Genomic DNA, 56,296 nt, shown 5'->3' with positions numbered 1-56,296 from the left:
CGCCGTTCTCCACCGCGACGATGGAATTGGCCACGCCCAGCGACAGGTTGTGGTGGGCGTGGATGCCGATCTGGGTCTCCGGGCGCAGCGCGTCGCGCAGCGCGCGCACGCGGTCGCGCGTGGCGTCCATGGTCAGCGCGCCGCCGGAGTCGGTCACGTACACGCAGTACGCGCCGTAGCTCTCCATCTTCAGCGCCTGCGCGGCCAGCTCGGCCGGCGAGGTCATGTGGCTCATCATCAGGAAACCGGCCACGTCGATCTCCAGCCGGCGCGCTTCCTCGATGTGCTGGCGGGCGACGTCGGCCTCGGTGCAGTGGGTGGCCACGCGCACCGAGCGCACGCCGGCGGCCACCGCCTCGCGCAGGTCGTGCACGGTGCCGATGCCGGGCAGCAGCAGTGTGGTCAGCTTCGCCTGCTGCACGCTCTCGCGCACCGCGGCGATCCACTCCAGGTCCGAATGGCGGCCGAAGCCGTAGTTGAAGCTGGAGCCGGCCAGGCCGTCGCCGTGCGCCACCTCGATGGCGGCCACGCCGGCGCGGTCCAGCGCGGCGGCGATGGCGCGGGTGTGGTCCAGCCCGTACTGGTGGCGGATGGCGTGCATGCCATCGCGCAGGGTCACGTCCTGGATGTAGAGCCGGTTCATCGCGCGCCCTCCTCGGTGGCGGTGTCCAGGGAAACCTCGACCATGCGCTCGGCCGCGGCCAGCGCCGCGGAGGTCATGATGTCCAGGTTGCCGGCGTAGGCCGGCAGGTAATGGCCGGCGCCCTCGACCTCGAGGAACACCGTCACCTTCAGCCCCGGCGCGGCGTCGGCGCGGCCGAGGATGGCCGCGCACGCGGCCGCGTCCAGCGCCTCGAACTGCACCTGCTGCTTGAGCCGGTAGCCGGGCACGTAGCCGGCCACGTCGGCGACCATCGCCTCGATCGAGGCGGCGATGGCGGCCGGGTCGCCGCCTTCGGTCAGGCAGTAGACCGTGTCGCGCATGATCAGCGGCGGCTCGGCCGGGTTGAGCACGATGATCGCCTTGCCGCGCTGCGCGCCGCCGACGGTCTCCAGCGCGCGCGAGGTGGTCTCGGTGAACTCGTCGATGTTGGCGCGGGTGCCGGGGCCGGCGGACTTGCTGGCGATGGAGGCGACGATCTCGGCGTAGCGCACCGGCGCCACGCGCGCGACCGCGGCCACCACCGGGATGGTGGCCTGGCCGCCGCAGGTGACCATGTTGACGTTGCCCGCGGCCAGGTGCTGGTCCAGATTCACCGCCGGCACCACGTAGGGGCCGACCGCGGCCGGGGTCAGGTCGATCACGCGCTTGCCGTCGGCCCGCAGCAGGCGGTCGTGGCCGACGTGGGCGCCGGCCGAGGTGGCGTCGAACACGATGTCGATGCCGGCGTATTCCGGCATCGCGCGCAGGCCTTCGATGCCGTCGTGGGTGGTGGCCACGCCGAGCCGGCGCGCGCGCGCCAGGCCGTCGGACTGCGGGTCCACGCCGACCATCGCCGCCATCTGCAGGTGGCGGCCGTGGCGCAGGATCTTGATCATCAGGTCGGTGCCGATGTTGCCGGAACCGATCACCGCGACAGTGCGCTTGCTCATGGGTTCATTCTCCGCGGAAGGCGGCCGCGACCCGGCCCAGGCCGGAGATGCGGGCTTCGAAGACGTCGCCCGGGCGCGCCACGGCCATCGGCCCCAGCGCTCCGGACAGCACGGTGTCGCCGGCGCGCAGCGGCCGGCCGATGCGCGCGGCGGTGCGCGCCAGCCACACCACCGCGTTGAGCGGGTTGCCCAGGCAGGCCGCGCCGCAGCCCAGCGATACCGGCTCGCCGCGCTGTTCCAGGCTCATGCCGCACAGGCGCAGGTCCAGCGCGTCGATTTTCTTCGGCGCGCCGCCGAGCACGTACACGCCGGAGGAGGCGTTGTCGGCGATGGTGTCCAGGATGCTGATCTTCCAGTCGCGCACGCGGCTGTCGACCACCTCGATGGCCGGCAGCGCGTAGCCGATGGCATTGAGCACGTGCCCCAGCGTCGGCCGTTCGGCGTCCAGGTCGCGCTCGAACACGAAGGCGATCTCGGCCTCGACCTTGGGCTGGATCAGGCGGCCGAGCGGGATCTCCTCGCCGTCGCCATAGGCCATGTCGTCGAACAGCATGCCGTAGTCGGGCTGGTCCACGCCCAGCTGCCGCTGCACCGCCACCGAGGTCAGGCCGATCTTGCGCCCGGACAGGCGCCGGCCGCCGGCCAGCGCCTGCTCGGTGAGCAGGTGCTGGGCCGCGTAGGCGGCGTCGATGCCGCCGGATTGGAGCAGCGGCGCGACCGGGTCGCAGGCCGTTCCACTGCGTGCGGCCTCGCCCAGCAGGCGTGCGGCCTCGCGCACCGGCGCGGTGCCGGCCAGTGCTTCAAAGCTTGATGCAGACATTGCGCAGCTCCGTATAGAACTCCAGCCCGTGGACGCCGCCCTCGCGGCCGATGCCCGACTGCTTGGCGCCGCCGAAGGCGGTGCGCAGGTCGCGCAGGAACCAGCAGTTGACCCAGGCCACGCCGACCTGCACGGCCGCCGCCACGCGATGCGCGCGCGACAGGTCGCCGGTCCAGATCGAGGTGGCCAGCCCGTAGGGGCTGTCGTTGGCCGCCGCCACCGCCTCGTCCTCGCGGTCGAACGGGGTGACGTGGCAGCACGGCCCGAAGATCTCCTCGGTCAGCACCGCCGAGTCGGCCGGCAGGCCGGTCCAGATGGTCGGCTCCACCCACCAGCCGCCGGCCAGCGGCGCCGGCAGCGCCGGCACGCCGCCGCCGGTGACGATGGTGGCGCCCTCGTTGCGCGCGCGGGCGTAGTAGGACAGCACCTTGTCGCGGTGCGCCTTGCTGATCAGCGGCCCGAACGTGGTGTCCCCGGCGTTCGGATCGCCCGGGCGCAGCGCCTCGGCCGCCTGTTTCAGGCGCGCGACGAAGGCCTCGAAGATCGGCCGCTCGACATACAGGCGCTCGGTGCCCAGGCAGACCTGGCCGCTGTTGAGGAAGGCCGAGCGGGTGATGCCGGCCACCGCCGCGTCCAGGTCGCAGTCGGCGAACACCAGCGCCGCGTTCTTGCCGCCCAGCTCGAAGGAGACCGGGCGCACGCCCACCGCGGCGGCCTTCATGATCGCCGTGCCGGTGCGGGTCTCGCCGGTGAAGGTGATGCCGTTCACGTCCGGGTGCTCGGTCAGGTACTGGCCGGCGCTGTCCGGGCCGAAGCCGTGCACCACGTTGAACACGCCCGGCGGCACGCCGGCGTCGTTCATCACCTCGGCCAGCAGGGTGGTGGTGCTCGGGGTTTCCTCCGAGGGCTTGACCACCACGGTGTTGCCGAAGGCCAGCGCCGGGGCCACCTTCCAGGTCATCAGCAGCAGCGGCAGGTTCCACGGGCAGATCACCGCGATCACCCCGCGCGGGGTGCGCAGGCCGTAGTTGAGCGCGGTGCCGCCGTCGGGCGTGGGCGAGCGGAACGCCTCGGTGGCGCCGTGCGCCAGCTGGTCGGCGAACACGTCGAAGTTGGCCGCCCCGCGCGGGATGTCCAGGTGGCTGGCCAGGCTCCAGGGCTTGCCGGTGTCGCGCACCTCGGCGGCGATGAATTCGTCCATGCGCGCACGGATGCCGTCGGCGAGGCGGCGCAGGATGGCCGCGCGCTCGCCGTCGTTCAAGCGACCCCACGGCCCGCGCAACGCCGCGCGCGCCGCCTGCACCGCCTGGTCGACGATGCCGGCATCCGCCTCGTGGACATGCCCCACGACCTGGCCGGTGGCCGGGTCGACGTTGGCGAACGGAGGCCGGCTGGAGGTGACCGGGCGGCCTGCGATGTAGTGCGTGATGACGGTGGAGGCGGGCGCCTGCGCTGCAATGGTATTCATGCGGTTTCCGTGGTCGAATCCATAAATTACGAAATTTATTCCGTTTCCTCGTGGTGCTTCGGGGGCCGGATGTCTCTCGTTTGTCAGCCAAACGCCAATGTTTGTTGGGCTGATGCTCGAGCGGCGATCATGCCAGACAAATTTCGCAATGTCTGCAAAATATCGAAATTAAATTTGACAGGGCGGTGGGACTCTGCTCTGATCGGTCCCACGCCCACGTTCCGGAGATGCACCCTGATGGCCGCCGTTCCCGATTCCGTCCTTGCCCTGGCGCCGCGCATGGCCGACTGGCGCCAGCGCATCCACGCCTGGCCCGAACTGGGCTTCGAGGAGGAGCGGACCTCGGCGCTGGTGGCCGAGGTGCTGCGCGGGCTGGGGCTGAAGGTGCATACCGGCCTGGGCGGCACCGGCGTGGTGGCGGTGATCGATTCCGGCACGCCGGGGATGTCCATCGGCCTGCGCGCGGACATGGACGCGCTGCCGATGGACGAGCACAACGAGCTGCCGTACCGCTCGCAGCGCCCGGGCGTGGCCCATACCTGCGGCCACGACGGCCACACCGCCGCGCTGCTGGGCACCGCCGAGCACCTGGTGAAGAACCCGCCGGCCAGCGGCCGCGTGGTGCTGGTGTTCCAGCCGGCCGAGGAAGGCGGGCGCGGCGCCATCAGGATGATCGAGGACGGCCTGTTCGAGCGCTGGCCGTGCGACGAGGTCTATGCCTTCCACAACATGCCGGCGCTGCCCGGCGGCCAGGCCAGCGTGCGCACCGGCGCCACGCTGCAGTCGCTGGCGGTGTTCGAGATCGCGATCGAGGGCGTTGGCGGCCATGCCGCCGCGCCGCATCGCGCCAACGACCCGCTGCAGGTCGCCGCGCGCCTGGCGGTGGAGATCGGCGCCATCGTCGGCCGCCACATCGACCCGATGGAAGCGGCGCTGATCAACGTCGGCAGCCTGCAGGCCGGCACCACCCACAACATCATCCCGTCCACCGCCTCGCTCAGCGGCACCATCCGCTCGCTGTCGCGCGAGGTGCACGAGGAACTGCTCAAGCGCCTGCGCGCGCTGTGCGAGGGGTACGCGCAGATCTCCGGCTGCAGCATCGACCTGCGCATCCCGCATTCCTGCCCGCCCTGCGTCAACGCGCCGGAACAGGCGGCGCTGGCGGCGCAGGCGCTGGGCGACGTGCTGGGCGCGGACAACGTCAGGACCGACATGCGCGCCTATCCGTTCTCCGACGATTTTTCCTACATGCTGGAGCAGTGGCCCGGCGCCTACCTGTTCCTGGGCATGGACAGCGCCATGTGCCACCACCCGACCTTCCGTTTCGACGACCAGCTGCTGCCGGTGGCGGCGGCGGTGTTCGAGCGGATCGTGCGCCGCCGCCTGGGCTGAGCCCGCGCCGCCGCACGTTCCGTCCCCACGGCCCACCGCGACAACCGAGGTACCGCGTCATGTCCGTCATCGAGCAACTGCGTTATGCCGTCCTTGGAACCCGCGACCTGGAGGCGGCCGCGCATTTCGCCGGCGCCGAACTGGGGCTGCAGGCCCTGCCGCCCGGCAACGGCGAGCAGGCGTTCCGGTCCGACGAGCGCCAGTACAGCCTTGTCTATTCCAGCGCGGCGCCGCGGCGCCACGCAGTGGGCCTGGAACTGCGCGACGAAGCGGCGCTGCAGGCGGCGCTGCAGGCGCTGCAGGCGCGCGGCATCCCGGCGCTGCGCGACGCCGCGCTGGCGGCGCGCCGCAACGTGCGCGCGCTGGTCGCCTTCACCACGCCCGGCGGCCTGTGCCTGGAGCTGGTGGTGCGGCCGCAGAACCAGGGCTGGCGTTTCTTCCCCGCGCGCGACAGCGGCGTGACCGGGCTGGCGGCGCTGGCCCTGCGCAGCACCGACGTGGCCGCCGACGAGGCATTGCTGGTGGACGTGTTCGGCCTGCAGGTGCGCGACTGGATCGGCGATGCGGCCTACCTGGGCATGGACGCTACGCACCACCGGCTGGCGTTGTTCCCGGCCGCGGCCGCCGGCGTGCTGGCGGTGGAGTTCGAGGTGCAGGGGCTGGACCAGGTGATGCAGCAGTACCACCGCCTGCGCGGGCTGCCGCAGGCCGTCGCGCACGGCCCGGGCCGCCGGCCCGTGTCGGGGCAGGCATTCGTGACCTTCGCCGGGCCCGACGCGGTGTACTACAGCTTCGTCGCCGAAGGCGAGCGCATCGGCGCGGGCCCGCCGCGGCGCCCGCGCCAGTTCGCCATGCGCGCCGATTCGCTGTGCGCCTGGGGCAGCGACTGCCATATCGCCGGACTCGCCGCCGATGCGGCGCCGTCGCGGCCGGCGCTGCGTGGAGTGCCCAGCGCATGATCCACCTGCGCGACGTGAGCTACGTGCGGCTCGGGACGCGCGACCTGGAAGGCGCCACGCGCTACGCCACCACCATCCTCGGCCTGGACGTGGCCGAGCGCGGACACGGCGCGGCCTACTTCAAGTCCGACCAGCGCGAGCACACCCTGTGCTACGTCGAGGGCGATCCGGCCGACCAGGTCGTGGCCTTCGAGGTGGACACGCGCGCCGAACTGGACGCGGCCGGCGCCGAACTCGAGCGGCTGGGCCACCCGGTTCACCGCGGCACCGCGGTGGAGGCCGAGCAGCGCAAGGTGCGCGACTTCATCGGCTTCCGCGACCCCACCGGCAACCGCATCGAACTGGTGTGGCGGCCGCAGATGTCCTCGCGCCGCTACCACGGCACGCGCGATGCCGGCATCACCGGCTTCAGCCACGTGGGCCTGTGCACCACCGACGCCGTGCGCGACGAGGCGTTCTGGACCTCGGTGTGCAACGCGAAGGTCAGCGACCGCATCGGCGACGCGCCGCTGCTGCGAATCGACGAGGTCCACCACAAGATCGCGCTGTTTCCCACCACCCGCGCCGGCATCCAGCACATCAACCACCAGGTGGCCAGCGCCGACGACGTGCAGCGTTCGCTGCACCATCTGCGCGGGCATGGTGTCCCGGTGGTGTTCGGGCCCGGCCGCCACCCGACCTCGGGCGCGCGCTTCCTGTATTTCGAAGGGCCCGACGGCATGGTGTACGAATATTCCTCGGGCGTGAGCAGCATCGCCGACGAACTGCTGTACCGCGAACGCCAGTTCGAGTTCGCGCCGCCGGGCTTCTGCATGTGGGGCGCCGAGCCGCAGATCCGCGAGTTCCGCAAGTGAGCGCACAACTGGAAACGCTGGCGCGCACGGTACGCGTGGCGGCGCGCGCGCTGGGCCGCGCCGGGCTGGTGCATGCCTACGGGCACTGCAGCGCGCGCATCGACGCCGCCTCGTTCCTGGTCGCGCCGTCGCGGCCGCTGGGCCTGGTGCGTCCGGGCGAGCGCTGCACCGTGGTGCCGCTGGACGGCGACCTGCCCGAGGGCGTGCTGCCGGAAGTGCGCGTCCACCGCGAGATCTACCGCCGGCGTCCTGATGTCGGCGGCGTAGCGCGGATCCAGCCGCCGAAGCTGATGAGCCTGAGCGTGCTCGGCCGCACGCCGCTGGCCCGGCACGGTTTCGGCGCCTATTTCCATCCGCAGCCGCCGCTGTGGGACGACCCGCTGCTGCTGCGCTCGGACGTGCAGGCGCGGCGCCTGGCCGAGCAGCTCGGCGACGCGCGCGCCATCGTCATGCGCGGCAACGGCGCGGTCACCGCCGGGCAGTCGCTGCAGGCGGCGGTGGTGCTGGCCTGGTACCTGGAAGACGCCGCGCGCGTGGAACTGGACTGCCTGTCCGCCGCTGCGCACACCCTGCCGACCTGCCTGAGCGAGGAGCAGTCCGCGGTCCGCGCGACCTGGGACGGCCGCCTGCTCGAACGCATGTGGGATTACCTCACCGCGGGCGACGCCGAGCTGGACTGAGCGGCCGCCCGCTTCTCCACCACCCGAAGACGGAAGAAAACCCATGAAGACCCTGCTGAACGCGTCGCTGCTGGCGGCGCTCGGCCTGGCCGGCCATGCCGTGGCCGCCGACAACTGCGCCTCGGCCGACGACGCCAAGGTGATCCGCCACTACTACGCGCAGACCCGCCCGGGTGCGCCGCCGCCGGCGGTGGCGCGGCTGTTCCGCATGGACGAGACGCGCGTGGTCAGCGCGCTGGAGCCGGCGCAGGCCTACGGCGTGCGCTCCAACCGCCTGTTGTTCGACGAGGTGTGGAAGTCGGTCGACGCCTGGGGCGCGGACACCCGCATCGGCATCGTGTTCACCTCCGGCGGCATGCACGTGTGGAACTTCCCGAGCAAGGTGCCGCAGACCCAGTCGACCAGCACGCCCATCTGGTACGACATGTACGCCGATGGCGGCGCCGGCGTGCACGGCCACATCACCCCGCAGGAAGTGGACCAGATCTGGGCCCTCCAGCTGCCGACCAAGGAAGCGGACAAATTCACCCGCATCCTCGGCTTCTACGACAAACAGGGCGCGCTGATCGTCGGCCTGTACGTGTCCGAGGGCGTGAAGGATTTTGATCCCAAGGCGGTGGCCGGTTTCGAGCGCACCCGCGAGCTGCTGCGCAGCCAACCGCGGATCTGCGCGGCCGGTTAATCCCCCGGCCTCCGCGCCGCCGGCGGCGCGGAGGCCAGGCGCGGCAGGCGCACCCGCACGTCCAGCCCGGGGCGGTTGTCGCGCAGTTCGATCCGCGCGCCATGGGCGCGCGCCACCGCCTCGACCAGCGACAGGCCCAGGCCGCTGCCGGCCGTGGTGCGGCTGCGCTCCAGCCGGTACAGGCGGCGGAACACGTGCGCATGCTCCTGCGCCGGAATGCCCGGCCCGTCGTCGGCCACGCTTACCACCACCGCATCCGCGTCGGTTCCGGCGCGCAGCGTCACGTGGGCGCCGGCGGGACAGTGCTGGCAGGCGTTCTCCAGCAGGTTGGAGAACAGCTGGCCGAGCAGGTCGCGGTTGCCGGCCGCCCGCAGCTCCGGCGCGATGTCCGCCTGGAAGTGCTGGCCGGCGGCCTCGAACGCGGGCTGGTGCACTTCGGCCAGGGTCTCCAGCAGTTCGGACAGCGCCACCGGCGCCTGCTGCAGCAGGCGCGGGTCGCCGCCGATCTGGGCGATGTGCAGCAGCGAGGCGAAGGTGCGCAGCGCCGTGTCGACCTCGCTGGTGGCGCGTTCGAGCACGCCATGCAGGGCATCGACGTCGCGCAGCCGGCGGCCGCGTTCGAGCTGCTGGCGCAGCCGGCCCAGCGGCGTGCGCAGGTCGTGGGCGATGTCGTTGGAGACCTGCCGCAGCGAATCGGCCTGCGCGTCGATGCGGTCGAGCATGTGGTTGACGCTGGCCGCGAGCCGGTCGAACTCGTCCTCGCCCCCGCCCACCGGCAGCCGCCGCGCCGGCTCGCCGAGCGCGATGGCGCGGGTATCGCGCACGATGCGCTCGACCCTGCGCAGCATCAGGTGGCTCATCAGCGCGCCGCCGGCCAGCGCCAGCGCCAGCACCGCCAGCAGCGCATAGCCGATGTCGCGCAGCAGCGCGCCCTGCAAGTCGGTGAACTCCTCGATCGCCTTGCCGGCCTCGCCCACGGCCAGGTAGCGCCCGTCGCGCAGCGGCAGGCCGTAGGCGCGCACCGTGCGCATCTGCCCGGGCTTGTCGCCCTTTGGCATGTGGAACCAGAACCGGCCTTCGGGGCGCCCGGCCTGCACCGGCGCGTTGCCGGCGATCAGGCGGCCGTCGCGCTCCTGCAGCACGTAGCGCATCGACTTGAGCAGGGGCTGGCGCAGGCGCTGCTCGAGCAGCGCGCGCACCGCCGGCGTGCCGCCGTCCTGTTCGGCGCGGCGCAGGTACTGCACCTCGCGCTTGACGATCTCGTCCTGCAGGTGGGTGGCGTAGCTGCGGATCTCCAGGTAGCCGATGCCCAGCAGGATCGCCACCGAGGCGGTGAACAGCGCCGCGTACAGCAGGGTCAGGCGGAAGCTGCTGGTGCGCAGCAGGCGCGGCAGCGGCATCGGTCTCACTCCGGGTCGGCGCCGGCGTCCAGCCGGTAGCCGGCGCCGCGTACGGTATGGATCAGCGCCTGCCCGTGCGGCCGGTCGATCTTGGCGCGCAGGCGGCTGATGTGGCTGTCCACCACGTTGGTCTGCGGGTCGAAGTGCAGGTCCCAGACGTGTTCGAGCAGCATGGTGCGGGTGACCACCTGGCCGGCGTGGCGGGCCAGGTATTCGAGCAGGCGGAACTCGCGCGGCTGCAGCTCCACCGGCTGGCCGCCGCGGCTGGCGGTGCGCGCCAGCAGGTCGATCTCCAGGTCGTGCACCTGCAGCCGGGTCTGCGCCGACAGCGCGCGCGGCCGCCGCGCCAGCGCTTCGATCCGCGCGGCCAGTTCGGCGAAGGAGAAGGGCTTGACCAGGTAGTCGTCGCCGCCGGCCTTGAGCCCGAGCACGCGGTCGTCCACGCCGCCCAGCGCGGTCAGGAACAGCACCGGCACCTGCGAGCCGGCGCAGCGCAGCGCCTTGACCAGCGACAGCCCGTCCAGCCCCGGCAGCATGCGGTCCACCACCACGACATCCGGCGCCGCCTCGTCCATCGCCAGGTACAGGCCGTCGCGGCCATCGACCGCATGCACCACCTGGTGCCCTTCGGCGCGCAGGCCGTCGCCGATGTACTCGGCCGTCTCCTGGTCGTCTTCCACCAGCAGGATCTGCATCCGCCGCTCCCACGTCATCGCGGCCTGCAGGATAGCCGCGCGCCGGCGCCATCGCAGGTTACCGCTGCGCAATGTTGCGGGCAGGCGCGGGTAATGGCGGCGCGCCGAGCATGGCGTTCCGTTCCGCCGCCGAGATCGACGCCATGCCCGCCCTCCCGCTCCTCCGCCGCGCCGTCGCGCTGTGCCTCCTGTTCGGCGCCAGCGCCGCCGCGCTGGCCGGCCCCTACGAGACCGGCAGCACCAGCACCGCCAAGGGCATCAAGTTCAAGAGCAACGTGCAGCTCAAGCATGGCGCCGACAAGGACACCTGGGTGCTGCCCAAGATCGGCGTCGGCGGGCCGCTGGCCGACAACCTCGAACTGACGATGGGCACCGGCCATGGCCGCATCGAGCGCGCCGACGGCCGCGACAGCCACGGCATGCGCGACCTGTCGGTGGGCATGAAGTGGCGCCTGTTCGACGAGCAGGGCCGGCGCCCGGCGCTGGCCATCGAACCGTCGCTGAGCCTGCCCACCGGGGACCGCGTCAGCGGCATCGGCAAGGGCGCCTACGCGCTGGAACTGCCGGTGCGTGCCAGCCGCCGCTTCGGCGACGTGCGCCTGACCGGCGAAGCCAGCATGCAGCGCACCTTCGGCCGCGACGCCGACAAGCTGGGTGCCGGGCTGCTGCTGGAGTACGTGGCCGCGGCGCGCTGGTCGTGCGGCATCGAACTGGTCGCCGACGCGCCGCGGCAGGATCTGGGCGCGCGCGAGCTGAGCCTGAACATCGGCGCGAAGCGGAGCATCGGCCGCCACCTGCAGTGGCAGGCGCTGGCCGGGCGCAGCGTCGATAACCCGCGCGGCGGCCGCACCAGCACCGTCAAGCTGGCGCTGGAATACCTGCTATGACGCGTCCTTCTGCCCGGCGTCCAGCGCCGCCACGGTCTTGCGCACCTCGTCGTAGGTGCGCATGAGGTGGTCGTGGGTGAGGCGGCAGGCGCGCAGCGCATTGCGCTCCAGCGTCGCCTCGACGATCGCCTGGTGCTCGTCCTGCACGAAGCGCTTGCCGCGCGAGGCGCTCAGCGACACCCGGCGGTAGCGCTCGGCCTGGTGGTAGAGCAGTTCCTGCAGCTTGATCAGCCACGGCGAATCGCAGGCCGACACCAGCGCGTAGTGGAACTGGCGGTTGCGCTCTTCCCAGGCGTCGAGCAGTTCCTGCGGCGCGCCTTCGCCACGCCCCAGCACCTCGCCCTCGACCTCGTTGAGCGCGTCGTAGGTGTCGCGCACGCGCGCCTCCCAGGCCTCGTCGCCGCGCTCGATGGACAGCCGCAGCGCCTCGGTCTCGATCAGGTTGCGCACCCGCGAGATGTCGTCCAGTTCCTCCAGCGACAGCGGCGCCACCCAGAACCCGCGCTGGTCCTCGGTCTTCACCAGCTGGTCGCCGACCAGCCGCGCCAGCGCCTCGCGCAGCGGCGACATGCCGATCTCGTAATGCTGCACCAGCGCCTCGAGCTTGAGCTTGCCGCCGGGCGGCCACTGGCCGTGGACGATGTCGCGGCGCAGGCGCTGGTAGGCGCGCTTGGCCAGGGTGCGGGCGGTGGTGGCCGGGGCGGAGGCTGGGGTCGTCATGCGTACAGTGTGGGGCGGGAATTTCGAAAATCAAATTCCGTGCTGTGCTGCAACATTCGCCGCATTAATTTCGACAACGCAAAAATCGCTATCTTTTTGTGAAGTTTTCAAGTCATTGTTTTTGAATGATGAAATCGCTTTCGCGTATGTGAGACTGGCTATCATCCGCAGGGATCTACCAAAAATATCGTAATTTTCGTTGACACCTTGACGCGCTCTTGCTGTGATCCGGGTGCACTCCGGCGCCAGGCGCCGGCCTTCGGAACGTGGATGGGGCATCGGCCCGGGCCCGGGAATGGCCACTGCCGGCGACATGCGGGCAGCTCGGGGCATCCATCCGTCAGCCACAGTCAATGCGGGGGAATGATGAGCAGTCGAGCAGGGAAACAGCGGGTTCTGGCCAGCGGATTTTCGATATTGGCGGTGTGCATCGCCGGCGCGCTGCAGGCGCAGGAGGCGCCGGTGCAGCTGGATACGGTGGTCGTCACCGGCACCAACATCCGCGGCGCGACGCCGGCGGGCAACGACGTGATGGTGATCGGCGCCGAGCAGATCCAGGCCAGCGGCAAGGCCACGGTGGGCGACTTCCTGCGCGAACTGCCGGCCAACTTCGCCGGCGGCGTGGGCATGAGCGACAACATCCAGGGCTCGGACAGCAGCGTGGCCGGCTCCAACATGACCGGCGGCCAGGGCGTGAACCTGCGCGGCCTGGGCGCGCTGTCCACCCTGGTGCTGGTCAACGGCCGCCGCGTCGCCGCCGCCGGCCAGTACGGCGACTTCGTCGACATCTCGACCATCCCCAGCAACGCGGTCGACCACATCGAGATCCTGCTCGACGGCGCCTCGGCGGTCTACGGTTCGGACGCGGTCGGCGGCGTGGTCAACATCATCCTCAAGCGCAGCGACGACGGCGCCCGCACCACGGTCCGCCTCGGCAACGCCACCGAGGGCGGCAACAGCCAGCTGCAGATCGGCCAGACCTGGGGCCGGCAGTGGACCGGCGGCGGCATGATCGTCGGCTACGAATACGACCGGCAGGACGCGCTGGCCGCCACCGACCTGGGCATCTACCGCTCCGGCAGCGACTTCAGCGACCGCGGCGGCGTGAACTGGCGCCGTGCCGGCGCCCGCGCGGGCGCGGCGGCCAACCAGTTCAACACGCCCACCGCCAACGGCTGGGGCACGCCGGCGCGGCGCATCTCCGGCGGCGGCCTGGTCGCGGTGACCGACGGCGTCGGCAACACCCACGACGCCTGGGACAAGGTGGACATCCTGCCGGAGATGGAGCGCCATAGCGCCTTCGTCGGCTTCGAGCAGGAAGTCGGCGCCGCCGAGCTGTACGGCGACCTGCGCTACACCCGCCGCCGCGGCACCTACGACCAGGGCTACCAGGCGCTGTACGGCACCCTGGGCCCGAACAACCCGTACCTGATCCCGGGCGTGGCCAACAACTACGGCGTGCTGATCGACGACCGCCCGCTGCAGCGCGAGGTCGGCGTGGACAGCATCGCCGCGACCCTCGGCGCCGGCTTCGACCTGGGCGGCAGCTGGCGCGGCGAGGCCACGCTCAGCTACAGCCGCGACAAGCAGTTCCGCAACTCCGACGTGCAGCGCAACGCCAACATCTACGACTTCCTGCCCACGCCCGCCGGCGGCAAGGTGCAGGCGCCGACCGCGATCCAGTGTAGCCAGGGCCTGCCGGGCAACGCCACGCCGGCGCAGCTGGCCTACTGCGCGGGGCTCAACTACGCCGCGTTCAACCCGTGGACCACCGACCCGCTGTCCGAGCAGGTGCTGTCGCAGCTGATCGGCTACGAGAACCTGGACTTCGCCTCGTGGCTGGCGCAGGCCAGCTTCAAGGTCGACGGCGACCTGTTCGCGATGCCCGGCGGCACCGCCAAGCTGGCCGCGGGCATCGACTACCGCCGCGAGAACATCGGCGGCGAGCTGGACTTCAACTGGCGCTCGACCTCGGACAAACACGAAGTCTTCGGCACCACCGAGCGCGACGTCGGCGCGGTGTTCGCCGAACTGGCCTTCCCGCTGATCGGCAAGGACAACGCCTCGCGCTTCGCGCGCAAGCTGGACCTGTCCCTGGCCGGCCGCTACGAGCGCAGCCGCGGCATGGGCGACTTCTCCACCTTCAACCCGAAGGTCGGCCTGGACTTCAAGCCGACCGACGGCCTGACCCTGCGCGCCAGCTGGGGCACCTCGTTCCACGCCCCGCCGATGCGCTACGCCTACGACGGCGTGCAGCCGATCACCGGCGGCAACGGCGCGTTCCTGCGCGCGGACCTGTACCGCGCGCCCTGCGACACCACCGTGGTCCCGCTCAACGGCGTGTCCAACACCGCGGCCGGCTGCACCTTCAACGCGATCGTGGTCTCCGGCGGCGCCGGACCCACGCTGAAGCCCGAAGAGGCCAAGACCTGGACCCTGGGCTTCGACTGGAAGCCGGAGTGGGCGCCGGGCCTGCGCGCCGGGGCGAGCTACTTCAACCTGAAGATCGACGACCGCATCGTGCGCATCCAGGCCGGGCAGCTGGGCGGCATCCTCAACGACCTGTTCACCAAGGGCACCACCCCGTACCTCGGCAGCCTGGAGATCAATCCCGGCGCGGACCGCGTGCGCCAGATCATGGAGAACGACCCGCGCTACCTCGGCCAGCTCGGCGCCGGGCCGGTGGTGGGGGCGGCGGACGTGGCGATGATCGTCAACGCCACCCAGCTCAACCTGGCCTCGCTGAGGATGGACGGCTTCGACTTCAACCTCGACTACGGCTTCGACACCAGCTACGGCGGTTCGCTGGAGTTCTTCAACCGCGGCACCCTGCTGAAGTCCTACGAGATCGAGGCCACGCCGGGCGCCGGCTACGTCGACCGGCTCGCCCGGTACAGCGCCGCCGACGGTTCCAGCCCGGTCAAGCTGCGCTCGATGCACGGGGTGAAGTGGTACTACGGCAACCTCAACGCGTCGCTGACGATGAACTACGTGGACGACTACCAGTGCGTGGCCGGCTGCTTCCTGCCCAATGCCCAGGGCCTGCCGGTGGCGGCGACCGCGCCGGTGAAGATCAAGGCGTGGAAGACGTTCGACTTCCACCTCGGCTACGACCTGTCCGGCATCGGCGGCCTGTTCCGCGATTCGCGGGTGAACTTCACCGCCATCAACCTCACCAACAGCGCGCCGCCGTTCTTCGACACCGGCACCACCGCCGCCGTCGATACTCTTCCGGACCCCTATGATCCGGCCAACGCGACGGTGATGGGCCGCAGCCTGGTGCTGTCGTTCGACAAGCGCTGGTAAGCAACGCAGGCCTGCCCGGCATCGCGCCGGGCAGGCCGGGAGACAAGGCAATGATGAAAGCAGTATCCGTGGCGCTGGCGCTGGGTCTTGCCTTGGCGCCGGCGATGGCGACGGCCGCACCGGGCCACCCGGTTGCGTCCGCCGCTGCGCCGCTGCAGGTCAAGGGCGCGCAGCAGTTCGACCTGGAGGCCGTCGACGGACGCGCCTACCGCATCTTCGTGTCGGTGCCGGACAAGCCGGCGCCGCCCGCCGGCTACGGCGTGCTCTACGTGCTGGACGGCAACGCCATGTTCCTCACCGCCATGGAAACGGTGCGCGCCATGGAACGCCGCCCCGACGTGCCGCGCGACCTGGCTACCGTGGTGGTGGGCATCGGCTACCCCGACGGCGTGGACGTCGGCGTGGCGCGCACCCTGGACCTGACCCCGCCGGGCAGCGGCAGCCCGCGCGTCACCGCCGCCTCGGGCGGCGCCGACGCCTTTCTCGATTTCATCGAGGGCACGCTCAAGCCGCGCATCGGCGCGCTGGCGCCGGTCGATCCGGCGCGGCAGGCGCTGTTCGGGCATTCCTTCGGCGGCCTGTTCGTGCTGCATTCGATGCTGCGCAAACCCGATGCCTTCGCCGTGCGCATCGCGGCCAGCCCGTCGATCTGGTTCGACCGCGGCGACATCGCCCGCCGGCTGGCCGACACCCTGGCCGCGCGCCCGCCGCAGGCGGCGCCCCTCAAACTGCTGTTGACCGCGGGCGAATACGAGCAGGCGCTGTCGCCGCTGGCGTACTCGCGGCCCAACGTCGCTAAGCTGGCGCTGCTGCAGAAGGAGCGCGCGCAGGTGGACAGCAGCCGCGCGCTGGCCACCGCGCTGGCCGGGCGCACCGCGGTGGACGCGCGTTTCGACGAGATCGCCGGCGAGGACCATGGCACCGTCATCCCCGCGGCGATCAGCCGCGCGGTGTCCTTCCTGCTGATGCCGCAGCTGCAGGTGCCGCCGGTACCCACGGCCGCCGCGTACTGGCAGATGACGCCCGAGCAGCGCTACGACCTGCGCATGTGGGTGCGGCAGCTGCCCGACCGCCAGCGCATCCCCTGGCTGACCGGCCTGCGCGACACCCTGCACGACGGCCTGAGCAAGGAGCAGGTGCAGACCCTGCACGACGAGCGCAACCGCATGGACGCCGAGCAGGGCAGCAAGCCGCACGAAGTGAACGCGCCGGCGCACTGAGCCGCGCCCGGACCGCACGTCACGGCGGTTCCGTGCCCTGCGCATGGAGCCGCCGCTCCTCTCTGGCAACGGCGGCGAAGCCCGCCGTCCCGTTGCCGTCACTCCCCGCCGGACCGTGCGTCCCGGCGCCGGCGCGATTTGTGGCGCGCCCCTGGCCGCACTAGAATCCCGCGTCCCCCGCGCCAGTCCCCCGTTGCGATGACTCCGCCCTGACCCTCGCGCATCGATACGACGCCGTTCCCTGCAACGGCGGACGAAGGGTCGTGCATCCGTTCTTTCCAGCCCGAAGCGCATCGGTGCGATGCGCGGGAGTCCTCCATGTCCGTCAATCACTCCCTGCGCGAGCAGTGGCTGGGCAATGTCCGCGGCGACATCCTGTCCGGCACGCTCGTCGCCCTGGCCCTGATCCCCGAGGCCATCGCCTTCTCCCTCATCGCCGGCGTCGATCCCAAGGTCGGCCTGTACGCGTCGTTCTGCATCGCTGTGGTCACCGCCATCGCCGGCGGCCGGCCGGGCATGATCTCCGCGGCCACCGGCGCGATGGTACTGGTGATGGTGGACCTGGTCCGCGACCACGGCCTGCAGTACCTGTTCGCGGCGAGCATCCTTGCCGGCCTGCTGCAGATGCTGGCCGCCGCGCTGCGCCTGAACACGCTGATGCGTTTCGTCTCGCGCTCGGTCGTGGTCGGCTTCGTCAACGCGCTGGCGATCCTGATCTTCCTGGCGCAGCTGCCGGAATTGACCGGAAAGGCGTGGCCGGTTTATGCGATGTGCGCGGCCGCGCTGGCGATCATCTACCTGCTGCCGCGCCTGACCCGCGCGGTGCCGTCGGCGCTGGTGGCGATCGTGGCGATGACCGCCGCGGCGATCTGGCTGGACCTGGACATCCGCACCGTCGGCGACATGGGCCAGCTGCCCGACAGCCTGCCGGTATTCCTGTTCCCCGACATTCCGTGGACGCGGGAGACGCTGCGCATCCTGCTGCCGGTGTCGGCGACGCTGGCGGTGGTGGGCCTGCTCGAATCGCTGATGACCGCGCAGATCGTCGAGGACGCCACCGACACCCCGACCGACCGCCGCCGCGAATGCGCCGGGCAGGGCGCGGCCAATGTCGTGGCCGGGCTGTTCGGCGGCATGGCCGGCTGCGCGATGATCGGCCAGTCGATGATCAACGTCTCCTCCGGCGGCCGCGGGCGCCTGTCCTGTCTGGTCGCCGGCGTGCTGTTGCTGCTGCTGGTGGTGTACGCCTCGGACTGGGTGTCGCGTATCCCGATGGCGGCGCTGGTGGCGGTGATGATCATGGTCAGCATCGGCACCTTCCACTGGAAAAGCCTGCGCGAGTTCAGGACCCACCCGGCCAGCGCCAACCTCATCATGCTCGGCACCGTCGTGGTCACCGTGGCCACGCACGACCTGGCCAAGGGCGTGCTCACCGGCGTGCTGCTCACCGCGCTGTCGTTCACTCGCCGCGTCGGCCGCATGCTGCGCGTGGACGCGGTCACTGCCGATGACGGCGCGCGCGTCTACCGCGTGCACGGCCAGGTGTTCTTCGCCTCGGCGGTCCAGTTCGCCAACAGTTTCGACTACCTGCACGCGTCGTCGCGGGTGGTCATCGACCTGGGCGACGCCCATTTCTGGGACACCAGCGCGGTGGCGGCGCTGGACCGGGTGGTGTTCAAGCTGCGCCGGCACGGCGCCAGCGTGGAGGTGGTGGGCCTGAACCAGGCCAGCGAATCCCTGGTGGAGCGGCTGGGCACGCACCGCCACACCGATGCGGGCACGGGAGCCGGGCACTGAGCGGTCGCCGGATGCGCCGCGGCGGTGCCGTCACGCGGTGACGGGCCGCCTGCGTTCCAGCCACCACAGCAGGCCTGCCACCAGCACGAAACCCAGCAGCCACGGCCAGCGCGGGCCGGACACCGGCAGCGCGGTAGTGCCGGCAGTCCCGGTGCCGCCGCGCAGGGCCGACGTGGCTTCGCGGGTGGCCTGTGCGTGCAGGGCGCGTGCGCCGGCCGGGTCGATGACCCGCACGCCGGCAGCGGCGTCGCCGGCGACGACGCGGTGCCAGCCGGCCTGTCGCGGCCACCAGCCGCCGCAGTTGCCGGCGCGCGGATCGGTCACCAGCGTGGTGGTGCCGCCATCGGGCGCTTCGATCCGCGCGCCATCGGGCAGCCCGCACAGCGCGGTGCGTTCGCCGGCCCAGGCCCAGGCTGGCACCCGGGCCAGCGGCGATGCCGGCAGCGGCCGCGCCAGCGTCGCCAGCACGCGGTTCCACAGTTCGGCATGGGCGTCGGCGTGGCCGGCGAGCACCAGGGCGTAGCTGTCGGCGACCGGCAGCACGCCGACGCGCCCGCGGCCGACGGCGCGCCAGCCGCCGATCGCGCTGCCGTCGGCGGCGCGCAGCAGCGGCACCACGCCGGTGTCGGCGAACGCCAGGTCGAAGCGCTCGATGTCCAGCGGCGCCGGCGCGGTGCCTTCGCCGCTGGCGGCATCGGCATCGCGCAGCTTCACCGTGGCGGTCCGCTCGCCGCCGCGCGCGTCCAGCCCCCATTCGCGCAGGATGCGGCGGGCGTTGCTATCGAGCGCGCCGCCCATGCGCACCAGCACGCCAAGGCCTTCGTGCATGGCCGCGGCGATGGCCGCGCGCTGCGCCGACGACAGCGCGGCCAGACGGCGTTCGTCGAGCAGCAGCAGGTCGAGCCTGGCGAGGCTGGCCGCGTCGATGGCCTGCGGCGCGTCGCCCAGCTGCACGCCGCCGCCGACGCTGATGCCGGTCTGCAGGGTTGCGCCGGTGTCGGCGGCCCAGCGCTGCAGGTATTTCAGTTCCGGCCCGGGTGCGCCGGCGAGCAGGCGCAGCGCGGGCGCGGGTACCGCCTGCACGCGCACGGGCACCGGCAACCGGTCGAGCACCTTGCCGTCGCCGTTGAGCGCACGCAGGGCGAATTCGACGTCGCCGGCATCACGTGCGCTGGCGGCCAGGCGCACGCGGCCATCGTTGCCGGGCGTGGCGATGGCGACGCGATGCCCGGCCGGATCGAGCAGTTCCACCCGCGCCTGCGGCAGGCCCTGCACGCGCGTGCCGACCTCGAAATGCGCGCCCGCGGCGAGCGGTGGCGGTGCCAGCAGTTCGACCAGTCCGCGCGGGGCGGCGCCGGCATGGAAGCGCAGCGGCGGTGCCGCGGTATCGCGGTCGCGCGCCGGCAGGCCCTGGCCGACGACGACGAGTTCGCGCGTGCCCGGATGCCGGCGCAGCGCGGTGGCCAGATCCGGCACCCGGTCCACGCCCGTCAGTGCCGTCGCTTCCGGCAGGCGCAGCCGTACGGCGGCGGGAACGGCCGCCAGGTCCGCCGCGGTCGCGCCGGCGGTGGCGACCAGCAGCGTACCGGCAGGCACGGCGTGCCGCGGCGGGAACAGGGTCAGCGCGAGCAGCGCCGCCGCCGCCAGTTGCAGCGCCAGCAGCACGCCCAGGCGTGCGAGCGGCGGCCGCGGCGGCAGGCACAGGCGCAGGCTGGCGAGCAGCACGGCCAGGGCGATGAGGGCCAGGGGCAGCCAGAAGATCATCGTGCGCTCTCCCGTGGCGCGGCCAGCGCGTCCAGATAGCGGCGGCCCATGGCGTCGGCGGCGTCGCGTCGCGGCGGGGGGCCGGGCGCGCGCGACAGCGCCGGCCACAGCTGGTCGCGCAGGCGCTGCCGGCAGGCGCGACAACCGGGTTGCTGGCGCAGGTCGTCGATGGCGGCGGCGAGGTCGAGCGGATCGGGCACGGCCTGCGGATGCGCGTCGAGCCAGCGCGACAGCGCATCCAGGTCCACCGCCGCGTCCGCCGTCGCCAGCGCGCGCCAGACGTCGGCGGGCGTGGCGTCGCCGCCGGCGCGTGGCGGCAGCTGCAGGCCGCGGTTGCCCAGGCCCTCGCGCTTGCCGCCCATGCGTCGCGCCATGTCGATCGGCGGCAGCTCGGGGCCGACCCGCGCCAGGTAGACGCGTTCGGCCTGCTGTACCTGCTTGATGAACCCCAGCGCCTTGTAGGCGTAGGGCAGCGCCTTGTCGGGATGGCCCTGGCGCAGCTGGCCTTCGGACTGCCACATCTGGTCGAGCGCGGCCTTGAGGATGGCGCGGGTCTGCGGATCGAGCAGGGTGGCGGCCTCGGCGTGGTCGTGGGTGTGGCCGTATTCGGCGAGCACGTCGGTGGCGCTGCCGAAGGCCGGGGCGGCGCCTGCGTTGCCGGCCTGTTCGTGGCCGTGGTCGTGGCCGTCGTCGTGCGCGTGGTCGTCGGCCGGTGCGTCGCCGGTGGGCAGGTGATCGCCGGTCGGCGGTGGCTTGGCGCCGCCTTCGGCCTCCTCGCCGAGGAACTGGCCGTAGCGCAGGCGCAGGATGCGCTGGTCCACGCCGATGGCGTCCGAACGGCGGGGGAAGGTATCGGCATCGAGCGCGCCGCGCTGTTTCAGCAGCGCCTCGGCGTCGAGGATGATCTGGCGCTGGCTGCGGAAATAGGCCGGCATCACTTTCTTGATCGCGCCTTCCAGGTCGCTGGTCTGCACCTCCTGCTCGCTGGGCAGGCGCAGGATCAGGCTGGGGCTGCGCGCCTGCTGCGGCTGCGGCGCGCGGTTGTCGCGCACGGTCAGGCGCGCGACCACTTCGTCGCCGGGGCCGACGCCCAGCGCGCCCAGGTCGACGTCATGGGCGAAGCGGCGGGCGGTGGCGGTGCCGCCGCCGGCCAGTTCGACGCGACGCTGCTGGAAGTCGATGTTCTCGCCGCTGCCCTTGGCGGTGGTGAGCTCCAGCAGCGCGCCGGCGGCGACGCCGAAGTCGTCGCTGGCCTCGAAGCGCAGCGGCCAGCGGCGCTGGCGCGGCGCGGCCTGGCTGAGCGTCTGCGCCGGTTCGATCACCTTCACCTGCGGCGGCCGGTCCGGCACCACCTCCAGCCGCCATGCGCGCCCGGCCTCGGCCAGCGCGGGTTCGGCGACGATGCGGTACAGGCCGGAGCGCTGCAGGGTTTCGCCGGCCTGCCAGCGGTCGCCGTCGCGTTGCAGCGGCAGGCGGCGGCCATCGTGGAACTGCAGCCACGCCCGTTGCGGCTGCGGCGCGAACCGCAGCTGCCAGTGCAGGCGGCTGCCCTGCAGGGCGCGCGCGTCGAGCTTCTCGCCGGCGCTGGTGGGTTGGCCGGTGTAGGCCGGCGGCGTCACTTCGAGGCGGGCGCCGCGCAGTGCGGGCGGTGTCGTCACTGCGGAATGTACGGCGCCTCCATCGCGGACATCCGCGGTAGCCATTCCCGCATCGCGCGGCCACAGCATGGCGGCGACCGCGACCAGCAGTGCGATGCCGGAGCACGCGAGCAGGCGCGGCCACGGCCAGCGCGGACGCAGGTCGGGCGGCGTCGCGCGCAGGCGTTGCTCGATGCGCGCGCGCTGGCGCCGCTGCAGCGGATTCAGCGTTTCCGGCGTGGCGAACAGCAGGTCCGCGCTGTCCTCGAAGCGCGGCTGCTCATCCAGGCGCGCGACCAGCCAGCGCGCATCCAGCCGCCGCGCGCGCCAGGTGGCCAGACCCGCGGCGGCGAGCAGCGCGAGCGTGAGCGCGACGCTGCCGGCATCGAAGCCGGCCATGCGCATGGCGAGCAGGCCGAGCGCCAGCGCTAGCGGCACGCCGCCGGCCAGCGCGATCAGCACCACCCGGCGCCGCGCGCTGCGCAGCAATGCCTGCGGGTTCATGCCTGCCCCCGGCGCCGGCGCGCGCTGGCCATCCAGCGTTCCAGCAGGAACAGCAGGGCGATGGCCGCGGCCAGCCACGGCACGGGTTCGTACGCCGGCTGCGGCCATGCGGCGGCGCCGCTATCCGGTTGCATGGCCGTCGCCCATGCACGCGTGGGCGCGGGTGGTGCCTGCAACAGGTCGCGCAGGCGCTGCGGGAAACCTGCATCCAGCAGGACGGGCATTGCTGCCGGCTGCAGCGGTGCGGCCCAGCGCAGCCATTGCGCGTGGGTGCCATCGAGCTGCTCGATCACCGTTGCGCCACTGTCGTCGCGCCACAACGGCAGGCGCTGCGTGGAACTGGGCAACGGCGTGCGGGCATCGACCAGCAGCCGGCCGCCATCGCGTGCCCACGCCTGTACTGCCTCGGGAACCGGTCTGGCCGAGAGCCAGACGCGCACGCCATCGTCGTCGTCGAAGGGGCGGTCGTCGCCGGCGATGTCCATCGGCGTGGCGGCGTTCCACGCCTGGCCGACGGCACGCAGCCAGGGCAGGGCGGCGGCGCCGGCGTCGTCGTGGCGGATGTGCAGGCGCGGTGTCGCCGTAGCGGCAGTGGCAGTGGCGCCGGTGGCCGACGGCGCGGTCTCGACCACCTCCCAGCGCACCGCGCGCGACAGCTGCGGCCGCTGCGCGTCCAGCCCGTCCAGCACCGACGGCACGACCACGGTGAGCGGTGCCGTGGCCGGCAGCGACGCATCCAGCTCGCGCAGCAGGCTGGCGACCGATTGCGGGGGCGAAGCGGCGGCGGGTGCGTCGAGCGCGGGGAAACCCGGCGCCAGCCACAGCCACCGCGCCTGGTCCGCAGCGACGGCAGTGCGCGCGGCGGCAAGGTCCACGCCGGGCACCACGGCGACGCGCGGCGCGACATCTTCGACGCCTTCCAGCGCCGGCCGCGCCAGCAGCACCGCCAGCAGCGCGAGCAGCAGCAGCCGCACCAGCAGCAGCGGCCAGTCGTCGAAGCGGATGCGCCGGCGCGGGCGCGGCCTGGCCGACAGCCAGCGCAGCGCGGCGAAGTCGACCAGCCGCTGCTCGTCGCGCCGCGCCAGGTGGATCAACAATGGCAGCAGCAACGCCGCCAGCGCGGCCAGCCCCGCCGGGAACAGCCACACCAGGCTCATGCGCCGTTGCCTCCACGGCGAGCGGACAGCCGTTGCAGCGGGGCGTCGATGGCTTCGTCGAGGAAGCCGGTGTCGTGGCGGATGCCGGCGGCCTGCAGGCGCGCATCCAGCGTGCGCCGCGCCTCGGCGAAGCGGGCCAGGTAGTTGGCGCGTACCGTCGCACCGTCGCTGAGCAGCTCGTCGCCGGTTTCCGGGTCGCGGAAACGGTGGCCATCGCGGAACGGGAAGTCGCGCTCCTCGGCGGTCAGCAGCTGCAGGTGCACGACGTCGCGGCCGGCCCTGGCCAGGCGCTCGGCCAATGCGACCGCATCCTCGTCGAAGCCGTCGCCGATCATCACCACCAGGTCGTTGGCGGCGATGCGTTCCCACACCGGTGCCAGCCGTTCCTGCGCCGGCCACCGGCCCTGCGCGCGCAGCGCGTGCAGCTGCAGATGCAGGCGGTCGCGCTGGCGCAGGCCATGGCCGGCCGGCACCAGGCGCACGCCGTCGCCGCCGATGGCGACCAGGCCGAAGGCATCGCCCTGCTGCAACGCCAGTTCGACTACGCAGGCGGCCAGCGCGCTGGCCGCCTGCAGGCGGGTCCAGTCGCGTCGCGCCTGGTCGGCCTGCGCCATCGAGGCGGTGGTGTCGAGCAGCAGCCACACGGTGAGCGGGCTTTCGCGCTCGGATTCGCGCACGAAGAAGCGGTCCGAGCGCGCGTAGAGCTTCCAGTCGATCTGGCGCAGTTCGTCGCCGGGCTCGTAGGCGCGGTACTGCGCGAACTCCAGCCCGGCGCCGCGGCTGCGGCTGGCGTGCATGCCGATGCCGCGGCTGCCGCTGGCCCGTTGCGGCAACAGCCGCAGGCCGCGCAGGCGGCTGCGCACGTCGGCGGGAATCAGCGGTGGCGCGGTGGCGGCCAAGGCGAATGCAGGGGGTGGGTCAGGCCGGGTACGGCACCGCGCGCAGCAGCGCGGCGATCACGTCGTCGGCGTTCTTCTGCTCGGCCTCGGCGGCGAAGGACAGCAGCAGGCGATGGCGCATCACCGGCGCGGCCAGCGCCTGCACGTCCTCGCGGGTGGCGGCGAAGCGGCCGTGCAGCAGTGCGCGCGCCTTCGACGCCAGCACCAGCGACTGCCCGGCGCGTGGGCCTGCGCCCCATTTGATCCAGTTGTTCACCTCGGCAGGCGCACCGTCGCCCGGTCGGCTGGCGCGCACCAGCCGGGTGGTCCAGGTCAGCAGGTCGGCGCCGACGTGCACCTCGCGCACTGCGGCCTGCAATGCCTTCACCGCCTCGGCGTCCATCACCTTCGGCACCGCGCCGCCACCGCTGCCGGTGGTCTGCGCGAGGATGTCGCGTTCCTCGGCCTCGCTGGGGTAATCCACGCGCACGTGCAGCAGGAAGCGGTCCAGCTGCGCTTCCGGCAGCGGATAGGTGCCGGCCTGTTCGATCGGGTTCTGCGTGGCCAGCACGAAGAACGGCGCGGGCAGCGTATGGGTGGTGCCGGCGTAGCTGACGGTGCGTTCCTGCATCGCCTCCAGCAGCGCGGCCTGGGTCTTGGGCGGGGTGCGGTTGAGTTCGTCGGCCAGCAGCAGGTTGGTGAACACCGGCCCCTGCTGGAAGCGGAACGCGCGCTTGCCGGTACCGTGGTCCTCCTCCAGCAGCTCGGTGCCAAGGATGTCGCTGGGCATCAGGTCGGGGGTGAACTGCACGCGCCGGAACTGCAGCTCCAGCGCCTGGCCGAGCGAGCGCACCAGCAGGGTCTTGCCGAGGCCAGGCGCGCCTTCGAGCAGGCAGTGGCCGCCGGCGAGCAGGCCGATCAGCAGTTGCTCGACCACGTCCTGCTGGCCGACCACCGCCTGGGCCAGCGCGCCGCGCAGTTCGCCCAGGCGGGGCAGCAGGGAATCGAGATCGTGGGCGGGGGCGTTCATGCGGTCACCAGTGGGGTCAATGCGTCAGTGCGTACATCACGATGTTCACGCCGAACTTCGTGTTGTCTTCGGCCAGGAAGCGTTTGTTGCGCCAGTCGTAGTCCCATTCGCAGCCGTAGTCCTTGTTGCTGTAGAGCACGCCCAGGCGGCCGTCGATCTCGATGCCCTTGAGGTAGTCGTGCACCAGGTCGTCGCCCCAGCCGTTGAGTTCGAACGCGGTCGCCGGCGGGCCTTCGGGAAACCTGAAGAAGCTGTTGTAGAGCGCATGGGTGTTGGGCAGTTTCTTCAGCGCATTGGCGCCGAAGATGGCGCGCATCTGCGCCTCGAACGAGGTGGCGAACAGGCCGTCGATGTCGTGGTTGCAGTCGTCCACCAGCACGAAGCCGCCGTTGCGCACGTAGCGCTCGAAGTTGCGGCGTTCGTCGGGATTGAACTCGACCAGCTTGTGCCCGGCCAGGTAGCAGAACGGCGCGCGCAGCATCTTCGGGTCGGACAGGGCGATCACGTGTTCGGTCGGATCGACGCGCAGCGTGGTGTAGTCGACCAGCGAGGTGATCAGGTTGGACGGCATGCGCGCGTCCACGTCCCAGTCGCCGGAGTCGTACTTGAGCCGGGTGAACCAGAAGTCGTAGCGGCTGGCCTGCGCGCCCGCCCTTCCGGGCAACGCGGCGGCCACCGCGCCGCCGAGCAGCAGGTGGAGGAATTGCGCACGCGTTAGCCGGGGCTGGGACAAAACGGGAAAGTCTCTGTGGCGCTGAAGCCCCTCTCCCACCGGGAGAGGGGTTGGGGAGAGGGCAGGGGCGAAGCCCTCTCCATGTCTGGTTGCACGAGGCTTTGCCCGTACCCTCATCCGCCCGTTGGGGCACCTGCATCCGGCACATCCCTGCGCCTGGCCCTGCGGGCGGCTTCGCCGTGCAGCTCGGCAATCCTGCCAGGCCGTCTCCCGGAGGGAGAAGGCAAAGGCGGCAGCATCAAACCGCGTCGGAGAGCGAGGTGAAGGTGAAATCGCGCAGCCGCATCGGCGGGATCATCATCACGAAGCTGGATTCGTCGCCGGCCACGCGCACCGGCTTGCCCAGTTCGTCGATGTTGTTGAGCATGATCACCGGCGATTCGTTGAAGCGGAAGTTCTTCACCGGGTGCTTGATCTGGCCGTTCTCAATGTAGAAGGTGCCGTCGCGGGTCAGGCCGGTCAGCAGCACGGTCTGCGGATCGACCATGCGGATGTACCAGGTGCGGGTGAGCAGGATGCCCTTCTGCGTGCCCTTGACCAGTTCGGCGATGGACTTGCTGCCGCCGCTCATCAGCAGGTTGCCCGGCGAGGCCTTGGCGGTCTTGCCCTGCTTCTGCGCCCAGTAGCGCGAGTAGTCCAGGTTCATCACCTTGCCGTTCTCGATGATGGCGATGCGCTCGCGCGGCATGCCCTCGCCGTCCCACGGCAGCACCGGCGCGTCCGGGTGCCACGGATCGGCGTACATGTTCACCTGCGGGTCGTAGACCTGCTCGCCGAGCTTGTTGCCGCCGCCTTTCTTGGACAGGAAGCTGCGGCCTTCGTCGGCCGAGCGCGCGCCGAAGAAATTCATCATGAAGCTGATCAGGCCGGCGGCGGCGGCCGGTTCCAGGATCACCGTGTACTTGCCCGGCTCAAGCGCCTTGGCCTCGGACGATTCGATCGCCTTGCGCTTGGCGACCTCGATTTCCTGCTCGGCATGGAAGGCGGAGGCGTCCTTCAGGTTGCGCCCGACCCAGCCCGACCCGCGGCCGTCCTCGGTGCGCACGGTGCAGGTGTAGTCGAACGAGGTGGTCCGCTGGTAGCCGAAGTTGCCGTTGCTGTTGGCGATGGCGACGAAGCCGCGGCTGTCCTCCAAGAAGCCGGCGGCGACCAGCCCGTGGCCGCGGCACGGCGCGATCGAGTCGGCGGCGACCCTGGCGCGGAATTCCGGATCGATGGCGGCGGTGGATTCGCTGTAGGTCGGGCTGGGCCTGTAGTCCTGCTTGCCGATGGCCGGCATGAACTCCGGGTTCTCGGGCGCCAGCCTGGCCAGGTCCTCGGCGCGGCGTACCACGCGTTCCAGCGAGGCGTCGTCGAACTCGTTGATCGAGGCGGTGCCCACGCGCTTGCCGAAGGCGACCTGCACGGCCAGTTGGGCGTTGTTGACCATGCCGCTGGTGGAGACGTTGTTCAGCGCGAAGCGGATGTTGCCGTCGATGGAGCCGGCCAGCGTCGCGGTGCATTCGTCGGCCTTGGACAGCGCGATGACCTTGTCCAGGATGGCCTTGGCTTCCTGTTCGGTGAAGATGCTCATTGCTCAAGAACTCCTTGGACGGTCAGCCGAGGCTGCGCGCGGTATTGATGACGTTGATGCCGTCGAAACGGGCGGTGGACGAGCCGTGCGACACCGCCGAGACCTGGCCCGGCTGGCCCTTGCCGTCGAAGAACGAGCCGCCCAGGCGGTAGTCGCGTTCGTCGGCCACGGCGCTGCAGGCGTTCCAGAATTCCGGCGTGCGGATCTGGTAGGCCACGTCCTCGAGCATGCGGGTGATCTTGCCGTCCTTGATCTCGTAGAACAGCTGGCCGCCGAACTGCGCGTTGTAGCGTTGCTGGTCGATCGAGAACGAACCGTCGCCGATGATGTAGATGCCGTTCTCCACGTCCTTGACCAGGTCGGCCACGCTCAGCGGGGCCTTGCCCGGCGCCATCGACACGTTGGCCATGCGCTGGAACTGCACGCTCGACCACGAGTCGGCATAGCAGCAGCCGTCGGACTCGGTCTTGCCGAGGATGTGGGCCTGGTCGCGGATGGTCTGGTAATCGACCAGCTTGCCGTCGCTGATCAGCGGCCAGCGCTTGGTCTTCACGCCTTCGTCGTCGTAGCCGACCGCGCCGAGGCTGCCCGGCTGGACCTTGTCGGCGAAGATGTTGACCTTGTCGCTGCCGTACTGGAAATGCTGCTCGCGCTTGTCCAGGGTGGCGAAGCTGGTGCCGGCGTAGTTGGCTTCGTAGCCGAGCACGCGGTCCAGTTCCAGCGGGTGGCCGACCGATTCGTGGATGGTCAGCCAGGTGTGCGAGGGGTCCAGCACCAGGTCGTACTTGCCCGGCTTGACCGAGGCGGCGGTGAGCTTCTCCTGGGCATGCTTGGCCGCGGCGACGGCGTCCTCGCGCATGTCGTAGGACATGCCGTAGACGGTCACGCCGTTGGGCAGCACGGTCTTGCCGGAGGCGTCGCCGTCCAGGTACTCGAAGCCCATGCCCATCGGCGCCGACAACCCGCCGCGGGTGCGGAACTTGCCGCTGGCCTTGTCGATGGCGGTCACCGTCATCGGCGCCCAGATGCGGTGCACGTCCTGGTCGATGTAGGAACCGTCGGTGGAGGCGAAATACTTCTGCTCGTTGACCAGGAACAGCATCGAGTTGACGAAGCTGGCGCCGGCGCCGAGCGCGGCGGCATTCACGCCCAGCAGCAGGTCGGCCTTGTCCTTGATCGGCACTTCCATCGCGTTCTTCTTGATCGGCGTGCGCCAGCTGACCTCGCCGAAGCCCGGCGCCTTGGCGAACTGCACCGGCGCGGTCTGCACCTTGGCGTTGGCCTTGGCGATGGCCGCGGCCTGCTGCGCGGCCTTGACCACGCCGGCCGGGCTCAGGTCGTTGGTCGCGGCGAAGCCCCAGGCGCCATTGGCGATCACGCGGATGCCGGCGCCGGTGGACTCGGTGTTGACCACGTTCTGCACCTTGTCCTCGCGGGTGATCACGAACTGGCGCAGGTAGCGGCCGATGCGCACGTCGCAGTAGCTGGCGCCGGCGCCGCGCGCCGCGTTCATCGCATCGTCGGCCAGGCGTTTCTTCAGCGCCGGGTCGAGCGTGGTGAGCAGTTGTTCGGCGGCGATGGCCTTGCCGAAGAACGACGGCACCAGCAGGCCGCCGGCGGTGAGCCCGGTCAGGGCGAGGAAGTCACGTCTTTGCAAGGCTGTTCTCCATGAACGGGATGCGCCTCGCGGCGCGGATGCAACGAACGGCGATGGCTTCGCGGTGCTCCGCGAACCGTTCGATTCTTGCGGGGAGGCGTTTGCAGCGGTAGTGACTTTAGACATAGGCACCGATGCCGGTGCCCCGTTTCCGTCGTCGTCGACGGGCGGGCTATCGCAGCGCCTCGTCCACTACCTGCTGCAGCCACGCCACGAACGCGCGCAGCCGCTGCGACGGGTGCCGGCGGTGCGGGTACAGCAGGTGCATCGGCAGCGGATCGGCGCGGTGGCCGGGCATCACCTCGACCAGGGCGCCGCTGGCCAGCTCGCGGCGTACGTCGTAGGCCGGGATCTGGATCAGCCCCAGCCCGGCGATGCAGCAGGCGATGTAGGCCTCGGCGCTGTTGACGGTGACGCGCCCGCGCAGCGGCTGCTCGTGCAGCACTCCTTCCTCGCGCCATTCCCAGGGTTCGACCCGGCCGTTGCCGGGCGAGGCGTAGAGCACGCCCCAGTGCGCAGGCAGTTCCCGCGGATGCGCCGGCGTGCCGTGCGCGGCGAGGTAGCCGGCGCTGGCCACGTTGACCAGCGGCAGCTGGCCGAGGCCGCGCGCCACCAGCCGCGAGTCCTGCAGCGGGCCCACCCGCAGCGCGCAGTCCACGCCGTCCTCGACCAGGTCGATGGCGCGGTCGGTCATGCCCAGCTCGACGTCGATACCCGGGTGCGCGTCGAGGAAGCGCGGCAGCGCCGGCGCCACGATCAACCGCCCGATGCGGCCGGGCACATCCACCCGCAGGCGTCCGCTCAGCGCGTGCGGCGACTGCCGGAACAGCTGCTCGGCCTCGTCCATGTCGGCGATCAGCTGCTGGCTGCGGGCGTGGAACAGCAGGCCGTCCTGGGTCGGCGTGACCTGGCGGGTGGTGCGGTGGAGCAGGCGCGTGCCCAGCCTCTGTTCCAGCGTGCGCACCGCCTCGGAGACGGTGGAGCGCGGCAGGTTCAGCTGGTCGGCGGCGCGGGTGAAGCCCGCGCAGTCCACCACACGGACGAAGATGCGGCAAAGCTCGATGCGGTCCATGGCGATTGTCCGGAATATCCGACAAGTGAGGTCAGGATGTCTGGCTTTATCCGGAATTCCAAGCCGATAGCCTCTGTGGGCATTCCAGCCACAGGAGTTCGCCATGACCGACCATCACATCCACGGCAAGACCGTGCTCATCGCCGGCGGCGCCAAGAACCTGGGCGGCCTGCTCGCCCACGACCTCGCCGCGCACGGCGCCCGCGGCGTCGCCATCCACTACAACAGCATCGCCAGCCGCGGCCAGGCCGAGGCGACCGCGGCCGCGGTGCTCGCCGCCGGCAGCGAGGCGCACCTGTTCCAGGCCGACCTGACCCGCGCCGGGGCGGTCGAAAAGCTGTTCGCCGACGCCCGCCAGGCGATGGGCCGCATCGACATCGCGGTCAACACCGTCGGCAAGGTGCTGAAGAAGCCGATGGCCGAGATCGGCGAAGCCGAGTTCGACGAGATGGACGCGGTGAACAACAAGGCCGCGTTCTTCTTCCTGAAGGAAGCCGGCCGCCACCTCGCCGACAACGGCAGGGTCTGCACGCTGGTGACCTCGCTGCTGGGCGCGTTCACGCCGTTCTATTCCAGTTACGCGGGAACCAAGGCGCCGGTGGAGCACTACACGCGCGCGGCCGCCAAGGAGTTCGGCGAGCGCGGCATCTCGGTGACCGCGATCGGCCCGGGGCCGATGGATACGCCGTTCTTCTACCCGGCCGAAGGCGCCGACGCGGTGGCCTACCACAAGACCGCGGCGGCGCTGTCGCCGTTCTCGCGCACCGGCCTGACCGACATCGAGGACATCGTGCCGTGGATACGCTTCCTGGTATCCGAAGGCTGGTGGATGACCGGGCAGACGATCCTGGTCAATGGCGGCTACACCACGCGCTGAGGCGTCCGCGGACCGCCCGTAGGAGCGCACCTTGGTGCGCGATGAAGCTTTCCCGGTAAATCCCATCGCGCACCAAGGTGCGCTCCTACGGAAGTTCAGCCGAGACTGCGGGCGGTGTTGATGATGTTCACGCCATCGAACCGCGTCGTTGCCGAACCGTGCGACACCGCCGATACCTGCCCCGGCTGGCCCTTGCCGTCGAAGAACGAGCCGCCGAGGCGGAAATCGCGTTCGTCGCAGATGGCCGAGCAGGCATTCCAGAACTCCGGGGTGCGGATCTGGTAGGCGGCATCCTCGACCATGCCGGTGATTTCGCCGTTCCTGATCTGGTAGCAGAGCTGGCCGCCGAACTGCGCGTTGTAGCGCTGCTGGTCGATGGAGTACGAGCCGCGGCCGTGGATGTAGATGCCGTTCTCCACGTCCTTGACCATCTGCGCCGGCGTCAGCGGCGCCTTGCCCGGCGCCAGCGACACGTTGGCCATGCGCTGGAACTGCACGCTCTTCCACGAATCGGCGTAGCTGCAGCCGTGCGAGGCGTCCTCGCCGAGGATGTGCACCTCGTCGCGGGTAGCCTGGTAGTTGACCAGGATGCCGTCCTTCACCAGGTCCCAGCGCCGGCACTTCACGCCCTCGTCGTCGTAGCCCACCGCGCCCAGGCTGTAGGGCTGGGTCTTGTCGGCGGTGAAGTTGACGATGTCGCTGCCCCAGCGGAAACCCGCTTCGCGCTTGTCCAGCGTGGCGAAGCTGGTGCCGGCGTAGTTGGCCTCGTAGCCGAGCACGCGGTCCAGCTCCAGCGGGTGGCCGACGTTCTCGTGGATGGTGAGGAACAGGTTGGACGGGTCCAGCACCAGGTCGTACTTGCCCGGCTTCACCGACGGCGCCTTGAGCTTCTCGCGCGCCTGCTTCGCCGCGGCGATGGCGTCCTCCACCGGGTCGTAGGAGTGGCCGTAGCCGATCACGCCGCCGGGCAGGTGGTACTTGCCGGCGGCGTCGCCATCGAGGAATTCCCAGCCCATGCCGGCCGGCGCCGACAGCCCGTTGCGGGTGCGGAACTTGCCGCTGGCGGTGTCGATGGCGGTGGCGGTGAACGGCAGCCAGATGCGGTGCACGTCCTGGTCGATCCACGAACCGTCGCTGGACGCGAAGTATTTCTGCTCGTTGACCAGGAACAGCTGCGAGTTGATGAAGCTGGCGCCGGCGTTGAGCGCAGCAGCGTTTATCGACAGCAGCAGGTCCACCTTGTCCTTGACCGGCACCGCCATCGCGTTGCGGCGGATCGGCGTCTGCCAGCGCACCTCGCCCACGCCGGGCGTGGGCGCCAGCTGCACCGGCCGGGTCTGGATCTTGGCATTCGCGCGGGCGATGGCCAGCGCCTGCGCCACCGCCGCGGCCACGCCCTGTTCGCTGGACTGGTTGCTGGCGGAGAAGCCCCAGGCGCCATCGACGATCACGCGGATGCCGACGCCGGCCGACTCGCTGTTGGTGACGTTCTGGACCTTGTCCTCGCGGGTGATGATGGCCTGGTTGAGGTAACGACCGATGCGCACGTCGCAGTAGCTGGCGCCGCCCTTCCTGGCCAGCGCCAGCACGGTGTCGGCCAGCGCCTTTTTGCGCGCCGCGTCGGCCGGCGCCAGCAGTTCCTCGGCGGCGATCAGGCGGGCATTGGGCAACATCATGCCGGCGAGGCCGAGGCCGGAAAGCGCGAGGAACTGGCGGCGTTGCATGCGGAACTCCATGGGCGTGGCGATGCGGGCATCGCGCGGGACCCCCGAATCTCGGCCGCGGCGCGGTGCCGGCACAAGTGACCATGGTCATGCGTGGACGCGCCGGCCCTCCGGCACAATCGCCCGCATCACCGGAAGACGCCGCGCCGCCATGACCGCCAAGCCCCACGCCGGGTCCTGCGACCGCAACCGCGAGCCGATCCTGGCGGTGCTGCGGCGCCACCTGGGCGACGCCCGCACCGTGCTGGAGATCGGCAGCGGCACCGGCCAGCACGCGGTGCATTTCGCCGCGGCGATGCCGTGGCTGCGCTGGCAGGCCAGCGACCACCGCGACCACCTGCCCGGCATCAACCAATGGCTGGACGAGGCCGCGCTGCCCAACACGCCGGCGCCGCTGGAACTGCAGGCGGTGGTGGGTAGCGGGCTGCGGCCCCTGCCGCCGGTGCCGCTCGTCGATGGCGAGGCCGGCTTCGATGCGGTGTTCACCGCCAACACGCTGCACATCATGGGCTGGGAGGAGGTGCAGGCGCTGTTCGCCGGGCTGCCGCCGCTGATGGCGCCGGGGGCGCTGTTCATCGCCTACGGGCCGTTCAACCAGGGCGGCGGTTTCAGCAGCGACAGCAACCGCGCCTTCGACGGCTGGCTGAAGGCGCGCGACCCGCGCTCGGGCATCCGCGATTTCGAGGCGGTGGATGCGCTGGCCCGCGCGCAGGGACTGGAGCTGGGCGAGGACGTGGCGATGCCGGCCAACAACCGCACCCTGGTCTGGCGGCGGGCGCCGGCGCGGACCGGCTAGGATGCGGAAACTTCAACGCGGGGCGGGTGGACGGATGCTGGGGCGCAACTGGTTGTTGGCGATGGTGTTGGGCATGGCGCCGCTGGCGTGCGCGCAGGCGCAGGACGGCGACGCGCGGCAGGTGGCGATGCAGGTGCAGGCGCGCTATCCGGGCGTGATCGAGCTGGAGGTGGACGCCAGCGACGTCGAGCGCCGCATCCAGCGCGTGCGCGAACGCATCCCGGTGGCGCCCGGCCCGCTGACCCTGTGGTATCCGCAGTGGATCCCCGGCAACCATGCGCCGACCGGGCCGATCAACCAGATGGCCGGATTGGTGATCCGCGGCAACGGCCAGCCGCTGCAATGGACCCGCGACCCGGGCGACATGTACGCCTTCGGCCTGCAGGTGCCCGATGGCGTGGACGCGCTGGACATCGAGTTCCAGTACCTCTCGCCGACCGCCGCCGACCAGGGCCGGGTGGCGATGACGCCCAACCTGCTCGACCTGCAATGGCATCGCGTGGTGCTGTACCCGGCGGGTTATGACGCGCGCGGCATCCAGGTGAAGCCGGCGCTGCGCCTGCCCGAGGGCTGGCAGAGCGGCACGGCGCTGGACATCGCCCAGCGCGGCGGCGGCACCGAGCACTACACGCCGGTGTCGCTGATGACGCTGGTCGACTCGCCGGTCTACGCCGGGCGCTGGTTCAGGCGCTTCGCCCTCGACGACAGGGCCGCGCAGCCGGTATGGCTGGACGTGGTGGCCGAGAACCCGCAGGCACTGCAGGCCGACCCGAAGGTGCTGGACGCGCACCGCGCGCTGGTGCACGAAGCCGACAAGGTGTTCGGACCGCGCCCCTACACGCGCTACGACTTCCTGCTGGCGGTGTCGGACGTGTTCACCGGCATCGGCCTGGAGCACGCGCAGTCCAGCGAGAACGGCATGCACGACGGCTACCTGCGCGGCGAGCGTCCCTACACCGACAACGACCTGCTGCCGCACGAATATGTGCATGCATGGATCGGCAAGGCGTGGCGCCCGCGCCCGACCTGGGTGCCGCACTACAACGCGCCGATGCACAACGACGAGTTGTGGATGTACGAAGGCCAGACCCAGTACTGGGCGGTGGTGCTGGCCGCGCGCTCGGGCCTGTGGAACCACGACTACGCCATGGCGATGCTGGCGCAGCTGCAGGCCAACTACGCCACCCAGCCGGGGCGGCAATGGCGCGACCTGCACGACACCGTCCACCAGGGCATCCTCGATTTCAATTCGAAACCGCAGGCCTGGGCCGACTGGCAGCGTGCCTTCGAGTTCTACAACGAGAGCACCCTGCTGTGGCTGGGCGTGGACGCGCGGCTGCGCACGCTGTCCAAGGGCAAGCTGGCGCTGGACGATTTCGCCCGCCGCTTCCACCAGGGCGGCGCGCAGGGCGAGATCCGGCTGTACGACCGCGACGACGTGATGCGCGCGCTGGAAGCGGTGCAGCCCGGCGGCTGGGACGCCTTCATCGGCCAGCGCCTGGACGCGCGCGACGGCGGCGCGCCCGACGGCCTGGAAGCCGTGGGCTGGGAGCTGTACTACGACGAAGCGCCGAACCTGGTGGTCGCCGACGGCGAGGCCGATGGCCTGGCCGACCTGCAGTACTCGCTGGGCCTGAAGGCCGGCAGCGACGGCGTGCTGCAATGGGTGGGCTGGGACGGTCCGGCGTTCAGGGCCGGACTGTCCAAGGACGTCACCGTGGTGGCGGTCAACGGCCTGGCCTACAGCGGCGCGCGCCTGAAGCAGGCGGTGACCGACGCCAGGGACGGCACGCCGGTCGAACTGATCGTGCGCCAGGCCGACAGCTTCCGCAGCGTGCGCATCGACTACCGCGACGGCCTGCGCTACCCGCACCTGCGGCGCATCGCCGGCCGTGTGGATCTGTTGACGAAGATTCTTGCGCCGCGGCGTTGAGGTCATTGGCCCGCATGCGCTTGGCGCGGATCGAAGCGCTCCGGGCCGCCGTCAGGCGTCCGGCGTCATCTCCGCCAGGCGCGCCGCGGCTTGCCGCAGGCCCTCGAGGACCGGGGTGGCGACACGATCCGGGAAGCCTGGCGGCAGTGTTGCCTGCACCGCCCGGATGGCCGGCTCGACGCGTTCCAGCAGTTCAACGATCCACGGTTCGGCGCCTTCGGCAACGCCGCAGGCGCGTGCGGTTTCGTTCCAGTGCCTGCGACGGATATGCAGGAGCTGGCGATGCCGGTTCCGGCCGCTCACCGCCATTGCCAGTGCCGCCTTGTGCGGGGAGACGTGATTCGGCCCGTTCCCGAGGATCGGATATGCTGAGATCACGTCGTAGACCGGCGTCAGCCGGAAGCGCCCCGCCGCTTCGATGTGGAGGCTGAAATTCTTGGCGTGCCCGTCGGTAGCGGCCAGCATCCAGAACAGCAGCTGGGTCTTGAAGAAGGTGGCACGGTCCTGCGGCTGCTCCGATTGGCGCAGCAGTTCCATGATCTGCACGATGCCCGGACCGCCATCGCTTTCGTACTTGCGCGAGGAGGGCAGGCCGAACGCCTGGCACATGTCTTCCTGCGGCAGCCGCAGCCACCAGCGGCCGTTGCGGGCAAGCCGGCGGTCGAAGCGCTCCACGATCAAGGCGCGCTGATCGCCGAACTGGCCGATCGAGGTAGCGGCGACAGGGATGCCGAACGCGGCCAGCAGCTGCATGCACAGCCATTCGTTCTCCACCGACAGCTGCATGTCAGCGCGCATGTTCCCTACCAGCCCCAGCGGCAGTTTGAAGATATGCGTGCTGGGCGTGCTGCCGGTGGGAACGCACCAGCGGTCGTCATGGCGCAGGAAGGCGGTCTTTTCCTGCGCGCCGGCAATGGAGATGCGGAACTCGTCATCCACATGCCGGCCCGGCAGCGCGGCGCTGGTGACCGCATGCAGACGGTCCGCCACCTGGGCATCGCTCAATGGCGTGCAATCGATGCGGTGGATGTCTTCCGGCACCACGCCGGGAGGAAGCAGCTGCACGGCGCCCACGCAGTCGCGGCCGATTTCCTGCAGCAGGTCGAACGTGCCGGATGAGCGGATGCCGAAGCGGTCGCGGATGCGGTTGCGGATGACGCCATTGTCGGGCAGCAGGTTGTCGAAGTAATCCGTGACCACCGGGCCGCGGTGGCTTTCACCGGCCGGCAGCAGCGGCAACGACAGCGACAACGGACGCGGCAGTTCGGAGTCCAGCCACGTGGGGAGATAGGTCAGCCGTGGCCCGGTGCGCACGCCCTCCTGCCACGAGGCGACTTCCAGGCCGTTCATCCATACCCGCAACTCGCCCATGGCTCACCACTCCAGGCCGGTATCTGGCGTTTCCTGGCCGCGTGGTTGCAGGGAAACCTCCAAGCCGAGTTCGGCCCATACCCGCATCAGCCGCTCGAAGGTGGCCGCCTCGGGCTCGCGCTCCAGCGCGGTGATGGCTTGCCGGGAAATGCCGAGGCGTTCGCCCAGCTGGGCCTGGCTGAGCCCGGCCTGCCTGCGGAATGCCCGCATCAAGGGGCCCAACTGGTGGGCGGTGCGGAGGGTGTGGCGTTTGTTTGTCATGGCGGACGCCCGAAGCACGAGGTGCCGAGGTAACTTATGCCTTGCATGTGTAAAATGCAAGGCATAGGTTTCATTTCCGGGATGCATCCCATACATTGCATGTCGCACATGCGATGTACGGATTGCCTCCTGGGACTACGCCGCCTGCACGATATGCAGCGCCTTCGGATTGCGCCACGTTGCCAGCAGCGCCGCTTCGCGGGCCTTGGCCTCGTGCAGGTGCGCTTCCTTGACGTGGCCGTAGCCGCGGATGTGTTCGGGGATGCTGGCGATGTCCACCGCCAGCGGCAGCCGGGCGGCGTCGAGCGCGCCGAGCAGTTCCTGCAGGGTCCGCTCGTAATCGGCGATCAGCTGGCGTTCGCCGCGGCGCTCGGCGGTATGGCCGAAGACGTCGAAGCGGCCGCCGCGCAGGAACTTCAGCTTGGCCAGCAGGCCGAAGGCCTTGAACATCCACGGGCCGTATTCCTTCTTCTGCAGGCGGCCCTGTTCGTCGCGCTTGGCCAGCAGCGGCGGCGCCAGGTGGAAACGCACCTGGTAGTCGCCCTCGAACTGCTGCTGCACGCGCTTGAGGAAGTCGCCGCTGGTGTACAGGCGGGCCACCTCGTACTCGTCCTTGTAGGCCATCAGCTTGAAGAAATAGCGCGCTACCGCTTCGGTCAGCGCGGTGCTGCCCGGCGCCACGCGCTGCTCGGCCTTGCGCACCGCGTCGACCAGCTGGCGGTAGCGGGTGGCGTAGGCGGCGTCCTGGTAGTCGATGAGGAAGCCGCTGCGGCGGGCGATCAGTTCGTCCAGCGAGCGCGACAGGCGCGCGTCGTCCAGGGTCGGGAAGGTGACGTCGCCCGGTTGCGGGTCGTTGGAGGGCAGGCCGCGCACTTCCGGCTCGTTGCCCGGGTTGCGCGGCGCCGACGGCGCGCCGGCCTCGCTGCCTTCCCACTCGCCCGGCGGCAGTTCGCGCAGCGTGCCCGGGGTGCGCTCGGCCTCGGTGGGCGCGTTGCGCACCAGGCCGGCGGCCTGCTGCACCGCCTGCGGGTCGATCGCGGCCAGGCGGCCCCAGGCGAACGCGCGCTGGTTCATCTCGATGGCGGCGCCGTTGAGTTCGATCGCGCGCATCAGCGCTTCCAGCGACAACGGCACCAGCCCCTGCTGCCAGGCGAAGCCGAGGATGAACAGGTTGGAGGCGATCGCATCGCCCAGCAGCGCGGTGGCCAGCTGGGTGGCGTCGAGCAGGATCGGGTCGCGCCCGCCCAGCGCCACCTTCACTCCGGCGATGATGTCGGCGGCCGGGAACTGCATGTCCGGGTGGGTGGTGAAGGTGCCCGGCATCGCCTCGTAGGTGTTGAGCACGACCTGGGAGCGCTCGCCGCGCACCTTGGACAGCGCCCAGTAGTCGTTGACCACCACCATGTCGCAGCCCAGCACCAGGTCGGCCTCGCCGGCGGCGATGCGCACGGCGTGGATGTCGGCCGGGGTGTTGGCGATGCGGATGTGGGTGGTGACCGCGCCGCCCTTCTGCGCCAGGCCGGTCTGGTCGAGCACGGTAGCGCCCTTGCCTTCCAGGTGCCCGGCCATGCCCAGCAGCGCGCCGATGGTGACCACGCCGGTGCCGCCGACGCCGGTGATCAGGATGTTCCAGGGCTGGGTCAGGTCGCTGCGGAACACCGGGTCGGGCAGGTTGTCGAGCAGGCTGGCGGCATTGCTCTTCTGTCCCTTGCGCAGCTGGCCGCCGTGCACGGTGACGAAGCTCGGGCAGAAGCCGGTGGTGCAGGAGAAGTCCTTGTTGCAGTTGGACTGGTCGATGTCGCGCTTGCGCCCGAACTCGGTCTCCTTGGGCAGCACCGACACGCAGAAGCTCTTTTCGCCGCAGTCGCCGCAGCCTTCGCAGACCAGCGAATTGATCAGGGTGCGCTTGGGCGGATCGACCAGCTTGCCGCGCTTGCGGCGGCGGCGCTTCTCGGTGGCGCAGGTCTGCTCGTAGATCAGGATGCTGGTGCCCTTGACCGTGCGCAGGTGCTTCTGCACCGCGTCCAGCTCGGCGCGGTCGTGGAATTCCACCTCGTGCGGGAATTCGTGCCGGCGCAGCTTCCACCTGGCGATGTCGTCGGACAGCAGCACGATGGTGTGCACGCCCTCGGCGCGCATCTGCTGGGCGATCTGCGGCACGGTGAGCGTGCCGTCCACCGGCTGGCCGCCGGTCATCGCCACCGCGTCGTTGTAGAGGATCTTGTAGGTGATGTTGACGCCGGCGGCGATGGCCTGGCGGATCGCCAGCGAACCGCTGTGGAAATAGGTGCCGTCGCCGAGGTTCTGGAACACGTGCCCGGTGTCGGTGAACGCCGCCTGCCCGGCCCAGGTGACGCCTTCGCCGCCCATGTGGGTGAAGGTGTCGGTGTCGCGGTCCATCCACGTCACCATGTAGTGGCAGCCGATGCCGGCCAGCGCCCGCGAGCCGTCCGGCACGTTGGTGGAGGTGTTGTGCGGGCAGCCGGAGCAGTAATGCGGCACGCGCGGGAACTGCGCGCGCGGCAGGGCCATCTCGGCTTCCTTGACGTCCATCCAGCGCAGGCGCTCTTCGATGGACTCGGTATTGAAGAAACGCTGGATGCGGCGGCCGATCACGCCGGCGATGGTGGCCGGGGTGAGTTCGCCGGTGGACGGCAGGATCCACTCGCCCTGTTCGTCGTACTTGCCGACGATGGACGGGCGCGCGCCCCAGCCAGCCGGCCAGTTGTAGAAGTATTCCTTCATCTGCCGCTCGATGAAGGCCTTCTTTTCTTCCACCACGACGATGTCTTCCAGCCCGCGCGCGAACGCGGCGATGCCCTGCGGCTCCAGCGGCCAGGTCATGCCGACCTTGTAGACGCGGATGCCGATCTCGGCGCAGGCCTTCTCGTCCAGGCCCAGGTATTCCAGCGCCTGCAATACGTCCAGGTAGCTCTTGCCGGTGGTGACGATACCCAGCCGCGCGCGCGGCGAATCCATCACCACCTTGTCGATGCCGTTGGCGCGGGCGAAGGCCTGCGCGGCCTTCACCGCATAGCGGTGCAGGCGCATCTCCTGTTCCAGCGGCGGATCCGGCCAGCGGATGTTGAGGCCGGCGGCCGGCATCTCGAAATCTTCCGGCAGGACGATCCGGCGCGCGAACGGGTCCACGTCCACCGAGGCGGAGGATTCCACGGTCTCGGCGATGGTCTTGAAGCCGATCCAGCGGCCGGTGTAGCGGCTCATCGCCCAGCCGACCAGGCCCAGGTCGAGGATGTCCTGCACGCCGGCCGGGTTCAGCACCGGCATCATCGCGCTGACGAATTCGTCCTCGCTGCCGTGCGGCAGGGTCGAGCTGCGGCAGGCGTGGTCGTCGGCGGCCAGCGCCAGTACGCCGCCGTGCCTGGAGGTGCCGGCGGCATTGGCGTGCTTGAACACGTCGCCGCAGCGGTCCACGCCCGGGCCCTTGCCGTACCACATGCCGAACACGCCATCGACGTTGGCGCCGGGGAACAGGTTGGTCTGCTGCGTGCCCCAGACCATCGTCGCGCCCAGGTCCTCGTTGAGGCCGGGCACGAACTTCACCTTGGCCGCGTCCAGGTGCCTGCGCGCGCGCCACAGCTCCAGGTCGAAGCCGCCCAGCGGCGAGCCGCGGTAGCCGCTGACGAAGCCCCCGGTGTTCAACCCCACCGCCATGTCGCGCTGCTGCTGCATCAGCGGCAGCCGCACCAGCGCCTGCACGCCGCTCAGATAGATGCGGCCGTCGGTGCGGGTGTACTTGTGCTCCAGCGTGTAGTCGCGGTCGCGCACGCCGATCAGCGGCGTGTTGGCGGAGGCGGGGGAGGTGAGTTCGGCGGTACTTGTCATGGCTGGCCCATTGCAGGAACGGCTGGCATCGGCTGCCGCGCCAGGCGGCGCGCACGCGGCCGGCGATTGTAACAGTGCGGGTTTTCGCGCCTGCGCGGCCGCGCGCGCCGCTGCCGGCGCACCGGCTGCGTTCGCGCCGGCGCCCGCTCCGCAGGGTCGCGGAGCGCCCGCCGAGCGGTTAGGATCGCAGCTTGCTGGAACATGAATGATGGGGATTGCAACATGCAGGTGATAAGGGGCGTAGCCGGCGGCCTGGTGCTGCTGGCCGGCCTGTTCTGTTCGACGGCGTGGGCGCAGGGGATGCCGAAGATCGCCGAGTTCTACTTCGATGACGATGCCGCGGCCAAGCCCGTGCATGCCCTGCCGCCGGAACAGCCGGGCCTGGTCGAGCAACTGATGAAACTGCGCGAGCGGGGCAGGAAGGGCGTGGAGGCCACGACCCAGCTGGCCGGCATCGCCTACGCGGAGAACCGCGTCGAGCTCGGCGAGAAGCTTTACCAGGAAGCGCTGGGCGCCGTATCCGACAATTCGCTTCAGGCCCGCGGCATCCGCTGGAACCTGGGCTGGAGCCTGTACCGCCACGGCGACGCCGAGGCCGCGCTGCAGCAGTGGAGCGCAGCCGCGCAGGCCGCGCGCGGCAATGTCGCCTGGGTGCCTCCGACACTGGCCCTGGCGCTGTGGACGCTGGGCCGCCGCGACGAAGCCGTGCAGTGGTATGCGGCGGCGGTGCGGACCGAGCCGCAGCTCTGGAACGACCCGGCGCGCTTGGCCCAGCTGCTGCCCGCATGGAAGGACGAGGAACGCGCGCGCCTGGCCGAAGTGCAGCGGGCGTGGGCCGCGAATCCGCCGGCCTGGCCCTGAGTCCGTGCCGCCCCGCGGTCGGCGTGCGATTGCGCCGGCCGTGTGGCCTTCGATACCGGAGGCCAGGGCGCCGGTCGATGGGATGCCGTCACCGCTGTAGGTAGCTGCAGGTCGGGCCCATCCGGCGTGGCGGCGCAGCCTGCGGGACATCGGCCGTCTGCCGCATCGGCGGCTGCCGCTTGGCGATGCCCGGCCGCTTCCTGCTACAAGGCTGCTCAGGGGGTGTCGACCGCCGTATTCGATCCAGGAGGGAGCCGGTGATGAAGGGCAGGAAGAGATTGGTTCTGTTGGCCGCGCTGATGGCTTCCGGCGTTGCCGCCGGATCGAGCGTCGCCGGGGCGCCGGACGCGGATTTCCACGGGCCGTTGTGGCAGCGCGCGCAGGAACTGGCGGCCACAGGCCGGCCGCTGGAACTGCTGGTGGCCTCGCGCCTGGCGTTTTCGCAGGAGCTGTCGTCCGTGTCTGGCGCCGTCGGCGAGCCCGCGTGGAGCGATGTCTGGCTGGAGCAGGCGATCCGCACCGGCAGCGACCAGCCGATGATCGCGCGCGCGGCGGTGAGCCGCTGCATCGCCACCGGCCGTTGCGATATCGCGGCCGCCCTCCAGACCCTGCGCACGCGCGAGGCGGACGAAGCGGTCTCGCAACTGCTGCTGTGGCGCATGGAGATGGACCGCGGCGACGCTGGATCCGTGGCGCTGGCTTGGGAGCGCGTCGCCGGTGCCACCCGTTTCGTCGACGAGTATTCCGAGGGCGTGGCCCTGTTCGACCGCATGACCCGGGGCGTGCGCCTGCCCATGCCGGACGACGGCCCATCCACCGACCCGGACCAGCCGCGCCTGGAGGTGGTGCATGCGCTGCCGGCGGCGTTCGCGATGACGACGCTGCGCGATGTCCACCAGCGCTGCCGGGCGGGTGGCGCCGATGCCGCACTCGACGAGAGCTGCCGGCGCCTGCTGGCGGTGATGGCGGACAGCGGCTCGCTGCTGGCCAACAGCTTCGCGGTCAGCAAGCTGCTGGCCGATGCGCGGGATGCCGCCGAGCGCGCACGCTGGCAGGAGCGCAGGCGGGAGCTGGCATGGATCACCGGGGAAGCGGTGGCGCTGCTGGGCGCGGCTCCCGATGCGGTGCCGAAGGTGGACATGCACGCCTACCTGCGCTGGACGGTGGAATCGGGCGAGCTGGGCGCGATGCGGCAGCTGCTCGCGGCCAACGGCATTCCCGCGCGGCCGCCGGCCGGCTGGGAGCCCGCGAAGGCTCCTTGACGGGAAGATCGCCGCACCGCGCGGGCCGGCCTGGACCCGCGGTCGCCGTGCGCGTCAGCCGCGGTACCGCCACCTGGGCGATGCCGCCCCGGCGCTGGGCGAGGCCCGGCTCAGTCGGCCGCGACCGTGCGCCCGCGCGCCCAGTCGCGCAGCGCCTGCACCTGCTCGGCCATCAGTACCGACAGCGGCCGCGTGTTGCGGATCTCGGCCATCAGCAGGTCGGTGTCCAGCGGCCTGCGTTCGGCATGCGCGGCGTACAGCCCGGCGACCACCGCCTGCTCGATCTCGGCGCCGGAAAAACCGTCGGCCGCGGCCGCCAGCGCCGGCAGGGCGAAGCCGTCGGCGTCCAGCCCGCGTTTGCCCAGGTGCAGGCGCAGCAGTTCCACGCGGGTGTCGGGCGCGGGCAGGTCGACAAAGAAGATCTCGTCGAAGCGGCCCTTGCGCAGCAGTTCGGCCGGCAGCTCGTGCACCTGGTTGGCGGTGGCGACGATGAACACCGGCGCCTTGCGCTCGGCCATCCAGGTCAGCAGGTAGCCCAGCACCCGCCGCGAGACGCCGCCGTCCTCGCCGCTGCTGGCCAGGCCCTTCTCGATCTCGTCGATCCACAGCACGCACGGCGCCAGCTGCTCGGCCGAGGCCAGCGCCTGGCGCAGGTTGTTCTCGGTCTCGCCGTGGTACTTGTTGTAGAGCGTGCCGAAGTCCAGCCGCAGCAGCGGCACGCCGAAGCCGGCGGCGGTGGCCTTGGCCAGCATCGACTTGCCGCAGCCCTGCACGCCGAGCAGCAGCATGCCGCGCGGCGGGTCCAGCCCGGGCGGCGCGTCGCCGGCGACGAACACCGCGCGGCGCTGCTCGATCCAGCGCTTGAGCCGGGAGGCGCCGGCCACGTCGCCGAAGCGCGCGCTGTCGTAGTCGTAGTGCAGGTGGCCGCTGCGGTTGAGCAGCTCGAACTTCAGCTTCGCCAGCTGCGGCAGGTCGTCGGCGCGCAGCGCGCCGTCGCTGTAGATCAGCTGGCGGGCGATGCGGCGCGCATCGGGCAGGCTCAGTCCCTGCAGGTTGCGCAGGATCTGCCGCACCGCGTCCTGGTCCACCTCCACGCGGCGGCCGCCGTTCTCGCCGGCATAGGCCGCCGCTTCCTCGCGCAGCATCTTCAGCAGCGCGTTGGCGTCGGGCAGGCGCGGGTTGAAGCGGGTGGCCAGCGCTTCCAGCTCGGCCGGCAGTTCCACCTTGGCGCCGACCAGCACCAGCACGTGCGGCTGGCTGTGGCGGCGCTGGATGATGTCGCGCAGCAGGCGCTGGTGGCTGGCGTAGCCCAGGTAGGGGTGGAAATCGAGCAGCAGGTAGATGCCGCGCTGCTCGGCGTCCTGGATCATGCGCAGTGCCGAGCTGGCATCGGGCGGGCCGACCGCCTCGTCCTCGCGGTCCATGTCGATGCGGCGCAGGCCTTCGGTGATCGACCAGCGGTACAGCGCCCGCCACACGTGCATCAGCGCCTGCCGGAACAGGTCCACGACCCGCGCCTCGTCCGGGGTCTCGATGACGATCAGCGGCGTGTTGGCGCGGATCAGCGCGGTCAGGTCCTGCAGTTCGCTCATGGGGGCTCCGGCATGGGCCGTCACGATAGCAAAGCGCGCCGCGTCCGTAGGAGCGCACCCTGGTGCGCGGCGGGACTCTGCCGGGAAAGCCCCATCGCGCACGGAAGTACGCCCCTGCCGGCGGCCGTCCTCACGCACCGACTACCGCGGCCGTCGCGCGCCGGTGTACGCTGCGGACAGTCCCGCGCAAAACGAGGCGTGCATGAAGACGATCCTGGTGGCCGGTTCCAAGGGCGGTGTGGGCAAGACCACCATCGCCACCCATCTGGCCGCGCATGCCGCGCTGCAGGGCAGGGCGACGGTGATCGCCGACGCCGACCCGCAGGGGTCGAGCACGCGCTGGGCGCAACGCCGCGCCGGCCTGGACAGCGCCGTGCTGCCGGTGGACGTCTACCGCAAGAAGGCCTGGGAAAAACACATCCCCGACGGTGCCGAGGCCGTGATCATCGATGCCCCGGCCGGCGCCCATGCGGACGATCTCGAGCAATTCCTGGACGTGGCCGATGCGGTGGTGGTGCCGGTGCTGCCGTCGGCGCTGGACATCGAGGCCATCGTTGGTTTCCTGAACAGTCTGGCCAAGGTCAAGCGCGTGCACTCGCGTGCGCTGCCGGTGGGCCTGGTGCTCAACCGCACCAAGCCGTGGACGCAGACGTCGCAGCAGGCGCGGCAGATGCTGGCGCAATGGCCGTACGAGGTGGTGGCGCAACTGCGCGACAGCCAGAGCTACGTGGTCATGGTCGGCCTGGGCCGCAGCCTGTTCGACTACCACTCCGCCCAGGTCCGCGAGCACCAGCAGGACTGGGAGCCGCTTCTCAAATGGTTGAACAAGGTCTGACCCGGAGCTAATGAAACCTCATGCGTGAACTGATCCTGCTGCGACATGCCCACGCCGAGCCGGCCGACAACGGCCTGGCCGACATCGACCGTCCGCTTTCCCCGCATGGCCTGGCCGAGGCCGAGGCGGCCGGTCGCTGGCTGCTGGAGCAGCGGCTGGTGCCTGACCGGGTGCTGTGCTCGCCGGCGCGGCGCGCGCGCGAAACGCTGGAGGCGGTGCTGTCGCTGACCGGCTACGTCGAACAGCGCCTGGAGGAGCGGATCTACGACGCCACGCCCGGCACCCTCGCCGCGCTGGTGGACGAGCACCGCGAGGTCGAGCGCCTGCTGCTGGTCGGGCACAACCCGGGCATGGAGCGGCTGGTGGCGCTGATGCACAGCGGCCAGTCCGGCGACTACCGCGGCATGCCCACCGCCTCGGTGGCGGTGCTGTCGCTACCGATGGCGGCGGCCATCGAACCGGGCATCGCCCGCCTGGCGGCGTTCTGGTGGCCCTGAGGCCATGACCGCGTTCCGCCGTGTTCGACGGCCCCGGGTCCGCGGCGGCGTGCGCGTGCTGATGCGCGTGGCGGCGGAGGGTGCTCGTGGCCGTTCCGCTGGCGCAGGCGGGGCCGCGGGCGGATGCGACGGGACCGTGGACAGGGGCTGAGCGCATGCGGTCGCTGTGTGCTGGACTGCTGCTGATCCTGCTGGCGGCGACGGGCGCGGCGTCGGCCTCGCAGCCGTTGCAGTTCGATACCGTGCATTCGCGCTTCGGCTTCGAGATCCGCACCCGCTTCGGGCAGCGGATCGAGGGCCAGTTCCCGCGCTTCGACGGCTGGATCACGGTGCTGCCGGACGGCCGCCACCAGGTGCGCCTGCGCATGTTCACCCAGTACGTCGAAATCCCGGGCAAACCGCGCTACACCGGCTGGATGCGCGGCGAGGAGTTCTTCGACGCGCAGCGGCACCCGCTGGTCGAGTTCGAGTCCGACCCCTACGAACCGGACATCGTCGAACGCGGCGGCAGCGTGCAGGGACGCCTGACCATCCGCGGCGTCAGCCGGCGCGAGGTGCTGCGCCTGGAGGAGCCTGAATGCGCGAGGCCGGGCTATGATTGCGACCTCGTCAGCCGGGGCACCGTCCAGCGCGGTCGTTACGGCATGGACAGCTGGCAGTTCGCCCTGAGTGACCGTGTGACCTTCATATTGCGTACGCGCCTGGTGGGCGCCCCCCCGCCGTGAACCTGCTGCTCCGCTTGCTGCTGCTCGGCTCGGCCCTGCTCGCCGGCGGCTGCGCGTCGCTGTCGCCGCAGCAGCGCGAGCGTGCCCAGGGCATCGCCGTGGCCGCCCGCTCCACCGCGCTGGACTGCGACCGCGCCGACCGCTGCGCGCTGGATTCGCCGCTGCGCGCGCTGGGCGCGCAGGCCATGGCCGATTCCGCCGCCGCCGGCGCGCCGCGGCACTACGCCACGCTCCTGGACGAGGGCGAACTGTCGCTGGTGGCGCGCCTGAACCTGATCCGCAGCGCCAGCCGCAGCATCGACCTGCAGACCTACATCTTCGACACCGACGACAGCGCGCGCATGATCATCGACGCGCTGCTGGACGCCGCCCGTCGCGGGGTCAGGGTGCGGGTGCTGATCGACCAGCTCTCGGCGATCTCCGACCTGCAGACGCTCGGCGCGCTGTCAGGCGCGCACGCCAACTTCGAGCTGCGCATCTACAACCCCGCCTTCGGCAAGGCCAAGCTCAACTACTTCGACTACGCCGGCAGCGTGCTGTGCTGCTTCCGCCGCTTCAACCAGCGCATGCACAACAAGCTGCTGGTGGTGGACGGCGTGATCGGCGTGGTCGGCGGCCGCAACTACCAGGACGACTATTACGACTGGGACCGCGAGTACAACTTCCGCGACCGCGACGTGGTGGTGGCCGGGCCCGAGGCGCGCGAGATGGCCGCCAACTTCCAGGCCTTCTGGGAGGCGCGCCGCAGCGTGCCGGCCGAGCGGCTCAACGATGTCGGCCGGACCCTGCTGCGGCAGGGCGTGCCCGAACTGCCGCAGGCGCGCTTCCTGCGCCCGGAGCGGGTGGCGCGCGCCACCGCCGAGGCCGCCGACCCGGCGTTCGTCGCGCAGGCTTTCGTCGATACCGCGCTGCCGGTGCGCTCGGTGGCCTACGTCGCCGACCTGCCGCGCAAGCACCGCCGCGACCAGGCGCCGCACGCCACCGAGCCGCGGCTGGATGCGCTCATCGCCGGCGCGCAGTCCGAAGTGCTGCTGCAGACGCCCTACCTGGTGTTGTCCAAGCCGGCGCAGGCGCTGTTCAAGGATCTGCGCGCGCGCCAGGCGCCGCCGCGCGTGGTGGTGTCCACCAACAGCCTGGCCGCGACCGACAACCCGATCGTCTATGCCATGGCCTACAAGTACAAGCGCCGCAACCTGCGCGTGCTGGGCTTCGAGGTCTACGAGTACAAGCCGTTCCCGCTGGATGCGCCGGTGGCCCCGGCCAACCTGCTGTCCGCGGCGCTGGACGACGCGCCGGCGCCGCCGCCGAACCGCGTGATCGGCGCGAGCGCGGCCGGCAGCAACGTGCGCGGCAACGGCGCGCGGCGGCGCGCGGGCGCCGACGGCAGCGAGGTCGAGCGCGAGGTGCTGCGCACCGAGACGCGGCCCTCGTTCCTCGGCAGCAAGGCGGCCAACCGTCCGCTGCCGGTGACCCGGCGCGGCGCGCGCATGGGCCTGCACGCCAAGTCGCTGGTGGTGGACCGCCGCATCGGCGTCGTCGGCACCCACAACTTCGACCCGCGCAGCGAGAACTACAACACCGAAGGCGCGGTGATCATCGACGACCCGGTGTTCGCCGAGCGGCTGGCGCAGAGCATCCTGCGCGACATCGCCCCGGACAACGCCTGGGTGGTGGCGCCGCGGGAGAAGACGCCGGTGCTTTCGGGGCTGAACTACAGCCTGGGCAAGGCGTCCGAGGCGCTGCCGGTGCTCGACGTCTGGCCGTGGCGCTATGCCACCAACTACGCGTTCCAGCCGGGACCGGACTGCCCGCTGCCGCTGTCGCGGCACGATCCGGACTTCCGCCGCTGCTATGTGCCGGTGGGCGACTTCCCCGAGGTCGACGTCGGGCCGAAGTGGCTGCTGGTGCGCATGCTGACCGCGTTCGGCGCCGGGCTGGTGCCGATCCTGTGATCCCGCCGGGTCGCGGCGCCCGCCTCATGTCCGGCGCGCCGTGTTCCCGGTTCCCCACTACATCGTTCCCCACTACACCCGGAACGCAAGGCGGCGGCGTCGATGCGCGCCGGTCGAACGCCGCCGCCGCGAGGAAAAGCAATGGCCCAGGAACAGAAGGACAACCCTTCCGCCTTCAAGCACAGCGTGGGGCCGGCCCTGCTGGAGCGCATGGGCCGGGAGATCGCGGCGGTCCATCCCGCCTTCGATCGCCGCGCCTTCGAAGGCATCGCCGGCGACCTGGCCCGGCTCGAACTCAAGCCGCGCATCGCGCGGGTCCGGGACGAGCTGGCGCGGCTTCTGCCCGCCAGCTACGGCGATGCCCTGGCCGTCCTCCTCGCCGCCGCCCGCGGCGGGAAGCTGCGCGGCTTCGATATCTGGCCGTTCACCGACTTCGTGCAGACCTTCGGCCTGGACGACAGGCAGCGTTCCCTGGACGCGCTCACCGTGCTCACCCGGCTCTTCACCGCCGAGTTCGCCGTGCGGCCCTTTCTCCGCCTGTACCCGGAGGAAACGCTGGCCCATCTCCTGCGCTGCACCGCCTCGGACAACGAGCACGACCGGCGCTGGGCTTCGGAGGGCTCGCGTCCGCGCCTGCCGTGGGGCGAGCGCCTGCAGCGGCTGGTCGCCGACCCCACGCCGACCCTGCCGATCCTGCGCGCGCTGGTCTTCGACGCGTCCCTCTACGTGCGCAAGAGCGTGGCCAACCACCTGAACGACATCGCCAAGGATCATCCTGGCTACGTAGTGGAGACGCTGCTTGCCTGGCGCAGGGAAGCGAAGACCGCCGACGAGAAGGCGCGGCTGGAATGGATCACCCGGCATGCGTTGCGCACCCTGATAAAGGCCGGGCATGCGCAGGCGCTGGCGGCGATCGGCGTCGATGCCGGGGCCGCCATCCGCGTGCACGGCATCCGCTTCGAGGAGGCGGTCCATGCGATGGGCGACACGCTCGTCTTCGCCATCGATCTCGAATCGCTCTCGGCGCAGCGCCAGCGCATCGTGCTCGACTATGCGATCCACTACAGGAAGGCGAACGGCACGCTCAGCCCCAAGGTGTTCAAGTGGAAAACCTTCGAGCTTCCGCCGCGGGGACGGGTGCAGCTGGAAAAGCGCCATGCCCTGCGGGAAGTCACCACCCGCGTGCATCACCCGGGCGCGCACGCGCTCTCCGTCCAGGTCAACGGCAGGACGCTGGAGACGCTGCGCTGGACGCTGGCGCCGTGAACCGGGCGCGGTCCTTGACCGGGAATTCACGGCGGGAACCTATAACGCAGGGGCAGGCCGGATCGCGGTCCGCGGCGCGGCATTCCGGCTGCCTGCCGCTCCCGCGCATGGCGGAGCGGGCATCCTTCGCCTTCGAGGGAGCCGCAGGCGAAACCGGCGGCGTCCTGCGCGCGACGCGCCTCCCGTCGGTGCCGCCGGCGCGCCGCATCCGTTTTCCACCTGGAGCATTGCCATGAGCCACGCCTTCAAGGTCGGCGACCACGTCCGCTGGAATTCCGAGGCCGGCCACGTCACCGGCCACATCATCAAGGTCCATGTCCGCGATACGCCGTACAAGGGCCACATGCACCGCTGCAGCGCGGACGACCCGCAGTACGAGATCCGCAGCGACCGTACCGAGCACATCGCCCTGCACCGCGGCGCGGTGCTGCAGAAGATCGGCTGACATGGCCGACGTCGCCACCGTCTGGACCATCGGCCACTCCACCCGCGGCTGGGACGCGTTCCTCGCCCTGCTGGCCGGATACGGCATCGAGGCCGTGGCCGACGTGCGCCGCTTCCCCGGCTCGCGGCGCTATCCCTGGTTCGCCGGCGAGACGATGGCCAGCACCCTGCCGGCCGCGGGCTACGACTACCTCTGGCTGCCGCAGCTGGGGGGACGCCGCCGCGCGCTGCCGGGTTCGCCCAACGGCGCCTGGCGCAACGCCGCCTTCCAGGGCTATGCCGACCACCTGGACAGCGCCGAGTTCGCCGACGGCCTGGCGCGGTTGCTGGAACTGGCCGCACGCCGCCGCACCGCGCTGATGTGCGCCGAAGCGGTGTGGTGGCGCTGCCACCGCCGGCTGATCGCCGACGTGCTCACCACGCGCGGCATCGAAGTGCGGCACATCCTCGACGCCACCCACCTGCAGGTGCACGCACTGACCGGCAGCGCGCGCCTGGTCGATGGCCGGCTGGTCTATCCGCCGCCGCAGGACGATCTGTTCGGTTGATCCGGCGCCCACGCGCCGCGCGTAAACTGGCGCGGTTTCCGCTCCGGTCATCGCCATGGTTTTCCGCGCACCCGTTTCACTGGACGAACTCAACCGCCTCAGCCGGGGCACCCTGATCGATCACCTCGGCATCGTCTTCACCGGCGCCGGCGAGGACTGGTTGCAGGCGACCATGCCGGTGGACGAACGCACCCGCCAGCCCTACGGCCTGCTCCATGGCGGCGCCTCGGTGGTGCTGGCCGAGACGCTGGGCAGCAGCGCCGGCAACCTGTGCGTGGATACCGCCAGCCAGGTCTGCGTGGGGCTGGAGATCAACGCCAACCACCTGCGCGCGGCCCGCTCCGGCGTGGTCACCGGCACGGCGCGCGCGCTGCACGTCGGGCGCACCACCCAGGTCTGGGAAATCCGCATCGAGAACGAGGCCGGCAAGCCGGTATGCATCTCGCGCCTGACCCTGGCGGTGGTGCCGGCCTGACCGGTTTCCACGGGCTGAAGTGCGCTCCTACGGTCGTTCCCGGACCCACGCCTCCAGCTCGTCCGCCGGCAGCGCCGGGGTGAAGTGGTAGCCCTGCGCGATGCAATACCCCTGTTCGCCGAGCAGGCGCAGCTGTTCCACGCTTTCCACGCCCTCGGCCACGACCGTCAGCCGCAGGCTCTGGCCGATATGGGCGATGGCGCGGGTCAGGGCGCTGGCCACCTCGTCGCTCTCGATGCCGCGCACGAAGCTGCGGTCCAGTTTGAGTTCGCTGATCGGCAGCAGGCGCAGGTAGCTCAGGCTGGAGTAGCCGGTGCCGAAGTCGTCCATGGACAGGCGCACGCCCAGCGCGCGTACCGCGTGCAGCGTGCGCAGGGTGCTCGGGTCGGTATCGAGCAGCACGTCCTCGGTGATCTCCACGGTCAGGTCGCCGGGCTCCAGCGCCTGGCGCCGCAACGCCTGTTCGATCCGCGCCGGCAGCTCCAGGTCGTGGAAGTTGGTGGGCGACAGGTTCACCGCCACCGAGGGCACGTCCAGCCCGGCGCGGCGCCAGCGCGCCAGCTGCGCGCAGGCTTCCTCCAGCACCCACTGGCCGATGTCGCCGATCAGCCCGCATTCCTCGGCCAGCGGGATGAAGCGCATCGGCGGCACCTCGCCCAGGCGCGGATGCCGCCAGCGCGCCAGCGCCTCCACGCCGCACAGGCGGCCGTCGCCGATGCGGATCTGCGGCTGGTAGTGCAGGTGCAGCTGGCGCTGCTCGACCGCCTCGCGCAGCGCCGTCTCCAGCGCCAGCCGCTCCTGCGCGTTGTGGTCCATCTCGCGCGAATAGAAGCGCGCGGCGTTGCGGCCGCCGTTCTTGGCCTGGTACATGGCCATGTCGGCATGGTGCAGCAGCGTCTCCATGTCGTGCCCGTCGTGCGGGAACATGCTGATGCCGATGCTGGCCGACGGGCGGATCTGCACCTCGTCCAGCGGCAGCGGCAGCGACAGCCGGCGCAGGATGCGCTCGGCGCGCTCGGCCGCGGACTGTGCGTCGCAGGCGGCGAGCACCATCACGAACTCGTCGCCGGACAGGCGGCCGACGATGTCCGCCGCGCCGGCCTCGTCCTGCAGGCGCCGCGAGACCGCGCGCAGCAGCTGGTCGCCGCCGGGATGGCCGAAGGAGTCGTTGATCTGCTTGAAGCGGTCCAGGTCGATGAACAGCACCGCCAGCGCCTGGGCGGCGCCCGCTGCCGCGGTGATCGCCTGGTCGGCCTGGGCGTGCAGCAGGTTGCGGTTGGGCAGGCCGGTGAGGTCGTCGTAGAACGCCAGCCGGCGGATGCGGTTGCGCGCTTCCTCGCGCTCCAGCGCCAGCGCGCACAGGTGCACGATGACGTCGACCAGGCGGCGGTGGAAGGCGTCCGGGTCGTGCGGCCGGCGGTAATAGAAGGCGAAGGTGCCCAGCACGCGGCCGTCGCTGGCCTTGATCGGCGTGGACCAGCAGGCCGCCAGCCCGTGTTCCAGCGCCAGGTGGCTGATGCCCTGCCAGTTCGGGTCCAGCGCGATGTCGCGCGCCACCACCGTCTGCCCGGTGTGGGCGGCGGTGCCGCAGCAGCCCACGCCGGGGCCGACCGGTATGCCGTCCACCTGCCGCGAGTAGGCCTCGGGCAGGCTGGGCGCGGCCAGCGTGCGCAGCCGGCCATCCTCGACCCGCAGCACCGAGCACAGCACCTGCGGCGCGGTCTGCTCCACGTCGCGGCACATCATCTGCATCACCTCGCTGGTGGGCACCTCGCGTACCAGCGCGTCCAGCATCCGGTGCTGCAGCACCTCGTGCACCTTGGTGTGGGTGATGTCCATCAGCACGATGACCAGGTTGGCCAGCGTGCCGTAGTCGTCGAAGATCGGGTTGACGCTGACCGAGCACCACAGCGGCCGGCCATCGCGGCAGGCCACGCGTTCGTCGCAGCGCACCGGCTCGCCGGCCAGCAGGCGGGCGGCGTGGTCCAGCGCCGCGCGGCGCCGCGCGCGGTCCGGCACCAGCAGCGCGGCGGCGTGGCGGCGCAGGGCCTGGCTGGCGTCGAATCCGAACAGGCGGCAGAAGCCCTTGTTCAGGTGTACGACGCGGCCGCGCGCATCGGTGATGAGGACCGCGCTCTGGGTCTCGTCGAAACCCAGCGACAGCAGCCGTTCGCGTTCCTGGCGCTGGCGCCGCGCGGTGACGTCGCTGACGAAGGCCATGTGCAGCTGGCCGTCCGCGCCCGGCGTCTGCGCCAGCGATACGCTGATCCAGCGCATCTGCCCGTCCTTGCGCACCAGCTGCACGTCGCGCGGGCGGCTGGCCAGTTCCTGCACGCGGTTGGCCGGGCCCGGATGCAGTTCGCTGTCGTAGCGCTCGCGCATGGCCGGCGGCGCCAGGATGCCCAGGTTGCGCCCCACCGCCTCGGCGCGCGGCCAGCCGGACAGGACTTCCATGGCCTTGTTGAAATGCACGATGCGGTTCTGGCTGTCGAACAGGATCACGCCGCTGTCGACTTCCTCCAGCGCCGCCGAGAACAGGCGCAGCATCTCCCCGGCCGACGACCGCGCTAGCTGCTCCATGTCCGGTTCCCCCAGAAGGCGTGAGCGGATTTATACCGCTTTGCAGGCGCGCCCGGGTGAGCGCGCCGCGGCCGCCGCGCGCCGGGCGGCGGCCCGTCCGGCCGCTGGCGGAAGCCGGACCGCATCCGGTATCGTGCGCGGATGACTTCCCCCCGTCCCGCCCGCCAGGGCAGCGTGGCGCGTGCGTTCCGTTATCTGTACCGCGTACCGCTGCTGCTGGTCCACGTCGTGGTGTTCCTGCCGCTGATCCTGCTGCTGATGGCGCCGCCGTTCGGCCGCATCGGCGCGGCCGCCGATCCGCTGGAACACAAGGTGGTGCGCTGGTGGTCCGGCGGGCTGATGTGGATCTTCGGTTTCCGCCTGCACCGCCATGGCCAGCCGCTGCCGGGGGCGGTGCTGTTCGTGGCCAACCACGTCGGCTGGGTCGACATCAGCATGATCCACAGCCAGAAGATGGTGGGCTTCGTCGCCAAGCGCGAGATCGCCGGCTGGCCGCTGGTCGGCTGGCTGGCCAGCCGCGGCCACACCATCTACCACCAGCGCGGCAACACCGAGTCGCTGGGCGGGGTGATGGAGGAGATGGCCAAGCGGCTGCGCGAGGGCCGGCCGGTGGCGGTGTTCCCGGAAGGCCGCACCCGGGGCGGCCGCGAGGTCGGCCCGTTCCATGCGCGCATCTTCCAGGCCGCGGTCGAGACGGGCGTGCCGGTGCAGCCGGTGGCGCTGCGCTACGGCGTGCGCGGCGACGCCCAGACCCGGGTCGCGTTCGCGGCGGGCGAGAGCTTCTTCGGCAATTTCCTGCGCCTGCTGGGCGAGCCGGCGCGGCGCGCCGAAGTGCATTTCCTCGAGCCGGTCGCCAGCCACGACCTGGAAGGGCGCCGGCACATCGCCGAGACCTCGCGCGCGCGCATCGTGGCGGTGATGGAAGGCGCCTAGCGCGATGGCGCTGGTTCACGCCTTCTCCCGCGGGCGGCGCGCAGCATGAGCGCCATGTTGAGCGCCATCCAGTACCAGCCGCCGCGCTGGCTGCGCAATCCGCACCTGCAGTCGATGCTGGCGTCCAGCGGAGTGCGCCTGCGCCGGGGCCAGCGGCTGCTGGCGTCCAGCGGCGCCATCACCCGCGAACTGATCCTGGACGGCGGCGACGGCGTGCGCCTGCAGGCCTGGCACAGCCGCCTGCCGGGCGGCGCGCCGGTCGGCCTGGCGCTGCTGCTGCACGGCTGGGAGGGCAGCGCCGAATCCAGCTACATGCGCATGACCGCCGCACGCATGCTCGAGCAGGGCTTCGACGTGGTGCGGCTGAACTTCCGCGACCACGGCAATACCCACCACCTCAACCCGGGCATCTTCCATTCCTGCCGCATCGACGAGGTGGTGCGCGCCGCCGGCGACCTGGCGGCGCGTTTCCCGGGGCTGCCGCTGGTCGCCGCGGGCTACTCGCTGGGCGGCAATTTCGTGCTGCGCCTGGCCCTGCACGCGCCTGCCGCCGGCGTGCCGCTGCGCCACGTGGCCTCGGTGTGCCCGGTGCTGGACCCGGCGCTGACCATGGACAGCATCGAGCGCGGCCCGGCGATGTACGACTGGTATTTCCGCCGCAAGTGGACCGGCTCGCTGCGGCGCAAGCGCGCGCTGTTCCCGGAGCTGGCCGACTGCGACGACGCGGTGCTGAAGCTGGACATCCGCGCGCTGACCGGCTGGCTGGTCGAGCGCCATACCGCCTTCGCCACGCTGCAGGACTATTTCGACGGCTATTCCATCGCCGGGCCGCGCCTGTCCGCGCTGGAGGTGCCGGCCGACATCCTGATGGCGCGCGACGATCCGGTGATTCCCTTCACCACCTTCCGCCACTGGCGGCTGCCGCTGCATGCGCGGCTGGAGATCGCGCGCTGGGGCGGGCACTGCGGCTTCATCGAGAACCTGCGCGGCGACGGCTTCGCCGAGCGCTGGGTGGCGCAGCGGCTGGCGGCGGCGGTGGG

The 56,296-nt window shown here is 71.1% G+C and carries 47 protein-coding genes (2 of these 47 only partly in view); 24 read left to right on the top strand and 23 right to left on the bottom strand.

Going from position 1 to position 56,296, the window contains the following annotated elements; genetic code table 11:
* The 4 genes in view from dmpG to CQ393_RS11090 are tightly spaced (at most 4 nt apart) and all read right to left on the bottom strand, a layout consistent with a single transcriptional unit that may run on beyond the window.
* Nucleotides 1-643, bottom strand: partial view of a 4-hydroxy-2-oxovalerate aldolase gene (dmpG, locus tag CQ393_RS11105; protein ID WP_153191607.1) — the 5' portion only. Its footprint begins 389 nt before the window's first position; only the first 643 of its 1,032 coding nucleotides appear in the window; it begins with the start codon at nucleotides 641-643; its stop codon lies beyond the left edge, outside the window.
* Nucleotides 640-1,593, bottom strand: coding sequence for an acetaldehyde dehydrogenase (acetylating) (locus CQ393_RS11100; protein WP_153191606.1), 954 nt, complete (start codon nucleotides 1,591-1,593; stop codon nucleotides 640-642). The genes dmpG and CQ393_RS11100 overlap by 4 nt, the downstream gene beginning before the upstream one ends.
* Nucleotides 1,594-1,597: 4 nt before the next feature.
* Nucleotides 1,598-2,413 (bottom strand): fumarylacetoacetate hydrolase family protein, encoded by an 816-nt coding sequence (locus CQ393_RS11095; RefSeq protein WP_153191605.1) that lies wholly within the window; start codon nucleotides 2,411-2,413, stop codon nucleotides 1,598-1,600.
* Nucleotides 2,394-3,881 (bottom strand): 2-hydroxymuconic semialdehyde dehydrogenase, encoded by a 1,488-nt coding sequence (locus CQ393_RS11090; RefSeq protein ID WP_153191604.1) that lies wholly within the window; start codon nucleotides 3,879-3,881, stop codon nucleotides 2,394-2,396. The genes CQ393_RS11095 and CQ393_RS11090 overlap by 20 nt, the downstream gene beginning before the upstream one ends.
* Nucleotides 3,882-4,118: 237 nt before the next feature.
* Here CQ393_RS11090 and CQ393_RS11085 point away from each other — a divergent pair, with 237 nt between their 5' ends.
* The 5 genes from CQ393_RS11085 to CQ393_RS11065 are packed head-to-tail and all read left to right on the top strand — an operon-like array spanning nucleotide 4,119 to nucleotide 8,448.
* On the top strand, nucleotides 4,119-5,273 hold the full coding sequence (locus CQ393_RS11085; RefSeq protein ID WP_153191603.1) for an amidohydrolase: 1,155 nt from the start codon (nucleotides 4,119-4,121) through the stop codon (nucleotides 5,271-5,273).
* Between the two features lie 59 nt (nucleotides 5,274-5,332).
* Nucleotides 5,333-6,232 carry an oxidoreductase gene (locus tag CQ393_RS11080; protein ID WP_153191602.1) on the top strand — a complete coding sequence of 300 codons (900 nt, stop codon included), beginning with the start codon at nucleotides 5,333-5,335 and terminating at the stop codon, nucleotides 6,230-6,232.
* Nucleotides 6,229-7,086, top strand: coding sequence for a VOC family protein (locus CQ393_RS11075; protein WP_153191601.1), 858 nt, complete (start codon nucleotides 6,229-6,231; stop codon nucleotides 7,084-7,086). Before CQ393_RS11080 ends, CQ393_RS11075 begins: the two co-directional genes overlap by 4 nt.
* Entirely contained in the window at nucleotides 7,083-7,766 is a 684-nt protein-coding gene (locus CQ393_RS11070) for a class II aldolase/adducin family protein (protein WP_343199937.1), read from the top strand. Before CQ393_RS11075 ends, CQ393_RS11070 begins: the two co-directional genes overlap by 4 nt.
* A 43-nt stretch (nucleotides 7,767-7,809) precedes the next feature.
* Nucleotides 7,810-8,448, top strand: coding sequence for a ChuX/HutX family heme-like substrate-binding protein (locus tag CQ393_RS11065; protein ID WP_153191600.1), 639 nt, complete (start codon nucleotides 7,810-7,812; stop codon nucleotides 8,446-8,448).
* On the opposite strand, the gene CQ393_RS11060 is transcribed toward CQ393_RS11065, so the two are convergent.
* Together CQ393_RS11060 and CQ393_RS11055 are read right to left on the bottom strand one after the other, a co-directional pair.
* Nucleotides 8,445-9,848 (bottom strand): HAMP domain-containing sensor histidine kinase, encoded by a 1,404-nt coding sequence (locus CQ393_RS11060; protein ID WP_153191599.1) that lies wholly within the window; start codon nucleotides 9,846-9,848, stop codon nucleotides 8,445-8,447. The two genes, CQ393_RS11065 and CQ393_RS11060, sit on opposite strands and share 4 nt — an antisense overlap.
* 5 nt (nucleotides 9,849-9,853) lie before the next feature.
* The gene (locus CQ393_RS11055; RefSeq protein WP_153191598.1) at nucleotides 9,854-10,543 is read right to left on the bottom strand and encodes a response regulator transcription factor; all 690 of its coding nucleotides are present in this window, start codon (nucleotides 10,541-10,543) and stop codon (nucleotides 9,854-9,856) included.
* 110 nt (nucleotides 10,544-10,653) lie between these two features.
* On the opposite strand from CQ393_RS11055, the gene CQ393_RS11050 reads away from it, so the two are divergent.
* Nucleotides 10,654-11,430: a hypothetical protein gene (locus CQ393_RS11050; RefSeq protein ID WP_153191597.1), complete on the top strand. Its 777-nt coding sequence runs from the start codon at nucleotides 10,654-10,656 to the stop codon at nucleotides 11,428-11,430.
* On the opposite strand, the gene CQ393_RS11045 is transcribed toward CQ393_RS11050, so the two are convergent.
* Both CQ393_RS11045 and CQ393_RS18075 read right to left on the bottom strand, forming a co-directional pair.
* Nucleotides 11,425-12,150: an FCD domain-containing protein gene (locus CQ393_RS11045; protein WP_153191596.1), complete on the bottom strand. Its 726-nt coding sequence runs from the start codon at nucleotides 12,148-12,150 to the stop codon at nucleotides 11,425-11,427. The two genes, CQ393_RS11050 and CQ393_RS11045, sit on opposite strands and share 6 nt — an antisense overlap.
* A 30-nt stretch (nucleotides 12,151-12,180) precedes the next feature.
* Nucleotides 12,181-12,465 (bottom strand): hypothetical protein, encoded by a 285-nt coding sequence (locus CQ393_RS18075; RefSeq protein WP_194269651.1) that lies wholly within the window; start codon nucleotides 12,463-12,465, stop codon nucleotides 12,181-12,183.
* Nucleotides 12,466-12,573: 108 nt separating this feature from the next.
* On the opposite strand from CQ393_RS18075, the gene CQ393_RS11040 reads away from it, so the two are divergent.
* The 3 genes from CQ393_RS11040 (at nucleotide 12,574) to CQ393_RS11030 (ending at nucleotide 18,473) form a co-directional block, all read left to right on the top strand.
* Nucleotides 12,574-15,456, top strand: coding sequence for a TonB-dependent receptor (locus tag CQ393_RS11040; RefSeq protein ID WP_343199938.1), 2,883 nt, complete (start codon nucleotides 12,574-12,576; stop codon nucleotides 15,454-15,456).
* A 53-nt stretch (nucleotides 15,457-15,509) separates the two neighbouring features.
* On the top strand, nucleotides 15,510-16,676 hold the full coding sequence (locus CQ393_RS11035; protein ID WP_153191594.1) for an alpha/beta hydrolase-fold protein: 1,167 nt from the start codon (nucleotides 15,510-15,512) through the stop codon (nucleotides 16,674-16,676).
* Nucleotides 16,677-16,994: 318 nt separating this feature from the next.
* Nucleotides 16,995-18,473, top strand: a complete 1,479-nt coding sequence (locus tag CQ393_RS11030) for a SulP family inorganic anion transporter (RefSeq protein ID WP_153191593.1) — start codon at nucleotides 16,995-16,997, stop codon at nucleotides 18,471-18,473.
* A 30-nt stretch (nucleotides 18,474-18,503) separates the two neighbouring features.
* Here the strand turns inward: CQ393_RS11030 and CQ393_RS11025 are convergent, their stop codons facing one another.
* From CQ393_RS11025 to CQ393_RS10985, 9 genes are all read right to left on the bottom strand, one after another.
* A complete protein-coding gene (locus CQ393_RS11025) occupies nucleotides 18,504-20,237 on the bottom strand; it encodes a carboxypeptidase regulatory-like domain-containing protein (protein WP_153191592.1) in 1,734 nt (577 codons plus the stop codon).
* A complete protein-coding gene (locus CQ393_RS11020) occupies nucleotides 20,234-22,378 on the bottom strand; it encodes a hypothetical protein (RefSeq protein ID WP_153191591.1) in 2,145 nt (714 codons plus the stop codon). Before CQ393_RS11020 ends, CQ393_RS11025 begins: the two co-directional genes overlap by 4 nt.
* Complete coding sequence (locus tag CQ393_RS11015; RefSeq protein ID WP_153191590.1) at nucleotides 22,375-23,535, bottom strand: BatA domain-containing protein; 1,161 nt, start codon at nucleotides 23,533-23,535, stop codon at nucleotides 22,375-22,377. The genes CQ393_RS11020 and CQ393_RS11015 overlap by 4 nt, the downstream gene beginning before the upstream one ends.
* Nucleotides 23,532-24,434: a DUF58 domain-containing protein gene (locus tag CQ393_RS11010; protein ID WP_153191589.1), complete on the bottom strand. Its 903-nt coding sequence runs from the start codon at nucleotides 24,432-24,434 to the stop codon at nucleotides 23,532-23,534. The genes CQ393_RS11015 and CQ393_RS11010 overlap by 4 nt, the downstream gene beginning before the upstream one ends.
* A gap of 19 nt (nucleotides 24,435-24,453) precedes the next feature.
* On the bottom strand, nucleotides 24,454-25,443 hold the full coding sequence (locus CQ393_RS11005) for a MoxR family ATPase (protein ID WP_153191588.1): 990 nt from the start codon (nucleotides 25,441-25,443) through the stop codon (nucleotides 24,454-24,456).
* Between the two features lie 16 nt (nucleotides 25,444-25,459).
* The gene (locus CQ393_RS11000) at nucleotides 25,460-26,134 is read right to left on the bottom strand and encodes a DUF4159 domain-containing protein (protein ID WP_306767958.1); all 675 of its coding nucleotides are present in this window, start codon (nucleotides 26,132-26,134) and stop codon (nucleotides 25,460-25,462) included.
* A gap of 280 nt (nucleotides 26,135-26,414) precedes the next feature.
* Nucleotides 26,415-27,749 (bottom strand): TldD/PmbA family protein, encoded by a 1,335-nt coding sequence (locus CQ393_RS10995; protein ID WP_153191587.1) that lies wholly within the window; start codon nucleotides 27,747-27,749, stop codon nucleotides 26,415-26,417.
* A 22-nt stretch (nucleotides 27,750-27,771) separates the two neighbouring features.
* Nucleotides 27,772-29,406: a TldD/PmbA family protein gene (locus CQ393_RS10990; RefSeq protein WP_194269648.1), complete on the bottom strand. Its 1,635-nt coding sequence runs from the start codon at nucleotides 29,404-29,406 to the stop codon at nucleotides 27,772-27,774.
* A gap of 172 nt (nucleotides 29,407-29,578) precedes the next feature.
* Entirely contained in the window at nucleotides 29,579-30,478 is a 900-nt protein-coding gene (locus CQ393_RS10985) for a LysR family transcriptional regulator (RefSeq protein ID WP_153191585.1), read from the bottom strand.
* A 103-nt stretch (nucleotides 30,479-30,581) separates the two neighbouring features.
* Between CQ393_RS10985 and CQ393_RS10980 the strand changes: the two genes are divergently transcribed.
* Nucleotides 30,582-31,355: an SDR family oxidoreductase gene (locus tag CQ393_RS10980; protein WP_153191584.1), complete on the top strand. Its 774-nt coding sequence runs from the start codon at nucleotides 30,582-30,584 to the stop codon at nucleotides 31,353-31,355.
* Nucleotides 31,356-31,450: 95 nt separating this feature from the next.
* Here CQ393_RS10980 and CQ393_RS10975 read toward each other — a convergent pair whose 3' ends face one another.
* Nucleotides 31,451-33,079: a TldD/PmbA family protein gene (locus tag CQ393_RS10975; RefSeq protein ID WP_153191583.1), complete on the bottom strand. Its 1,629-nt coding sequence runs from the start codon at nucleotides 33,077-33,079 to the stop codon at nucleotides 31,451-31,453.
* A gap of 151 nt (nucleotides 33,080-33,230) precedes the next feature.
* Between CQ393_RS10975 and CQ393_RS10970 the strand changes: the two genes are divergently transcribed.
* Together CQ393_RS10970 and CQ393_RS10965 are read left to right on the top strand one after the other, a co-directional pair.
* Complete coding sequence (locus CQ393_RS10970; RefSeq protein ID WP_153191582.1) at nucleotides 33,231-33,875, top strand: DUF938 domain-containing protein; 645 nt, start codon at nucleotides 33,231-33,233, stop codon at nucleotides 33,873-33,875.
* Nucleotides 33,876-33,909: 34 nt separating this feature from the next.
* Nucleotides 33,910-35,808 carry a peptidase M61 gene (locus tag CQ393_RS10965; RefSeq protein WP_228114466.1) on the top strand — a complete coding sequence of 633 codons (1,899 nt, stop codon included), beginning with the start codon at nucleotides 33,910-33,912 and terminating at the stop codon, nucleotides 35,806-35,808.
* Nucleotides 35,809-35,859: 51 nt separating this feature from the next.
* Here CQ393_RS10965 and CQ393_RS10960 read toward each other — a convergent pair whose 3' ends face one another.
* The 3 genes from CQ393_RS10960 to CQ393_RS10950 form a co-directional block, all read right to left on the bottom strand.
* Entirely contained in the window at nucleotides 35,860-37,179 is a 1,320-nt protein-coding gene (locus tag CQ393_RS10960; RefSeq protein ID WP_153191581.1) for a type II toxin-antitoxin system HipA family toxin, read from the bottom strand.
* Between the two features lie 3 nt (nucleotides 37,180-37,182).
* Nucleotides 37,183-37,440 carry a helix-turn-helix domain-containing protein gene (locus CQ393_RS10955; protein ID WP_153191580.1) on the bottom strand — a complete coding sequence of 86 codons (258 nt, stop codon included), beginning with the start codon at nucleotides 37,438-37,440 and terminating at the stop codon, nucleotides 37,183-37,185.
* A gap of 135 nt (nucleotides 37,441-37,575) precedes the next feature.
* A complete protein-coding gene (locus tag CQ393_RS10950) occupies nucleotides 37,576-41,286 on the bottom strand; it encodes an indolepyruvate ferredoxin oxidoreductase family protein (protein ID WP_153191579.1) in 3,711 nt (1,236 codons plus the stop codon).
* Nucleotides 41,287-41,508: 222 nt separating this feature from the next.
* Here CQ393_RS10950 and CQ393_RS10945 point away from each other — a divergent pair, with 222 nt between their 5' ends.
* Both CQ393_RS10945 and CQ393_RS10940 read left to right on the top strand, forming a co-directional pair.
* Nucleotides 41,509-42,147 (top strand): tetratricopeptide repeat protein, encoded by a 639-nt coding sequence (locus tag CQ393_RS10945; protein WP_153191578.1) that lies wholly within the window; start codon nucleotides 41,509-41,511, stop codon nucleotides 42,145-42,147.
* A gap of 278 nt (nucleotides 42,148-42,425) precedes the next feature.
* The gene (locus CQ393_RS10940; protein ID WP_153191577.1) at nucleotides 42,426-43,409 is read left to right on the top strand and encodes a hypothetical protein; all 984 of its coding nucleotides are present in this window, start codon (nucleotides 42,426-42,428) and stop codon (nucleotides 43,407-43,409) included.
* A gap of 110 nt (nucleotides 43,410-43,519) precedes the next feature.
* Here the strand turns inward: CQ393_RS10940 and CQ393_RS10935 are convergent, their stop codons facing one another.
* The gene (locus tag CQ393_RS10935) at nucleotides 43,520-45,001 is read right to left on the bottom strand and encodes an AAA family ATPase (RefSeq protein ID WP_153191576.1); all 1,482 of its coding nucleotides are present in this window, start codon (nucleotides 44,999-45,001) and stop codon (nucleotides 43,520-43,522) included.
* A gap of 202 nt (nucleotides 45,002-45,203) precedes the next feature.
* Between CQ393_RS10935 and CQ393_RS10930 the strand changes: the two genes are divergently transcribed.
* From CQ393_RS10930 to CQ393_RS10895, 8 genes are all read left to right on the top strand, one after another.
* Entirely contained in the window at nucleotides 45,204-45,836 is a 633-nt protein-coding gene (locus CQ393_RS10930; protein ID WP_153191575.1) for a ParA family protein, read from the top strand.
* A gap of 20 nt (nucleotides 45,837-45,856) precedes the next feature.
* Nucleotides 45,857-46,333, top strand: a complete 477-nt coding sequence (locus CQ393_RS10925; RefSeq protein WP_054662172.1) for a histidine phosphatase family protein — start codon at nucleotides 45,857-45,859, stop codon at nucleotides 46,331-46,333.
* A 155-nt stretch (nucleotides 46,334-46,488) separates the two neighbouring features.
* Nucleotides 46,489-47,058, top strand: coding sequence for a YceI family protein (locus CQ393_RS10920; protein WP_153191574.1), 570 nt, complete (start codon nucleotides 46,489-46,491; stop codon nucleotides 47,056-47,058).
* Nucleotides 47,055-49,010 carry a phospholipase D family protein gene (locus CQ393_RS10915; RefSeq protein WP_343199936.1) on the top strand — a complete coding sequence of 652 codons (1,956 nt, stop codon included), beginning with the start codon at nucleotides 47,055-47,057 and terminating at the stop codon, nucleotides 49,008-49,010. Before CQ393_RS10920 ends, CQ393_RS10915 begins: the two co-directional genes overlap by 4 nt.
* A 141-nt stretch (nucleotides 49,011-49,151) precedes the next feature.
* Entirely contained in the window at nucleotides 49,152-50,276 is a 1,125-nt protein-coding gene (locus CQ393_RS10910; RefSeq protein WP_153191573.1) for a DNA alkylation repair protein, read from the top strand.
* Nucleotides 50,277-50,508: 232 nt separating this feature from the next.
* Nucleotides 50,509-50,721 (top strand): DUF2945 domain-containing protein, encoded by a 213-nt coding sequence (locus CQ393_RS10905; protein WP_153191572.1) that lies wholly within the window; start codon nucleotides 50,509-50,511, stop codon nucleotides 50,719-50,721.
* Between the two features lies 1 nt (nucleotide 50,722).
* Nucleotides 50,723-51,268, top strand: a complete 546-nt coding sequence (locus CQ393_RS10900; RefSeq protein WP_153191571.1) for a DUF488 domain-containing protein — start codon at nucleotides 50,723-50,725, stop codon at nucleotides 51,266-51,268.
* A 55-nt stretch (nucleotides 51,269-51,323) separates the two neighbouring features.
* Nucleotides 51,324-51,743 (top strand): hotdog fold thioesterase, encoded by a 420-nt coding sequence (locus CQ393_RS10895; protein WP_153191570.1) that lies wholly within the window; start codon nucleotides 51,324-51,326, stop codon nucleotides 51,741-51,743.
* A gap of 27 nt (nucleotides 51,744-51,770) precedes the next feature.
* Here CQ393_RS10895 and CQ393_RS10890 read toward each other — a convergent pair whose 3' ends face one another.
* The gene (locus tag CQ393_RS10890) at nucleotides 51,771-54,323 is read right to left on the bottom strand and encodes an EAL domain-containing protein (RefSeq protein WP_153191569.1); all 2,553 of its coding nucleotides are present in this window, start codon (nucleotides 54,321-54,323) and stop codon (nucleotides 51,771-51,773) included.
* Between the two features lie 141 nt (nucleotides 54,324-54,464).
* Between CQ393_RS10890 and CQ393_RS10885 the strand changes: the two genes are divergently transcribed.
* Both CQ393_RS10885 and CQ393_RS10880 read left to right on the top strand, forming a co-directional pair.
* Nucleotides 54,465-55,256, top strand: a complete 792-nt coding sequence (locus tag CQ393_RS10885) for a lysophospholipid acyltransferase family protein (RefSeq protein WP_153191568.1) — start codon at nucleotides 54,465-54,467, stop codon at nucleotides 55,254-55,256.
* Nucleotides 55,257-55,310: 54 nt separating this feature from the next.
* A protein-coding gene (locus tag CQ393_RS10880; protein ID WP_153191619.1) for an alpha/beta fold hydrolase crosses the window boundary here: on the top strand, nucleotides 55,311-56,296 show its 5' portion. It continues 46 nt past the right edge of the window; only the first 986 of its 1,032 coding nucleotides appear in the window; it begins with the start codon at nucleotides 55,311-55,313; the stop codon falls past the right edge of the window.

Origin of the sequence: Stenotrophomonas sp. MYb238 (assembly GCF_009496535.1) — a bacterium.
GTDB lineage: Bacteria > Pseudomonadota > Gammaproteobacteria > Xanthomonadales > Xanthomonadaceae > Stenotrophomonas.
This window is presented reverse-complemented; position numbering and strand designations above follow the sequence as displayed.

What these genes read in the sequence shown, in the direction of transcription:
- CQ393_RS11100 (WP_153191606.1), bottom strand. Translation starts at nt 1,593, where the DNA reads ATGAGCAAGCGCACTGTCGCGGTGATCGGTTCCGGCAACATCGGCACC.
- CQ393_RS11095 (WP_153191605.1), bottom strand. Translation starts at nt 2,413, where the DNA reads ATGTCTGCATCAAGCTTTGAAGCACTGGCCGGCACCGCGCCGGTGCGC.
- CQ393_RS11090 (WP_153191604.1), bottom strand. Translation starts at nt 3,881, where the DNA reads ATGAATACCATTGCAGCGCAGGCGCCCGCCTCCACCGTCATCACGCAC.
- CQ393_RS11085 (WP_153191603.1), top strand. Translation starts at nt 4,119, where the DNA reads ATGGCCGCCGTTCCCGATTCCGTCCTTGCCCTGGCGCCGCGCATGGCC.
- CQ393_RS11080 (WP_153191602.1), top strand. Translation starts at nt 5,333, where the DNA reads ATGTCCGTCATCGAGCAACTGCGTTATGCCGTCCTTGGAACCCGCGAC.
- CQ393_RS11075 (WP_153191601.1), top strand. Translation starts at nt 6,229, where the DNA reads ATGATCCACCTGCGCGACGTGAGCTACGTGCGGCTCGGGACGCGCGAC.
- CQ393_RS11065 (WP_153191600.1), top strand. Translation starts at nt 7,810, where the DNA reads ATGAAGACCCTGCTGAACGCGTCGCTGCTGGCGGCGCTCGGCCTGGCC.
- CQ393_RS11060 (WP_153191599.1), bottom strand. Translation starts at nt 9,848, where the DNA reads ATGCCGCTGCCGCGCCTGCTGCGCACCAGCAGCTTCCGCCTGACCCTG.
- CQ393_RS11055 (WP_153191598.1), bottom strand. Translation starts at nt 10,543, where the DNA reads ATGCAGATCCTGCTGGTGGAAGACGACCAGGAGACGGCCGAGTACATC.
- CQ393_RS11050 (WP_153191597.1), top strand. Translation starts at nt 10,654, where the DNA reads ATGGCGTTCCGTTCCGCCGCCGAGATCGACGCCATGCCCGCCCTCCCG.
- CQ393_RS11045 (WP_153191596.1), bottom strand. Translation starts at nt 12,150, where the DNA reads ATGACGACCCCAGCCTCCGCCCCGGCCACCACCGCCCGCACCCTGGCC.
- CQ393_RS18075 (WP_194269651.1), bottom strand. Translation starts at nt 12,465, where the DNA reads ATGTCGCCGGCAGTGGCCATTCCCGGGCCCGGGCCGATGCCCCATCCA.
- CQ393_RS11035 (WP_153191594.1), top strand. Translation starts at nt 15,510, where the DNA reads ATGAAAGCAGTATCCGTGGCGCTGGCGCTGGGTCTTGCCTTGGCGCCG.
- CQ393_RS11030 (WP_153191593.1), top strand. Translation starts at nt 16,995, where the DNA reads ATGTCCGTCAATCACTCCCTGCGCGAGCAGTGGCTGGGCAATGTCCGC.
- CQ393_RS11025 (WP_153191592.1), bottom strand. Translation starts at nt 20,237, where the DNA reads ATGATCTTCTGGCTGCCCCTGGCCCTCATCGCCCTGGCCGTGCTGCTC.
- CQ393_RS11020 (WP_153191591.1), bottom strand. Translation starts at nt 22,378, where the DNA reads ATGAACCCGCAGGCATTGCTGCGCAGCGCGCGGCGCCGGGTGGTGCTG.
- CQ393_RS11015 (WP_153191590.1), bottom strand. Translation starts at nt 23,535, where the DNA reads ATGAGCCTGGTGTGGCTGTTCCCGGCGGGGCTGGCCGCGCTGGCGGCG.
- CQ393_RS11005 (WP_153191588.1), bottom strand. Translation starts at nt 25,443, where the DNA reads ATGAACGCCCCCGCCCACGATCTCGATTCCCTGCTGCCCCGCCTGGGC.
- CQ393_RS10995 (WP_153191587.1), bottom strand. Translation starts at nt 27,749, where the DNA reads ATGAGCATCTTCACCGAACAGGAAGCCAAGGCCATCCTGGACAAGGTC.
- CQ393_RS10985 (WP_153191585.1), bottom strand. Translation starts at nt 30,478, where the DNA reads ATGGACCGCATCGAGCTTTGCCGCATCTTCGTCCGTGTGGTGGACTGC.
- CQ393_RS10980 (WP_153191584.1), top strand. Translation starts at nt 30,582, where the DNA reads ATGACCGACCATCACATCCACGGCAAGACCGTGCTCATCGCCGGCGGC.
- CQ393_RS10975 (WP_153191583.1), bottom strand. Translation starts at nt 33,079, where the DNA reads ATGCAACGCCGCCAGTTCCTCGCGCTTTCCGGCCTCGGCCTCGCCGGC.
- CQ393_RS10970 (WP_153191582.1), top strand. Translation starts at nt 33,231, where the DNA reads ATGACCGCCAAGCCCCACGCCGGGTCCTGCGACCGCAACCGCGAGCCG.
- CQ393_RS10965 (WP_228114466.1), top strand. Translation starts at nt 33,910, where the DNA reads ATGCTGGGGCGCAACTGGTTGTTGGCGATGGTGTTGGGCATGGCGCCG.
- CQ393_RS10960 (WP_153191581.1), bottom strand. Translation starts at nt 37,179, where the DNA reads ATGGGCGAGTTGCGGGTATGGATGAACGGCCTGGAAGTCGCCTCGTGG.
- CQ393_RS10955 (WP_153191580.1), bottom strand. Translation starts at nt 37,440, where the DNA reads ATGACAAACAAACGCCACACCCTCCGCACCGCCCACCAGTTGGGCCCC.
- CQ393_RS10950 (WP_153191579.1), bottom strand. Translation starts at nt 41,286, where the DNA reads ATGACAAGTACCGCCGAACTCACCTCCCCCGCCTCCGCCAACACGCCG.
- CQ393_RS10945 (WP_153191578.1), top strand. Translation starts at nt 41,509, where the DNA reads ATGCAGGTGATAAGGGGCGTAGCCGGCGGCCTGGTGCTGCTGGCCGGC.
- CQ393_RS10935 (WP_153191576.1), bottom strand. Translation starts at nt 45,001, where the DNA reads ATGAGCGAACTGCAGGACCTGACCGCGCTGATCCGCGCCAACACGCCG.
- CQ393_RS10930 (WP_153191575.1), top strand. Translation starts at nt 45,204, where the DNA reads ATGAAGACGATCCTGGTGGCCGGTTCCAAGGGCGGTGTGGGCAAGACC.
- CQ393_RS10925 (WP_054662172.1), top strand. Translation starts at nt 45,857, where the DNA reads ATGCGTGAACTGATCCTGCTGCGACATGCCCACGCCGAGCCGGCCGAC.
- CQ393_RS10920 (WP_153191574.1), top strand. Translation starts at nt 46,489, where the DNA reads ATGCGGTCGCTGTGTGCTGGACTGCTGCTGATCCTGCTGGCGGCGACG.
- CQ393_RS10910 (WP_153191573.1), top strand. Translation starts at nt 49,152, where the DNA reads ATGGCCCAGGAACAGAAGGACAACCCTTCCGCCTTCAAGCACAGCGTG.
- CQ393_RS10905 (WP_153191572.1), top strand. Translation starts at nt 50,509, where the DNA reads ATGAGCCACGCCTTCAAGGTCGGCGACCACGTCCGCTGGAATTCCGAG.
- CQ393_RS10900 (WP_153191571.1), top strand. Translation starts at nt 50,723, where the DNA reads ATGGCCGACGTCGCCACCGTCTGGACCATCGGCCACTCCACCCGCGGC.
- CQ393_RS10895 (WP_153191570.1), top strand. Translation starts at nt 51,324, where the DNA reads ATGGTTTTCCGCGCACCCGTTTCACTGGACGAACTCAACCGCCTCAGC.
- CQ393_RS10890 (WP_153191569.1), bottom strand. Translation starts at nt 54,323, where the DNA reads ATGGAGCAGCTAGCGCGGTCGTCGGCCGGGGAGATGCTGCGCCTGTTC.
- CQ393_RS10885 (WP_153191568.1), top strand. Translation starts at nt 54,465, where the DNA reads ATGACTTCCCCCCGTCCCGCCCGCCAGGGCAGCGTGGCGCGTGCGTTC.